Below are 57671 nucleotides of genomic sequence, written 5' to 3'. Positions count from 1 at the left end.
GTCTTGAAGACAGGATCCAAGCCAACGCTCCCGTTCATCACACTGGGGCATGTCCATGCTGAGGATGTGGTGGAGGGAATTACTGCGGCACTGGAATCTCCACTTAAGCCGGGGGTAAGAACTCTCAATCTGGTTGGGCCGGATGCTAGCAGCAATTTGCCAGTGGCTGAGCTCCTTACCCCGTTGGTGGGGAATGATTATAATTTGGATTATTATCATTTTTCCGGTCAAGAATATAAGCCTTTGTATGCTATGGATCGTTTCAAGGAGGAATTCGGTTTTGTGCCTTCACGTTCTACCCGCCATACGATGGGTACAACTTAGAAGGGTTAACACACTGGAAAGATAAAAAAATTTGGATGGTGAATAAAAAGCAGTGATAACGGCGTACATCGGTGCTTTTTATCCAGTTCTGAAAGTTTTAACACCTGTAAAATTGGGTTTGCACACTTGACTATTAAGTAAAATGTTTTAATCTATGGTAATGATAGCGCTATCGAAATGATATTAGGGGAGGGGTCACTACGCTTAAATATTCCAATATCTTTCGTAAATTCTTAATCTCCTATGTAGTCATTTTGGTCATTCCCAGCATTGGCGGATATATGTCCTATCTGACTTCGATTTCTGTGACAGAGTCTATCTCTATTGAGAACGGGGTCACCCAGCTCCAGAAAAGTCAGGAAATATTGGAGCGCCGCATGGCGGAAGTAGAAGGGTTTACCAGGCAATTGGCAGTCAATCAGGAGCTAAACGTTCTGATGAATGAAAGAGACAATGAGACGAACGTGTATGGCATTTGGAGAACGATGCGGAATGTCCTGACTTTCGGTCAGACGAATGATTTTTTGCAAAACTATTATATTTACCTCGCCAATTATAATCTTATTCTAACCCCAGGTTCTTCTTACCGGCCGGAACATTACTACTCTAATTTCAACTATAAGGATCTTTCGCTACAGGATTGGACCAAAGAAGTGCTTGAGAAAACCCACCGCAGTGAAATCAAGCCACTCAGTGACTATGTTAGCAGGGGCATGCAAACCTCCGTTATTACCTATATGCAGTCACTCCCTCTGGATAGTTTCAACGATTCCTCACCAGCTGTCGCGGTAGTGATCATAGACGAGAAAATCATTTCTAGTCTATTATCTGGTCTAACTGAGCGATACGGAGGCTGGGTTCATATCAGCGATGCTGAAGGAAATACGATTGTTCTGCAGGGAAGTGATGAGCAGAAAATGGCCCATATGACCGCTGATTCGGATTTTGATAAAAACAAGGTTAGTCAGTTCTATGAAGACGATCTAGTGATCACGACTCGTTCTGATTCGAACGGCTGGGTATACCAGACAGGGATTCCCCGGCATATTTTGATGGAGAATGCTAACAAGATCAAGCAAATGTCCATACAAATTACGGGAGGAACATTACTCATCGGCTTGATAGTTGGACTAATATTAGCTTACCGTAACAGCGCTCCAATCAATCATATGCTTAGCGTCATGAAGGAGCAATTTGGCAAGGAAGAGGCCTCTGCCAAGAATGAATTTGACTTTTTAAGCGGGAATATTGCCAATATGATCACCAAGAACAAGTTGCTGGAAACCGAACTTAATCGTCAGCTTCCGTTGGTCAGGGATGCATTTCTGAAGCGGTTATTAGCAGGTGAATTCAAAACGCATGATGAGATTCTCACTGCCGCCGAGCAGGTGGGGATTAACTTGAAACAGAACACTGGATATGTAGGAATTGTTCAGATTAACGGCTATGCCGGTATGGACAGCGTTGAAATTCTCAATGAGCTGAATGCTTCCCGTTTGCTGCTGAAGCAGTCCCTATCGGATCTCGGAGTGGATGTACTAATGACGGATATGGGCTCCGACAAAGTGGTAACTCTGTTTTTCTCCAAGGAAGAAGAGACCGACAAAGCGTATGAGGCAGAAAATATCACTAACATTCTGGAGAATTTGGCGCAGTACGTTTTTAATGAGTACCGTATTACTACTCAGGGGGGCTTCGGTGATCTTTTCACAGAAATAACGGAGGTTAGCCTTTCCTTTGACCAAGCCAAGCAAGCTCTGGAATATGCCGTCTACATGAATAAAAAAGGAATTGTATGGAGTAGCGAAGCCCAAAATGAGAATACGACCTATTATTATCCACTGGATACAGAGCAACGTCTGATCAGTACCATTCGGGCTGGAGAGCTAGAAGAGGCTAAACGGATTGTCCGTGCGATTGTTGCCCAGAACATGGAACAGCGTGAATTATCCATGGAAATGAAGCAACAGCTTGTTGGTGAAATAAAAGGGACGTTTCTTAAGCTTCTGGATCAAAAGGCTTTTACAGAATACCCGGACATCGAGAGTGTGAAGCGGAGGGTCATAGACATTGGTTCATCGGAACGACTCGAAATGATTCAGACCGAATTTTTTGTCATTATGGAAGAACTGTGCGGACTTATTGCAAATAAAAAGAAGGATGTTCATATTCAGATTATTAAGCAGATCAAGGAATATACCGTAGAGAATTATTCGGATACAGAGCTGAGTCTGTACCGGGTAGCTGAACAGGTGGAACGGCCTGAAAAATACATTTCTCAATTGTTTAAAGAGGTTACCGGTGTCAATTTCTCTGATCATCTGATAAAAGTGAGAATGGATCAGGCTGTGATTTTGCTCAAAGATAGTCGGTATACGGTCGATGAGATTGCTATGCGGGTGGGCTATAACAGTTCACATTCTTTCAGACGGGCCTTCAAGCGGTTAATCGGCGTTTCACCGAGCGCTTATAGACAGTCTATTGATGAATAAACAGTTGTTTAGTGAAAATTAAGTATTAGACTGATTCATTAAAAGAAGCAGCGGCGGACCAAGACTTGATAAATAAAGTCTTAGACTGCCGCTGTTGTCGTTCAACTAACGTTTCCCGGTAGCTTTGGGGATCGCCAACGGTCTATGGATTACCGATCTCTGATCTCCGATATCCGTGTCTACTTTACTTTATTTAATAAGTTTGTCACCATTCTGCTCAATGTCCCTTGATCGACGAAAGGAGCAAGACTTGCCAGCAGATCTGGGCTAAGATGTTCAGCTTCGACTCCACCAATCAACTTCTCGAGATTTTCCCTGTCCAGAAAAGGTGCGAGGCTTATGATCTGGTCCGCATCGATAGTGCCGTCTGCAACCCGGTCTACCAAGCGGTTTAATGTTTCTCTGCTAATAAAGGGTGCCAGCCCTTGAACGGAATGCCAGCTCAAGCTGCTCTCTTCTGCTTGTTGTACCAAGCGATCTACATGTTCTCTATCAAGAAATGGGGCAATCCCAACAAGATTGTGCACTTCTAAGGAAACGTCAATCGATTTATCTACCAGTCGACATAATGTGTCGCTGCTGACGAACGGAGCGAGTCCAGTAATAGTATTCCACACAATTTCGCCCTCTTCTGCCTGACGAACCAGTTCATCCAATGTATCTGTTCCAAGGAACGGAGCCAGCCGCATGATCACGTCTAAATTAAGGACGCTGCTGTCTAATCGTTCTGTAACCTTATGCAGAGCGCTTGCTTTTACAAACGGCGCTACTTCTACAAGCTCCTCCAGCTCAGCCTCTCCGGTATTGACCATCTCTGCAACTTGTTCCGGCCTGTTCTCTGCGATCTCCTCAACGATCGTTCCTAGGTGCGGGTGCTCCCGAATTTCTGTATTGTCTCCTGCATTTAAAATGTCGTCTACCGTTTTGCCGAATAATCTCGCAAACTTCGGAAGCGTTCCGATATCCGGTAGCGAGTCGCCCCGTTCCCATTTCGATACCGCTTGATGACTTACATTCAGTTGATCGGCAAGTTCCAATTGGGTCAAATCCTGGTCTTTGCGAAGCTTCGAAATATAAGCTCCAATTTTACGCAAGTCGAGCATTGTATACCTCCAATAAAACAAAATGTACAGTGCGCACTGTCAAAAACAGCATAGCATTTCTGCAAACGCAATCCTATCAAGCGTTGGTTGAATTGTCTCATGCGCTTTATTCAACTGCCGGTAGAATTGTCCAGATTGGAAATCTCCAGAGAGGGGCCTGATTCCGGAAAAATGGCCGTTCTACAGCTATTTTGTTCTCCCTGAATAGGGTTATTTGTACGCTGAAATGCCCAAGTGTACCTTTTCTTTGGGGATAAAAGTCAATTATGATCAACTCGTAGAAAGCGCTATCATAAACTACTGGCGGTTGCTTAGGGGGGATTGTTCTGGAGAAAGAAATAGTATTACATCACAAGTCGTTACCGAAGCGTAAGGGCTCTGTATTTTTACAAAATGCTCGTAGAAGTATGAAAAAGCACTGGCAGCTACATTTGCTCGTGATTCCACCTCTGTTATTTTTCCTCATTTTTAAGTATTATCCAATGCTGAACGCGGTTCTAGCCTTCAAGGACTACAACGTGATTAAAGGAATATGGGGAAGTCCATGGGTTGGATTTCATAATTTTCGATTATTTTTTGATAATCCACAGTTTTGGACGCTGCTCAAGAACACCATCATGCTTAGTGGTTACCTGCTGCTGGCGGGATTTCCAATTCCGATTATCCTTGCGCTCATGATTAATGAATTGCGCGGGGGAAGGTTCAAAAAGTTCGTCCAGCTGGTCTCATTTGCGCCTTATTTCATCTCGACGGTTGTCATGGTGTCCATTATTATGCTATTTATGGCACCTCGTCTTGGATTTGCGAACATCGCTCTCAACTTCTTCGGTTTGGAGTCGATCAATTTCCTTGGAGAACCGGGAATGTTTCGTTCGATTTATGTCTGGTCTGATATTTGGCAGACTGCGGGCTACAGTGCCGTTATCTATTTAGCAGCGCTTGCCGGCATCGATCCTACGCTTTATGAGGCAGCCAAAGTCGATGGCGCTTCACGCTTTCAAAAAATTCGTTATATTGATCTGCCAGGTATTGTGCCTACCATCGTCATCATCCTGATTTTGAATGTTGGGAATGTCATGGCTATTGGCTTTGAAAAGGTCTATCTTCTGCAGAACCCGCTCAATCTGGCGAATTCCGAGATCATTGCCACTTATGTCTACCGGGTCGGTTTGCTGAACGCCAATTATAGCTTTGCAACTGCGGTTGGTCTATTCAACTCGGTAATCAACCTTATTTTGTTGCTTACGGTGAATGGCTTGGCTAAACGCATCACAAACAACAGCATCTGGTAGGAAAGGAGCAACCACATGGCAGCAGTTCAGCAAAAAATTAAAGAATCAACTGGCGATAAGCTATTTCTGACCACTATTTATATTCTACTCAGCCTCGTGGTCATCGCGGTGATTTATCCGCTAATTTTTATCATCAGCAGCTCGATTAGCAGTCCAGCAGCCGTTACCTCCGGTCGAGTCTGGTTATGGCCTGTAGATATTTCCTTCAAAGGTTTCAAGGTTCTGCTAAATACACCCGAGATCATTACAGGCTACGGCAACTCCATTTTTTATACAGCCGCAGGGACGTTCATTAGTGTTGTGCTTACGATCATGATCGCGTACCCTTTATCACGCAGAGGTTTCTTCGGACGCAACACTTTGATGATGATCATCACCTTTACGATGATATTCAGCGGCGGGCTGATTCCGACCTATATGGTCGTGAAGGAACTCCATTTGATTGATACCCGCTGGGCACTGCTGATACCAAACGCGATTTGGGTATGGCAGGTCATTATTGCCCGGTCATTCTTTCAATCCTCCATTCCGGAGGAGCTGCTGGAAGCCAGCGAAATCGACGGTTGCAGTGATATGCGGTTTGTCTGGAGCGTTGTCATTCCATTATCGAAGCCCATTATCGCGGTGTTAGTCCTTATGTATGCGGTAGGACAGTGGAATGCATACTTTGACGCTTTGATTTATTTGAAATCAGCGAATTTGTTCCCGCTTCAGCTTGTCTTACGAAGCATCATCATCCAGAACAACAGTGCAGGTACAATGGATGCGATGAAAATGGTGGAGCGGCAGCAGCTTGCTGAGCTACTCAAATATGCACTTATAGTTATCGCTACTCTGCCTGTACTTGTTATCTATCCGTTTGTTCAGCGTTATTTTGTCCAAGGAATGCTGGTCGGTTCAGTTAAAGGCTAATTCACAGCTTTCAGAATCTGGAGAGGGGGAGAGGCACGCAGTAAAATGACAGAAAGATATCGTACCTGCCTAAATTATAAAAGGGAGTGATCGAATTTGAAGAAAAGTATGATGATCTTGTCATTGGTGCTGGTATTAATTCTTACGGTGGTGTTAAGCGGATGTGCTAATAAAAATACAGATAACACATCCTCCGCACCTGCTGAGTCAGGTAACTCGGAATCAGCAAGCAAACCGGTGGAAATCAGCGTGTTCTCGGTTCAGGAATCCGGGATCGATGTTCCTACCAATAAATTTTCGAAATTTGTGGAAGACAAATTCAATATTAAATTCAAATGGGAAATCAACCCTTCAGACGGAGCCAAGGAAAAGCGCCAAATCTCACTTGCTAGTGGCGATTACCCTGATGCTTACCTGCTCACTCACTATATCGATCAGTTCTCACAGGCAGATCTTCTGAAGTATGGCAAACAGGGTGTGCTGATTCCTCTGAACGATCTAATTGATAAATATGCTCCGAATATTAAAGCGGCTATGGAAAAGAACGATAATTTGAGAACGCTTAACACAGCGCCTGATGGTAATATCTACGGGCTTGTCGCTTACACAGAGTGCTTTCACTGCTCCTATCCGAGCAAAATGTGGCTCAATACCGAGTGGCTGAAGAAGCTGAATCTGGAAATGCCGAAGACAACCGAAGAATACAAAAAAGTGCTGGAAGCTTTCAAAACACAAGATCCGAACGGGAATGGAAAAGCAGATGAAGTGCCGCTAAGTGGCTCTATTGAGGAGTTTGGTGTACGCATTGTACCATTCCTCATGAATGCATTTGTATACGATGATGACCGCAATTATCTGAACATGATGGATGGAAAAGTTCAATCGGCGGCTGTCACACCGGAGTGGAAGGAAGGCCTGACCTATATCAAATCTCTGTTTGACGCAGGTTTGATTGATCCAGGGGCATTCACACAGAATGCGGAAGCCTTTAAGAAAATCGGTGAAAATGCCGATGCGGAAATTCTGGGCGCTGGTGCGGGCATGCACCCTGCGATTTTCGTCAATATTGATCCGGGCAATAGAAGCTCGGCACACTACAATCCTGTACCACCGATTAGCGGACCGGAAGGTATCTCCTATGCGACTCATGATGCAGGTGGCGTATCCCCAGGAGCGAAATTTGTCATCACCAACAAAGCTAGCGAGGAAGCACAGATCGCTTTAATTAAAATGGTAGACTACATGTTTACTTCTGAAGGACAGACCAATGGTGGCAGTGGTATGAAGGGCATTGATTGGACTGATCCAGAAGAAGGCGATGTAGCACTGGACAAAGATGTTAAACCAGTGATCAAGACCATTCCTATGGCGGAGGGCGAAGCGCCGCGCAATGCGGGCTGGAGCGGCATGGGTCACTTCTATATGCCAAAAGAGTACCGTGATACCTTCGTTCAAGCTACTGACATCTACGCTTCCAGCGGTTATGAACGCAGATTGTATGATGCGACTCTGCTGTATGAAGGACATGAGCCTAAAGAATTATTCCCGATCTGGTCGATTTGGATTGATCCAAGCGAAATCGATGAAGCGAGCTTACTGCAAACCAACATCAAGAATTACATTGAGCAAAATCAGCTTCAATTCATCACTGGCAACAAGGATCTTAATAAAGATTGGGATGCTTATATAAAAGGTCTGAAAGACTTGAAGCTAGATCGTTATCTCGAAATCTTGCAAAAGGCTTACGAAACTTCTAAAAAATAAAATATTGAAATCAGAATCAGGTGCTGTAAGATATACCCCAGCACCTGATTTCTTGATTTCAAGGAAAAATATACATTTTTATTTACGGAGGATCAATCATGACAGAAGAGAAACATTGCAATCATCAATTTGTGGTTCCAAGACGGGGACTACCGAATACAAGCGTAAGACTTGCGGGAAAGGAGCCGGTGACTGTCGCCTTTTTGGGTGGTTCCATTACAGAAGGGGCAGGTGCTTCCGACGCGGACACATTTAGCTGGAGAGCGCTGACTGGTAAGTATCTGCAGGAGCGATTTGCGAATCATGAATTCCGCTTCATCAATGCGGGAGTGGGTGGAACGAATTCCACGCTGGGCGCTCACCGATTACAGTCGCATGTCCTGCAATACGGCAAGATTGATCTTCTATTCGTTGAATTTAGCGTCAATGACGGCAACGACCGGGAAGAATCCATTAGAGGTCTGGAAGGAATTGTACGCCAGTGCAGACGGTTGTCGCCCGGCACTGACATTTGCTTCTTGTATACGGCAGCAGAGAAGAATCTGTCAGGGAGCAATCCCTTTAACATTGCCGTCCACGAAGAAGTAGCTGAGCATTACGATCTTCCATCTGTTAATTTTGCAGCTAGAGTTTATGCACAGACCCAGGCCGGACAAATGGAGTGGACTGAGCTGGCTCCGGATGGATATCACCCCAATGATGACGGACATGCGCTGTATGCTTCTTTTTTACAGGAGTATTTGTATGCAGCTCTTGTTCCTGACAACACACATTCAAATACCCGAAGCGCGTTAAGTATTGCTCCTCTGGAGGAGCGAAATTATGAATACGGTAATTTACTGGATTTCAGAGGCGCTGATCATGCAGATGGGTTCGAGCTACGCGAGCTTACCCCTGATGTTCCACTGATGAACTGGCGATTTGGAACGGAGCATTTATATACAGACAGCAAAGAGGCATCTTTTTCTTACACAGTAACCGGACAGAGTGTGGGTCTGCTGCTGCTCTACGGCCCGGACAGTGGGATATTCGAATATTCGCTCAATGGCGGTCCCTTTCATGCGGTTAACTTATTCGATGAATGGTGTCCGCTTGCGTTTCGGCCTATTATTGCTATGTTCGGAATCGAGGAACAACGTCAGGAATTGCAAGTAACCGTGCGAATTACAGGGGAAAAGGATGAACAGAGTAAAGGCACCAGTCTGCGCATTTTGCAGCTAATGTACAATTGATTATTCTAACCTAGAGGATTATACTGCCTCTTATTAAGCGTTTACAATGCTAAGAAAGTTGGTGTTGATCATTTCTTTTACAGAACACAGCGTCGATTCTTCTCCTATCGTAATTCGCCTGACTGATTTTGGTGTTCTGCCGGATTCCGGCTTGGATGCTCAGCCAGCCATGACAAGAGCTATTGAGGCAGCCGCCGAAATAACTGGGCCGGTCCTGCTGGATTGTCCAAGAGGCTGTTATCATTTCTATCCGGAAGAGGCGATCCGGAAACCCTACTACATCTCCAACACTACCAGTGAAGAAGAAAATCCGGATGTCACCAAGACTATAGGAATTCTCTTAAAGGGGCTGCACAATTTAACATTTGAGGGCAATGGCTCTCTATTTATCTTCCATGGCAAGCAGACTATGTTCTTGCTGGATGGCTGCAAAAATATAGAGATTCGTAATTTACATACCGACTATGCTCGGCCGACTGTGACAGAGATGACGATTACTGAAAGCGGTACTCATTATTTCGATGTCCAGGTTCACTCCGATTCACGGTATGAGATCAGGGATGGCAAGCTGGTCTGGATCGGTGAGGGCTGGAGCTTCTCGGAAGGACCAATGCAGATCTATGATCCACTTAGCAATACGACTTGGCGGGTGGACAACTGGTCGGAGCTGGCTGATTCGGTTGAAGAGCTGGAGCCGATGAAGCTCCGCTTGCATTTTGATCATGGGCCTGAGGTTGTCCCCGGGCAGGTTCTGCAAAGCCGTGATGGTATTCGCGATCAGGTAGGTGTCTTCATTGTGGAGAGCGCTAACATCACCTTCAGCGATGTGGGGCTGCATTTTTTACACGGACTTGGTGTTGTAGGGCAGTTCAGCGACAATCTGACCTTTCAACGCATGGATATTTCGCCGCGCCTGGAGACAGGCCGAACGGTTACTGGCTTTGCGGATTTCATCCACATGTCCAGCTGCCGAGGTAAAATAACTGTTGTGGACAGCCGTTTTGCCGGTTCTCATGATGATGTCGTCAATGTCCATGGTACCTATCTACGGATCATGGAGCAGCTGTCTGCGAATAGGCTGAAGGTTCGGTTCATGCATCCGCAGACTTACGGTTTTATGGCCTTCCATCCAGGAGACGAAATTGAATTTGTTCGTTCTGGCTCTCTGACTACCTATGCTGCTAATGAAGTGATAGAGGTTACGCGTCTCAATCCACGCGAGCTAGTACTGACTTTAGCACAGCCTATTCCTGAAGGGATTGGCAGTTATGATGTGATCGAGAATGTAACCTGGACACCGGAGGTTGAAGTCGTAAATAATCACCTCGCTCGGGTACCGACCCGCGGTATCCTTGTGACAACACGGCGTAAAGTAGAGATTAAGGGGAATGTTTTTGATCGGATGCAAATGAGTGCGATTCTGGTTGCCCTGGATGCGGAGTCTTGGTATGAGTCTGGCAAGGTGGAGGATGTAACCATCGCTGAGAATCATTTTATTGAATGCGGGGGCATCGAGCATCCGATTATTTTCATTTCGCCAGAGAACACAGAGGTTGATGAGAGCACTCCTGTTCATGAGGGTATAGTTATTAAGAACAACAGGTTCGAGACTGGTGAAACGTTAGTCCTTAGTGCCAAGAGCACCCGCGGACTGGTCTTCAGTGCTAACGAAATTGTCATGGGTGGGGAAAGTACGAACTGTCTTTCCAGTGTTGCGGATGCGATACGTTTAACCGCCTGTAGCGAGGTCGATATTCAGGATAATTAATTCAATGAGTTAGGGCAGGTTGTGTTAGATCGCGATATGGATCGGTAGATCGATGTATAGAAAACGCTTTATCTGATCTTTATAATGAGGGCAGACTTGGGGGAATACATTATTTAATTCATGACAGATCGTGAGGGAGAGAACCAATGAAACTTCAATATGACAAGCCAGCAACTGTATGGACCGAAGGGCTTCCGATTGGGAATGGCCGTCTGGGTGGTATGATCTTCGGCGGTGTGGAACAGGAGAAAGTCAGTCTAAACGAGGATACATTATGGTCGGGATTCCCGAAGGATGGGAACAATCCAGGTGCTAAGGAAGCTCTGCCAAAGGTTCGAAAGCTGATTCAGGAGGGCCGGTATACAGAAGCGGACACCCTGACTAGAGAGATGCTAGGTCCGTACACCCAATCATATCTGCCCTTCGGAGATTTACTACTTCGTTTTGAGCATGGTGGTGTTTATCAATCCTATCGGCGGACATTAGATATTGAACATGCGGTTCACCGCATTGAATACAAGATTGGTAATGTTACTTATACCCGTGAGATGTTCGCTTCACATCCTGATCAGTTGCTCGTGCTGCGTCTGACTGCAAGTGCACCGGGAGCGCTGAATGTACATGCTACGCTAGATAGTTCGCTTCGGCATAGCCTTCACGCTCAGGGTGATAACTTTGTACTCTCGGGAACTGCACCGGAGCATGTTGATCCAAGCTATTTTTGGAGTGACAATCCGATCCAATACGGAGAACCTGGCAAGAGCAAGGGCATGGCCTTTGAAGGACAACTCTCCGTAGTAGCAGAGGATGGGGAAGCTACCGTTGACGGTAGTGGAATTCATCTGTTGGGAGGAACGGCTGCAACCTTCTATTTCAGCGCGGCTACAGGCTTTAATGGCTTTGACAAAATCCCGGGAGCTGAGGGGAAAGATGCTTCTGCTATTGCAGCTTCTTACTTGGCAGATGTGAATGGAAAGTCTTACGACAGCTTGCTTCAAGCGCATGTCGAGGATTATCGATCACTTTTTGACCGAGTGAAGCTCCAATTAGGTAAGACACAAGCCCCGGAGTCGATGTCCACGGAGCAACGGATTACGACATACGCGGCACAAGACCCTGGTCTTGTCGAGTTGCTGTTTCATTACGGGCGCTATTTGATGATCGCAAGCTCGCGCCCCGGAACACAGGCTACTAATCTGCAGGGAATATGGAATGCGGTTACCCGTCCGCCGTGGAGTAGCAATTATACACTGAACATCAATACAGAGATGAATTATTGGCCAGCTGAAATTTGTAATCTGGCGGAATGTCATGAGCCGTTGCTGGATATGATCGGAAATTTGGCGAAGATGGGTGCGGAGACTGCTCAAGTCAACTATGGTGCCCGAGGCTGGGTGGCTCATCATAATACGGATCTTTGGGCACAGACAGCACCGGTGGGGGATTATGGTGACGGAGATCCAAGCTGGGCTTACTGGACGATGAGTGGCGTTTGGCTGACACAACATCTCTGGGAGCATTATGCTTTTGGCGGGGACGAGGAATATTTACGGACTTCCGCTTATCCTGTGATGAAGGAGGCGGCTCTGTTTGCACTGGATTGGCTTATTGACGATGGTAACGGAAGGCTTATGACCTCCCCATCCACTTCACCAGAGCATAAATTCCAGACAGCGGAGGGCTTGGCTGCAGTCAGCGCAGGTGCTACTATGGATATTTCGCTCATCTGGGAGCTGTTTACGAATTGTATCGAGGCTTCGGAAACGCTTGGAACGGATGAGGATTTGCGTGCAGAATTGGTAAGTGCTCGTGAACGTTTATTGCCACTGCAGGTTGGTAAGTACGGACAGTTGCAGGAATGGTCCTTAGACTTTGAGGATGAAGATATGTATCACAGACATACCTCACATTTGGTCGGTATCTATCCGGGCCGGCAGTTGTCAGAAGAAGAGACCCCTGAGCTGTTCGCTGCCGCCAAAACTTCGCTTGAACGGCGTGGGGATGAGAGCACGGGCTGGAGTCTGGGCTGGAGAGTTGCGCTCTGGAGCCGCTTCCGGGATGGCAACCGCTCACTACGACTGCTCTCAAACATGCTGCGGCTGGTGAAGGACGGGGAGTCCGAACAGTATAGTCACGGCGGGGTTTATGCCAATCTGCTTGGCGCACATCCACCGTTCCAAATTGATGGTAACTTCGCCGCTTCTGCCGGAATTGCTGAGATGCTGCTGCAATCTCACCTCGGGTATCTCGATCTGCTGCCTGCACTGCCAGATGAATGGCAGGAGGGAAGCGTGGCGGGGCTACGTGCCCGCGGTGGCTTTGAAGTTAGCATTCAGTGGGATAGAGGCCATCTCGTGGAAGCACAGATTACCTCCCTTCTAGGCGATGAATGTGTGATCCGCACAGATGCTTCGCTCATGGTGAGTAATGGCGGCAACGAGATGGAATTTGACCGCTCCGTAGATGGAATGGTGAGCTTTCCAACGACCGCAGGCCAGACCTACAAGCTTATAGTTGGTAAGCAATAATAGTCAGTTTCATACGAATATGGACAGCAGCAGGGACATGAATTACAGGTCCTGCTGCTGTTTTTTTGTACGAATATAATACTGATCAACAATTAGGGAAAAACTCCCTGAAATTCGGAGATTTTTGCTCGCAAGACTAACAATCAGGGAATTTCTCCCTGAAATTCATTCGATCTGGTGGTGAATTTGGAATTCACTCTGTTTTTTAGGGAGGAATTCCCTCATTACATTGAAATATAGTGTTTTCTGGCTTTTTTTAGGGAGGTTTTCCCTAATCTATCTCTTCTAGCTGCCCGAAGGTGAAAACGGAGTGTGGATACGAAATTGTTGAGCATGAGCAGTATTTTATGTACAGCCTCTTCTTCTTGTCATCGACATGAATATTAGGGGGATTAAGGTTTGTGCTAGATGTGTTAGATCGCGGTATGGATCGGAAGATCGTTGTATAGAAAACGCTTTATCTGATCTTTATAATGAGGGCATACTTGGGGGACACAGGTACAGAGCCTGCCGCCTTCAAGGTCCAAAACGCAGTAACAAGGAGGCAAATCATGCTAACTGATAGTGCTACAACGGTAAAAGTAAATACGGACACAGCATCTCTTATCTGTGTAACCAATGATGAGGTGAATCTAGAGATTGATCTCGGGACGGGTGAGGCATCCGTTGCCCGCGGAAACACTTCTCATGTAAAAGGGATTCGCAGTGCATTCCGCTGGCAGGGCCGGGAATATAACACTGAACATTATCAGAGCCACACACTGAAGTCTCAGGAAGTGGTAGTTCGTGAGGGCTTTGGAAAAGGTGTTCGCGTAGTCATTTTGCACGAAACGTCCCTGCTGCCACAGCTGGAGCAGCATTTCTATATTTATGAATCTTCATCATTTGTATTGATGCAAATCGTAATCGCAAGCGATGAAGAGATCAAGGCAAACCGGATGGCTGTCCTTCAGACCAAATCGGTGTCACTTGGCGGGGAGTCAGGGCAACCCGAAGAACCAAGCATTCTGCGTGTGCCGTACGACAACGACAAGTGGGTCAGATATACAGTAGTGAAGCCGCCGATGGATACGGAAAGCTATGAAGTAACTGCATTGTTCGCGCCGGAAAGCCGGCAGGGAATTATTATGGGTTCCATTACGCACAAGGTGTGGAAGACAGGGATTCGTATCAAAAGCGAACGGAGCGGAGGGATCGAGGAGCTGGATCTTTACGGCGGCGCTGTAAGTGAAATGACCCGCGATTTCCAGCCACATGGTTATGTGAAAGGAACAAGAGTAGAGTCACCGCTCGTTTTCGTAGGGTTCTATGATGATTATAGAAAAGGGCTTGAAGCGTACGGTCAGGCTAATACCTGGATAGAGGCTCCTCTGTCATGGGATGGCGGCGTTCCTATCGGCTGGAATAGCTGGTCTGCGGCAATGGCTGAGCTTGATTATGATCTGTATACATCCACCAGTAATTTTCTGAAAAATGAAGTGCAGCCGCTAGGATTCCAGAATGAGGACACACTGTACATCAACTTTGATGCTTTCTGGGACAATTTCACACCAGAAGAAATGAAGAATGCACTGGACCTGGTTCGGGAGAATGGTCATAGACCGGGAACTTACTGGACGCCTTTTGCCTTCTGGGGAAGTCCGGCTCAGTTTGGAGATCTCGTGGAAGGTACAAACGGCAAATACACTTATGGTGATATCTTGCTGCGAGACAGCGAAGGAGAAATTTTGCCGGATGTTGATGGAGGGCTGGCCATTGACCCGACACATCCAGGCAACCTGCAAAGAATAGATTGGTATACGAATAAATTCATCTCGGAAGGCTTCGAGTATGTCAAGCTAGATTTCTTGGCGCATGGTGCACTGGAAGGGCAGCATTACAATCCGGAGATTACTACGGGAATTGCGGCATATCACTATGGGATGACTTACTTGCAGAACAAGCTCTCACCAGAGGTGATCGGTCGGCCGTTCTTTATCAATCTATCCATCGCGCCATTGTTCCCTTATGCATTTGCGCATAGCCGCCGGGTATCCTGTGATGTCTTCGGCACGCTACACGATACGGAATATTTGCTGAACTCGTTGACACATGGCTGGTGGATGAGTCATACCTTGTACCATTACAATGACCCGGATCATTCCGTGCTCTACAAGAGCCACAACCAAGATGCCACTGGCTGGCATGAAGGACGGAGCCGACTGACTGCTTCGGTCATCGCTGGAACGGTACTTCTGCTAGGCGATGATTTCCGAAAAGAAGAAGCAGCCGCACGGGCCAAAGCGTGGCTGGGCAATAAAGAGATTATGAATGTCGCCCGCCTAGGGAAGACTTTCCACCCTGTCGAAGGGGATCTTGGCAAGCAAGCTTCCGATACTTTCGTACTTGAAGATGCAGAAGATGATGTATTTTATCTTGCTGTCTTCAACTATGATGCTGCGAATTCTGCTCATAAATCTATCTCCTTGGAGCGTGCAGGGCTGAAGGGTCAAACAGCTTACCAACTGCTTGATCTATGGGAAGGCACACAAGGGGAAACAGCGGGAGAGCTTGTAGTTACGCTCGAACCGGCAGAGTCCAAAATCTTCAAATTAACGGCAAAAGCCAACTGATTATACACATTGAAAAAAGAATACGCGCAACCGCTTCTCGCGGATAGCGCGTATTCTTTTTTTGTTGAAGTCTTACATTCGTATTCGGCTTTGCGGATTAAGGCGGTACTGTGTTGGATTAATGCCGTAGCAGGCACTGAAATGTCTGGTGAAGGGATGGATGGAAGGATAGCCCAGCTTCTCGGCAATTGCAGTCACACTAAGCTCACTCTCCAGAAGCAGCCCTGCCGCCCGTCTCATGACCAGATGATGATGATAGACGCGTGGCGTCATTCCAGTCTCCCGTAGAAACAACTCGTGGAAATATGTCCGCTTGAGCCCGCAGAACTGTGCCCAATCTTCGATAGATTTACCACGCTCGGGGTGGGTGTTCAAATATTCGAGCAGGCGAACAATACGATAATCACTTGGCTGATGCTGATGGAGGGCATTATACCAGCTCAAGATCCAGCCGTACAGATAGCTATTGGCCATCTCATTACGATAGAACAGCGCGTTATTGTAAGACTTGGCAATCATCACAAGACTATCGTATAGCAGGGGATATTTAGCTAGTGGAAATACGCAAGGCAACTCGTTCAGCTCGGCGCAGGGTGCTTCGGTGGCTTTTTTTTCAAATTGTAAGACTTCAGGGGCATGGATAAATAAAAGGTTATTAGATACTGGAGAGCGGTTGTCCCATAAATCAAAATAGATGTTGTAGGACGAAAGTGGATGAGAAGGCATGATATGAAAAGCATGGGGCTGACCGGGACGGAGAAAGACAAGTGTCCTCCGTTCAATCGGATAACGTATTCCGTCGATCTCCATCTCACCGGGGCCATCAGTAAACAAGTGGAACGCGTATGCATTACCGACTCTCAGATGCTCATTGCTGCTGCCGTCGTACACATAAGGCATGATTGCGCCGACATACGGAGTCATTTCAGATAGTTTATTCATGCGGTCCCTCTTTTCTTAACTTACCGTACAAATCATCAAATAATCGAACAGGTCAACAAAGACAGTGATTCATCCAAATGATACGATAAATACAATGAATCCGCAACATATTGGATAGGTTTAAGAAAGTGTGATTCATCTTGAAAGAGATGGAATTATGAATAATTTTACACTATATAGCGGATTAATTAACAACATTTTTAGAGGGTTATCGCGCTTGCACAGATTCTACTATGGACAGGAGAAAATAAAATGAGCGATTTTAGATTATGGTATTCTACCCCTGCAACGGATTGGTCACAAGGATTGCCACTGGGCAACGGAAGAATAGGTGCAGTAGTGATAGCTGCTCCGTATCGTGAGGTATGGAACATGACCGAGGTTACCTACTGGTCGGGTCAAGCTGAGTCAGAGCCTGCTCCTTTCGGAGGCAAAGCTGCGCTGGAAGAGCTGCGAAAGTACTTCTTTGCTGGCGATTATAACGAAGGTGACCGTCTAGCCAAACAACATCTGCAGCCGAAGAAACGAAATTTCGGTACGAACCTTGGTTTATGCGAGGTTGTCATTGACTTTGCAGAACAGGACACGGATTCCAGGTCAGCAGCGGCTATCGAGCGAGAGCTGGATTTGACCTGTGCGGTGGCCCAGACAGTGGTTCAAAGTAGTGGAACAACGCTGCATCGTGAGATTTTTGCCTCCCATGCTGATGATCTGGTGGTCTCAAGAATTTGGAGCGATGAACCGGGAGGTGTATCCTTTACGATCGGTCTGGAGGGTGGTTCAGAGTCGTTTACGACTCAAGTCGTGAATGACGACACTATTGAATTCAGAGGACAAGCCACAGAGAATGTGCATAGTGACGGAACTTGCGGGGTATGGGCAAAGGGACAAATTAAGGTAAGCATTTCCGGTGGTACGATGTACAGAGGGGACGGTCAATTGAGAATTGCCGGCGCCAATGAGGCGCGAATTTATTTTGCCGTCAGCACCGATTACAACCGTAGTAACTCGGAGTGGGAAATGAAGAGCAGCAGCACATTACAGCAGGCTTTGATTAAAGGATATGCGCAGTTAAAAGAAGATCATATCGAAGATTATGAGCAAGAATATGGTAAGGTGGATATCCAATTAGGTACCACTGGGAAGGTGAATCTGCCGACTGACAGGCGTATTCGATTACTGGCACAGGGCCAGGAGGAAGATTCGCAGTTGTTCGCGTTGTTCCTGCAGTACGGACGTTACCTGACTATTGCTGGAGCACGTGCAGACTCCCCGTTACCGCTGAATTTACAGGGAATATGGAATGATGGTGAGGCTTGCCGTATGGGCTGGAGCTGTGACTATCATTTGGACATCAATACACAAATGAATTACTTTCCGACGGAAGTCGTAAATCTTGGGGATAGTCATCTACCATTAATGCGCTATATTGAAGATTTGTCTCATGCTGGAAAGGCAAGCGCTCGCGATTTCTATGGCAGCAAAGGCTGGGTAGCACATGTATTCTCGAATGTCTGGGGATTCACGGCTCCGGGCTGGGAGACATCTTGGGGGCTAAACGTAACAGGTGGGGTATGGATTGCGACGCATCTGATGGAGCATTATGAATACAGTCAGGACCGTGTATTTCTGGAGCAACAGGCCTATCCAGTGCTAAAAGAAGCCGCAGCATTCTTCCTGGATTATATGACCATTCATCCCAAATACGGCTGGTTGGTGACCGGACCTTCGAACTCGCCGGAGAATCATTTCTATCCTGCGGATAGCAGCGAGGGGGCACAGCAGTTGTCTATGGGGACCACCATGGATCAGATGCTGGTGAAAGACCTTTTTGAGTTCTGCTTAAAGTCTGCGAAACTACTGAATACGGACGAGGAACTACAGGAGCAGTTGAAGGAAGCAATATCCAAGCTGCCACCGTTTCAGATCGGCAAGAGAGGGCAACTGCAAGAGTGGCTCGAGGACTACGAGGAAGCGCAGCCGGAGCATCGGCATTTGGCCCATTTATACGCGGTATATCCAAGTAATCAGATCACACCAGGTAAGACACCTGAACTTAGCGCTGCGGTGAGAGTAACACTTGAGAACCGGATGGTTCAGGAAGAACTAGAGGATGTGGAATTTACCGCCGCATTGTTCGGTCTCGGCTTTGCTAGATTGTACGATGGAGAAAAGGCTTTTAATCATATTTCTCATTTGATAGGCGGACTCAGTTTCGATAATTTATTTAGCTTTTCCAAATCGGGCATTGGAGGAGCGGAGTGCAATATTTTTGTGATCGATGGGAATTTCGGGGGTACGGCTGTTATTGCCGAGATGCTGCTGCAAAGCCATGAGGGTGAGATTCATCTGCTGCCTGCACTTCCAAAAGCATGGGGTACAGGATCAGTCTCTGGACTGCGGGCCAAAGGAAATGCTGAGGTTGATGTAGCTTGGGACAATGGTCAATTAGTGGAAGCTACGATCCGTACCTACTCGCCAGGAACCGTGACACTTCGGTTGGGAGATAGAAGAGCTACTGTTCAAGGAGAAATAGGAGGAAGCTACTATTTTAACAGTCAGTTAGAGTTGGTATAATGATTCAGCGGGGGTGATATGAACCCCCGTTTTAATTATGCTGGGTTATTAGCGCATGATTAAAGGGCTATCCGGTCTGTTATGGACCGGATAGCCCTTTTGCCGATGTCTGCAAATTAACGATTCATGCCTGAAAATAACTTTCATTTATTTGGATCATAGTAGCCTAAGGGGAAAAGAATATAATAGAAGAAACAGATGCAGACAACAAAGAGGAGGGGACATCAGTGTATAGTATTTTTCTAGTTGATGATGAAGAAATAGGCCTTGAGATGATGAGAGATTATATCCGCTGGGAAGAAATGGGCATTTATGTCGTCGGAACTGCGAGTAATGGTAGAGAGGCTCTAGAGAAGATAGAGGCCATTAGACCTGATATTATTCTTACAGATGTCCAGATGCCGATTATGAACGGTATTGAAATGGCTAAAAAAATACATGAGAGCTATGACTGGATGCAGTTAATGTTCCTGACTGGGCATGACGAATTCAACTATGTAAAATCGGCTCTAAATGTAGGTGCTGTTGGATATTTACTGAAGCCCCTCGACTTGAATGAAATTGGAAGCGTTATCGCAAAGGTGAAGCAGCGCTGTGAGGAAGTTCAAATGAAGAAACGTTCCATGGAGGCGGCTAAAACGAACCTTCTTAAGGAGCTTTCCTATGAAAAAAATGCGGAACATGCTGCTGATCTGGCGACCAGCTATTGCAAGCTTACCCGTGAGTCTGAGAGGAATCGCTACGCAATGGCGTTGTTCAGTATCGATCCGATTGAGGCAGAGGGGGAACAGCAGAGTCTGGAGGATTGTAAGAACCGGTTGGTAGCTTTTCTGGATCATTTCTTCAAGTCGAAGAATATAGAGACGGTATTTGTGCCCTACAAAGATGGGGAGGTAGGTGTGTTTATGGAAGCACGCCAACAGCCTGGGTATTATGCGTGGGAGGATTTGGCCGCGGCTATCCGAAGTGGACTGGATTTCACAGTGACGGCAGCAGTCGGTGCACAGGAAACCGAATTAACGGAGGTTCATTGTCTGTATAAGCAGACGCGTGAAATCCTAAACGAGCGTTTCTATAAAGGTACGGGTTCAATTATTCATGCCTTGGCGATTTCAAACCAGTTTGATAGTGAGCATGTGCCACCTTTTAATAGAAAAGAGTGGTTTGAAGCTATCAATCAGCTAGATTTCGAGCAAGCCGCACAGAAGCTGCATCAGTATTTCGAGGGGCTAGCCACACTAAGAATCAAGAAAAAAAATATCTGCGATTGGGCGATTGATCTTGTCGACGAGCTGCTGGAGCAACTGCATCAACCTGTTCCTGAGGGGGTTAAACGGGCGGAGTTATATCATTCCATCTATAATGCACTGACTTTAAATGAGATTGAGGATTTGATCCTGGGCACTGCAGGCAATGCTATGAGCTTGCTGGGTGAGCGGCTTATGGACAAAAACACGAAGCTAGTTCACAAGGTTCGCAGTGTGATCGACCAGAATTTTGATCAGCCGATTACGATCAATAGCTTATCTGATCAGGTTTATTTATCGCCCAACTATTTACGCTCCATTTTTAAAGACAAGACTGGTATCACGATTCACGATTATTTAACACGTATCCGGCTCGATAAGGCTACAGAGTTGCTGGCTGACGGTTCGCTCAAAATTCAGGATATCGCCCAAAGAGTCGGTTACGAAAGCACGTCTTATTTTATCTCCCTATTTCTGAAGAACCAAGGAGTTACACCTAACGAGTATAGGAAGAGTCTATGATTGTGCCAGCGCTTCAGTTCGGCAAATAGGAAATAAAGTTACTTTCCCTTACGAATAGTAAACTTGCGATATGGATATTAATCCCTCTGCTTTTTACAATTAAGCATGTATTATAACTAGCACATGTGAGGGGCTTCATTCATCAAGGCAATCAAAGGAGTTTTAGTTCATCGAAAATCGGTAGCGCTTTCAAGATGCTTCTTAACCAACTCCTTTGATGACTTGATGGACAGATATAGCCCGAATATCACAAAAGTGCAAGGAGACCTACAAACGGAGGGATTAAATGTTTGGGAAAGCAATGAAAAGAGGATTTTTGTTCTTTGTCATCATCTGCTTGGTAATAGGCAGTGGCGGTCAGTTTGTCAGTACGGTTTATGCCGATGATACGGAGAATACTACCTATGAAGCTGAAGCTGATGGAAATGCTATGACTGGCAATGCTTCTATTTCTGAACACCCAGCGGCTTCCGGGGGGCAGAAAGTCGGAGGCATGTATCAAGGAAGCACTTTGCAGTTTAATCATGTGACTGTAAGTGAGAGTGGGAATTATAAAATTACAGTGTACTATATCTCTGGCGATTCGCGGCCATTCAATATCAGTGCCAATGGCGGCGATAAGCAGTTTGAAGAACCACCCAAGACAGTGGATTGGGATACGGTGGGAACTTATGATGTGACACTTCCGCTGAATGCTGGAGAGAACAGCATCCTGATTGATGACAACAACTGGTATTCTCCAGACATCGACAAGATCGTAATTCGTGGACTGGACGACAGCGACCCAGGTGAAGGATCTGGAGGCGACTGGAAGGAGAAGCTGCATGGAACAGTCATCGAAGCTGAAGCGCTTGAAAATATAATTACAGGCAACGCCAAGATAGCGGACAGCAGTGTTGGTTCCGGCGGGAAAATTGTAAAGGATATGAATAAAAACAGTACTTTACAGTTCACAAATGTCACTGTGCCGGCAGCGGGAACGTATTTGATCCGTATTTCCTATATTTCCGGTGACCAGCGACCTGTCTATATGCAGGTGAATGATGGACTGGATGAATTGATTGATCTGCCAAAGACGGCAAGCTGGGATACGGTAGGAACTTATGATGTGGAAGTCTCCTTGCAAGAAGGGTTGAATAAGATCACTTTCTCGGATCATGACTGGTACTCTCCAGATTTCGACCGGATTGAAGTCATTCCATATACGATCAGTTATGAAGCGGAGTCTCCGGTCAATGATTTAACTGGAGAAGCACGAGTTGGCGATAGCCCTAATGCTTCTGGTGGTCAGAAGGTAGGGTATCTGAATGGTGGCAGTTCCTTAACTTTCAATAAGATTATGGCTCCTATGACAGGGGATTATCGAATTACGGTAGCTTATTTCTCAGGTGACCCGCGCAGCTTATACGTCAGCGCTAATGGTGGGGCAGAGCAGTATTATGAACTGCCCAAGACACCAGACTGGGATACGGCTCTCACATATGAGCTTACACTGCCCCTGAACGAAGGCGAGAATACAATCAAATTCTCAGACGGCAATTGGTATGCGCCAGATCTGGATCGCATCATTGTAGAACCGGCAATGGGAACAGATCCTAATCCTCCAGTTGAAGAGGATGGTGATCTGGGGACACCAGGGACTTCGAATAACTACGGGGCCATCACAGTTACCGAATATACTTATGGAACGCTCGTATCGAATGGACAATATGAGGTTTCCTTTCATACTAAGTCTGGATACGCAAGCTACAAGTGGACGGATGGTCAGAAGCTGCAAGGAATCTATAGTAGCATCAAACTCGGTGATACTCTCGTTGAGACTACAAGCTATGAGAATCATGCAATTGCTGGTGCTCCAGTAGAAATTCAGGATGGCTTCGGCAAAGGGGTGGAGCTTACTTTTGTTCACACCTCAGCTGGACAGCCAACGCTCAAACAGGTTTACAAGTTTTATGATGATCAGAAGTATTTCTTAACTCGTCTGGATGCCATTAGTGATACTGCGCTACAGACTAATTATATGTCGCCTATTACCGTAAAACGTTCAGGTGGAGTAGATATCGGTGTCAGTGCAGATAACCGGGTACTGACCGTTCCTTTTGACAATGATGCTTGGATTCGTTATAAATCTCAATCTATGAACCGAGCGGATACCAGCTATGAAATGACGACTATCTTTAATAACTCGACACGCAGCGGCCTTGTACTCGGGTCGGTAACTCATGATACGTGGAAGACCGGGATCGACTGGAAAGGTTCTTCTAATCGGCTGAATGAGCTAGCGGTTTATGGCGGAGCAGCCAGCGACGTTACACGGGATACCCAGCCTCATGGCATCCTTACAGGCGCAGAATTGTCTTCGCCGATGATTATGGTGGGGGCATTCAGTGATTACCGCACAGGACTTGAGGAATACGGAAAAGCTAATGCGATCATCACACCTCCACTGTTGCTGAATCCTAAGTTGCCGCAAGGTGTACCTGTTGGTTTTAACAGCTGGGGAGCTTACGAAGGTACACTTTCATACCAAGACGTTGTGGATGTCTCCAATTATTATAAGGAGCACTTAAATGATTTCAATAATAACGGTAATGTATTTATTAATATGGATTCCTATTGGGACAATTTGAATGATAAGCAGCTTGCTGACGCTGTATCAGTAATTAAGGGCAATGGTCAGCATGCAGGTATCTATTGGGCACCATTTGTATATTGGGGCAACAATATGAGCCAGCCGGTAGAGGGTACCGACAATAAGTATACGTATGGCGATATTGTCCTCAAAGATGCCGAGGGCAAACCGCTGCCGACGCTGGATGGGGCTTTTCCTCTGGATGTGACACATCCAGGTGCTAAACTGCGCATGAATTATTTTTTGGACAAATTTAAGGATCTGGGCTTTACCTTCATCAAATTGGATTTCTTGACGCACGGTTCGCTTGAGGGACAACATTTCGATCCAACCATAACGACAGGGATTCAAGCTTACAATGAAGGAATGCGTTATGTGAAAGATCGTTTGGATGGAAAAATGTTCATTAGCGCATCTATTGCGCCAATCTTTCCAAGCCAATATGCACACAGCAGACGTATTTCCTGCGATACCTACGGCAAGATCAATGAAACGGAATACATGCTGAATTCGTTAACTTATGGATTCTGGCAAAATGGCACGATTTACACCTATACGGATCCCGATCATTTAGCGTTGGCCCGCGCTTCCAGCTTAACTGAAGCTCGCAGTCGAATGAACTCTGGCGTCATCGCCGGTACCGTACTTCTCGGCTCTGATGATGTTAACGATCCAAAGGCACAGGAGTACATGACTGCCTTGTTTAACAACAAGGAGGTTCTCGAATTAGCGTTAAAAGGAAAAGTATTCAAGCCGCTGGAAGGAAATACGAATGCGAATGCAGCGGATACTTTTGTTATGAAAGACGGCAACGATTATTATATGGCCGTATTCAACTACAGTGCCAATGCCGCGGCAGACAAAGCAGTGAATCTCGGTCGCGCTGGACTGGATGCAGCGGAATCGTACACGATGCAAGACCTTTGGACAGGAGAGGTTTCGACGATTTCAGGAACACTCGCATTGTCCTTGCAGCCGACTGAATCAAAATTGGTAAAATTAACAGCTGCACCTAAGAAAGTAACAGGTGTAACGCTAGATAAGACAGAGCTAACATTGACCGCTGGTGAAACCGGCAAGCTGACGGCTACGCTATCTCCGGAAGAGGCGGCGAATAAAGCAGTACACTGGACTTCGAGCGATACGTCTGTTGCCACCGTAGTGTACGGAACGGTAACGGCTGTAAATGCTGGGAAAACCACAATTACTGTGGAAACGGTAGACGGCGGCTTCAAAGCTACGGCAGAAGTTACAGTCAAAGCAGCCTCCACTGTAGAACCGGGAAATCCTGAAGTCCCTGCGAATCCGGGTAACAACAACGGTACTCCTGGTAGCATTGTAGATCAAGAGAATGGCGCGGGCACTCTAATCCTTACGTCAGAGATGCTGAAAGTAGATAGTGTGTCTGGTGAAGTAAACGTGGAGATAAAGGGAGATATACAGCAAATACAATTATCTTCTGATGTAGTTCGTCAGTTGGCGAATCATACGCTGGTTTTGAAGTCCGGTAAGTTCTCCATAAAGGTGCCTGCGGATCTGCTCCGTCAGTTGCAGAACAAGCTACCGGAAGCTCAGCGGGATGATAGCACGATAACCCTGAAATTAGTACCACTGAGCAATAAGGCTAATGAGATCATTGCAGCAGCGGCGGGAACTACTCAAGCACAGGTTAGACTCATGGGGGATGTCTATGAGTTCAGTCTGTCAGTGACCACGAAAACTGGCACAATAGAAACGCTCTCTACGTTTAATCAACCCATTACGCTAAGTCTGACAGTGGGAGAAGGTTTTGATTCCAAGCGTGGAGGCATTTACTATATTGCGGATAACGGTAAGCTGGAATATATCGCTGCGAATTATGCTGATGGTGTATTGACAGCACAAGTTAACCACTTCAGTAAATATGCTGTGCTGGAGCTCAAACGGACCTTTGTCGATGTGCCAGCCAATCACTGGGCTAGTCCTGCAATCCAAGAGCTGGCGGCGAAGCTGTATGTTCAAGGGACTAGCAAAGACAAGTTTGAACCAAACCGTGCGATTACGCGTGCCGAGTTCACCTCTATGCTCGTTCATTCCCTAGGGTTGACCACAAGGGGGGATGTTAGCTTTGTTGATGTTGCACCGTCTGCTTGGTACGCGGAGTCCATTTCTATCGCTTACAAGGCGGGCATCGTGAGCGGCAGAAGTGCGACCAAGTTCGAGCCGGCTGCACAGATTACCCGAGAAGAAATCACGGTCATGTTAATGAAAGCTTATGAGCTGAAGAATGGTAAAGTAACTGTTGCTTCATTTGACGCGGCATTCAAAGATATGAAGCAGGTCTCCTCTTGGGCAGCCGCTTCTGTAAAGGGAGCAGCCAGCCTAGGACTGGTTCAAGGTCAAAATGAAGGTCTATTTGCACCAAAAGGGATCGCTTCCCGAGCAGAAGCGACCCAAGTGATTTATAACTTGATTATGAAGTAAAACATTGCAAATATACAAATGAACGAAGGAGTTAAGCAATCTCTAGATGCTTAGCTCCTTCGTTTTTGGTGTTCACTGAAGCTTTATTAAAATGATAATGGTTATATCGAGGGGCTCGTGGCAAGCTCGTGGTAACTAGGCTAGGTGAGAGCGATTAGGGAAAATCTCCCTAAAAATAGCCAAAAAATTCTTGGATGCGATGTAATTAGGGAAATCCTCCCTAATAATCGGGCGAATTCTGAATTTACCTCCAAATCAGCAAATAATCAGGGAGGATTTCCCTGATTATCAGTATAATGAGCAAAAATCGCCAAATTTCAGGGAGGATTTCCCTAATTGTTAATCAATATTTCTGATTTCTCAATAAGCTTTGCGGTTATTCAGATGCGTCGTTCCTTACATTTCCTTTTGTGGTAAGCGAATTTGCACAGTGGTTCCTATTCCGAGCCTACTAAACACTGTAACGCCGTAATGCTCACCAAACCTCAGTTTTATCCGTCGATCTACGTTTGAAATCCCATAACCTCGCCCGGGTTTATCGTCAAGTAAAGTGTGAAGTGTCTCACGGCTCATCCCCATGCCATCATCAATTACAGATAGAATAATATCACTATTTTCGACTATGCCTTTGATATGAATATTTAGCGGGCTTTCCTGATTCCACACCGCATGAAGCACCGCATTTTCTACAAAAGGCTGCAAGGCTAGCTTGACTGTAGAGTAAGGTAAGATCGCTTCATCAATATTGTAGGTGATGTTCAGTTGTCCTTTGAATCGGATCAGCTGAATGGCATTGTAGCTTTGCGTCAGCTTCAATTCTTCATTAATAGTTAAGATGCTCTTTCCTTTATTCAGGGAGATGCGATAAAACTTGGCGAGATGAAGCACCAAATCCTGAATGCGAGTATCTTGATGTTTTAGGGCAAGAGACGAAATGGAGCCCAGTGTATTGTACAGAAAATGGGGGTTGATCTGGGCCTGAAGCAGGTCAAGCTCTGCCTCCTTGTTCTGTAGCTCCTTCTGATACACTTCGGTGATTAGACTCTTTAAGCGTGTAGTCATTTGCTTGAAGGCAAAATGAAGCTGGCCAATCTCATCATTGCCTAAATATTCATCATTCGTAGGGTTGAAGTCACCACGTTCTAGCCGCCGGATCATTCGGATTAACATTCGAATACGCTTGCTAAACATCGATGCAGTAATATAAATCAGCAATAATGCGACGACTATAAAGCCTAAAGAGATTTTGATGATGAGCTCTGACAGTGATTTCGCATCCTGAATGATACTGTCATAAGGGAATATAGAGACGGTTTTCCATCCATTTGTGAGCGTGTTATAGACGGCGAAAGCCTTTTCCCCTTTATATGTAGTATCAAATCTGCCAGAAGGCAATTCATCAAAGTTCTGATCAAGCATTTCCGGCAGACTTGTATTTAATAATTGTTTGTCGGCGGCTGATAAAATAAGGCCCTTGTCATTAACGATAAAAATATCTTTGCCGCCTGCTTCTTTCTCCATTAAAGAATAGATCACCGATTCGGATATTTCGAAGACCAGAATACCGTAGGGATATTGGTTGCGATTATTGTTCAGTAACCTAGCCAGTGTAAACATTGCGGGATTATCTTGTGACTGCGGTGAGGACAGATGAATAATATTCCCGTGAGACTGCATCAGCTGCTTGTACAGCTCTGTCTCCTTCACTTCGGGTGTAACCGGCTTGATATAGTAATTATCTTTGGGCAGTGATGGATTGTCGGAATAAATGAAAACGCTACCAAAATCGGGATAGGCAGCCATTACCGTGTCTATACGATTGCCAATATATTGATAGACGTCTAGATAAGATGGATCATCTTGATATTCGCTCGTGAGGTAAGTGGCTAGCCTATTATCCAAGTAAATAGAAGCGGAAATATGCTCATAGCTGTCCAGTTTGTTTTCCAGGTTCTTGTTGATCTGGGCCGTTGAATTCATCATATTGATGTAGATTTGATCGGTCAGCTTTGATTTTGTAAGTTCGAATGAAAAATAGACAAAAAGCATCATTGGAAGAATGGTGACCAGAACGAACACGAGGAATAGCTTGGAGCGAAAGCTAAGGTCGATAAAAGGCATATAAATATACTTTTTGTAAAAATGACGCATCGTAGAAGTCCCTTCTTTACTGTGAATTCACGGAAAGCCAAGTTTATCATATCAGACTGAATATCGAAATCCAATGCTCGAATGTTCAGAAACTCCTTTAAAAAGCGCTATCATTCGGAGGATTGAAGTATAGAAAGGAGCTCTATACGGACTTAAGATAAATAGGAGAGAAGCTGAATCGAGATGTAGCAGGGCATGCTGCACTAAATAAAAAGGGAGGGTATTTGATGCATAAAGCAAGCGCTATCAAAACAGTCAGGGGCAATAATTTTTGGTACAGATTAAAAGAGCAGAAATGGTTATTTTTGCTAATGCTCCCTGCCATAATTGCGACATTGCTATTTTCCTATGGACCTATGTTTGGTATGTATATGGCATTTACAAACTATCAACCGGGTGGAGGAACATTTTTTCAACAATTTTTCCATGCTGACTTTGTTGGCTTTAAGTGGTTTGAATATTTCTTTACCACAGGAGACTTCTACCGTGTAATGCGTAATACGCTTGCGACAAGCCTCTTGACCTTGTTATTCGGGTTTCCTGCGCCGATCATACTCGCGCTTGTGCTGAATGAAGCCAAACAGGGATTTTTCAAACGCTTTACGCAGACGGTTTCTTATCTACCGCATTTTATCTCATGGGTTATCGCCGCTAACATTGTAATTACGCTGCTAGCTTCCGATGGGATGTTCAACAATCTTCTAGTAACGCTCGGGATTGTTGACGAACCGGTAGCTTTTCTACAAAACGGACCCTTATTCTGGTGGATTATCGCCTTATCTAATATGTGGAAAGAAATGGGTTTTAGCGCCATTATGTACCTAGCTGCAATATCCGCTATTAATCCAGAGCTTTACGAAGCCGCAAGAGTAGATGGAGCTAGCCGATTCAAGCAAATGTGGAATATTACGCTCCCTGCTTTACGTCCAACTATCGTGATATTGGCCATTCTTGCAGTCGGAGGTATTTTGAATGCCGGCTTTGAACAACAATATCTGTTGCAAAATAACACTGTACTTGAGTACTCGGAAGTTATCGATATTTATGCATACAAATACGGGTTACAAAACAGCATGTTCTCCTACGGGGCTGCCGTGGGGGTATTCAAATCCGTTATTGCCTTCATTCTTGTTGTAATCGTGAATCGAATTTCTAGAAAAGTGAACGACCAAGCGTTGTTCTAAATAACAAAATGGAGAGGAGCGCTTGAGATGTTTTTGAACAGATACGGAGATCATATCTTTAAGTGTTTTGTATATTTGATTCTTATCCTTGTATTGCTAGTTACCTTCTTACCTTTTTGGAATATTCTCGTTCTTTCATTAAATGCTGCTGAGGATACTGTTCGGGGCGGCGTCTACTTTTGGCCAAGAGATATCACCTTTGATAGCTACAAACAAATTTTGAAAGATACCGAAATTATGAATGGGATATGGGTAACGGTTAAACGGACCGTAATTGGTGCACCACTGTCGGTTCTTGTGATTACGATGCTTGCTTATCCGCTAAGCCGGCGGAATTTGATGGGACGCAAGGGCTGGAACCTTTACTTCGTCTTTACGATGTATTTCGGAGGCGGGCTGATTCCTTACTACATGGTGCTTAAAGCCCTGAATATGATCGACACTTTCTCCGTTTTTATTCTGCCAGGCTTGATGAATGTCTTCTATATGATTATTGTCCGTACCTTTATGGAGGGATTACCTGGTGAGATTGAGGAGTCAGCGAAAGTAGATGGAGCGAACGACTTAATGATTTTCTTCCGGATTGTGCTGCCGTTAACAACACCAGTACTTGCGACAGTGGGCCTCTTTCAGGCAATATCGCATTGGAACTCGTGGTTTGACTCCTATGCATTTACTTACAGCTCAGACCTGAAGACCTTGCAAGCGGTCCTCGTCAAAATACTGAGTCAGTTCCAGACCGGAGGTATGGTATCGCAATCGCAAATGCTGGCAAACTCCGCCAAGCGAAATGCTGTTTCAAGCGATACGATCCGGATGGCAGCGACGATGGTTGCAACATTGCCTATCGTTCTAGTATATCCGTTCCTGCAAAAGTATTTTGTTAAGGGTATGACTTTGGGAGCTGTTAAGAGTTAATATGATTAAATAACCGAACGCCAGCCGGAGAGGAGTTGTCCAGCTGGCGGCCCTGAAGGGGGGTGAGCGGACAGACTTGCTTGGTTGCTTGATAGACTTGTGACGTAACTTAATTAATGGGAGGAATTAGGGTGTCTATGATAAAGAAAAACAAATTGTTGAGCGTAAGTATAACTGCTGCATTATCTGCTTCACTATTAGCGGGCTGTGGCTCTAATGATGGAACAGACAATACAAACAAAGCGGCTGGAGACAATACAAAACAAGAGCCGATTACACTTACATGGTTTGATTCAAATACTAAGGGAGAGCCTTTTACTGATGCTGTCGCCCAAGAAATCACTAAAAAGACTGGCATTGAGATCGCTATTCAGCAGCCAACAGGAAATCCGACAGAGAAGCTAAGCTTGATGCTTGCCAGCGGTGACTATCCGGATGTGGTCGTGATGAGCCGTGGGGATGCTTCACTTGATAAATACATTACAAGCGGTGCCTTTATTCCACTCGATGAGCTGATTGAGAAGAATGGCCCTGATATCAAGGAAATGTATGGCGACACACTGACCAAGACTCGTTATAAAGATGGAAAGAACTATTACTTGGCTAACTGGTATGGACTAGATAGTGATCCAGTCTTCGGGATGCTGATGAGAAAAAATCTGCTTGCAGATCTGGCACCGGACAAAGCAGATGGCAGAGCACCGCTTACAACAGATGAATTAGAAGCGATTTTGAAGGATTTTAAAGCGAAAAACAAAACGATTGATGGAAAAGAATCGATTCCAATGACCATGAACGGCGAGAATATGGGCGCCAACCTTGGAACATTCAAAGGCATGTGGGGTCTGAAAACTTACTATGATAACAATGGAACATTGCAATATGATGTTAAGGATCCAAAGTATCGTGAAATGTTGCTCTACGTAAATAAATTATACAGAGAAGGTCTGATTGAGAAGGAATTTGCGATTAGCAAAACGCAAACTTGGGTTCAAAAGCTGGCTACTGGCGCAGTATTCTCCACACCAGGCGCTTACTGGGATCCAGGTAACGGGAACGGAACTTTGAAGAAGGATGGCGGAGAAGATAATCAGCTCTTCCCATACAAGGTTGTTGCCCCTGGAGTAGACCCTGCCCAAACGACATTTGGACCAAGAAGCTCACTTGGATGGGATGCTATCGCTATTACTAAGAACAACAAGCACCCTGAAGAAACAATGAAGCTGTTCAATTTCTTGGCAAGTGATGAAGGACAGCATTTGCTGCTGTGGGGCCAAGAAGGCGTTCAATACACCATGGTGGATGGCAAGAGACAACCGGACCCTGCATTCTTGGATAGCTTCAAGGAAAACTGGGACGACACAGTCAAGAAGAGCGGTGTCCGCAAATGGTTGTGGTTTATCAAAAATGGTCTGGATGCAAATGAACAGCCTTACGATATGGCCGTTAAATATCAACGCAGTGAAGTAGATCAGATGGCAATCAAGAGTCTTGGGGATTCCGTATGGGATACAGCGGCATATGACAACTTGAGCCCTGATGGCGGAACACCTGAAGCACTGACTGCACAGAAGGTAAAAGATATTATGGATCAAAGCATTACGAGAGTAATCATTGCTCCTACTGAAGCCGAAGCCAATGCGACATTCGATAAGATGCTTGCGGAAATGAAAAAGGCTGGGGATGAGAAAGTAGAAGAAATCATTAACCAAAAGTACGCAGAGCGTATGGAGCTGTGGAATTCAAAATAATTATTGTAAGGGCTTCCTCTCTGCATTCAGGCAGAGGGGGAGCCTTTTTCTATGTTTTCAAATGTTAATTAAACTAGTCTATTAGCATGCGCATTCTTGCGGAAATCCAGCGGAGCCTGGTGATAGTACTTTTTGAATTGATGATAGAAATGGCTGACATTGTCAAAGCCGGACTCCAGAGCAATTTCGACCACACGTAGTTCAGTAGTAAGTAGCAGATTACGTGCCACGTTGAGCTTAAGTTGGTTGATATATTCTGTTGGTGTCTGGTTCAAGTACTGGCGAAAGGCCCGGTTGACATGACCGGCGCTTCTGCCCGATAACTCGTACAGGGCATGAAGGCCTTTGTTTAAGTTTTCTTTTAGATGCATCTTGGAAACGGCATGTTCGAGCCACAGTGGGAATTCTGGCTGCTCGATGGTTTCTGGAGAGAAAAAATGCTGGGTAAGTGTATCTACGAGTATTCCTTTCAGATAAATCCTGGACTTTACTTTGTCTAAGGTAGAAAGCATTCGGATGCGTTCGAAAGAACGAATGAAATCATCCATCTCCATTTGAGATAACATGGCGATTCTAGGGAGCGGAGTATGTAATAGCCCGTGAAGGAATCCTTCTTCATTCAGGTAACTAAAGGCATCATTAATGAGGCTTTTTCGGCAGGGAATGTTCAGAAAGCGGCAATCGCTATCCCCGTCAGCTTCATAGCGATGGGTATCATCGGGCCGGATGAAGACAAGGCAGCCAGATTGAAGAAGCTGGGCAGCCCCGTTGACGATATGCCGGCACCGGCCTTCAGTGAGTATGAAAAATTCATAAAAATCATGCGTATGTTCTGGGGATACCTGACTCAGAGATTCTACCCAGAAGGGATCAGCTAGCAATTCGGGGTTTATATGGCTTGCCTCAGTGTATTTGATCATGTTTTTCCTCCAGTGTTAGTGATGTTAAAATAGCACACTATTTTTGCGAACACAATAGAAGAAATGTATACATATTATTGTTAAAATTTTTATACAAGAAGTCAAAATAGCACATTTGTGGAGGCGAAAATATGCAACTTGTCAATCTAAACGGAAAATGGGAAATGAAACGGCTTCATGAACCGAAATGGCTGGAAGGTAGCGTGCCAGGCTCTGTCTACCATGATTTGTTGAATGCAGGTGAAATGCCAGATCCGTTCTACCGCGAGCAGGAGTATGAGGTTCTGGAACTGTCCAATTACGATTACGAATATAAGCGTAGTTTTCAGCTGGAAGCAGGCGTACTAGAGCATGACCGAGTATTTCTGCTGTGTGAAGGGCTCGATACGCTTTGTGAGCTTTCTCTGAATGGAACTAATATTCTGAACAGTGACAATATGCACCGGACCTATGAAGTGGATATTAAGTCTGTATTGATACCCGGAGAAAATATCATTCATGCTATTTTTCGCTCCCCGGTAGAATTTACCCTAAGAAAGCAAGCGGAGTTGCCGCTTAGTGGATGTGCGGATGCGGTAGAGGGGATATCTCATCTGCGCAAAGCACACTCCATGTTCGGCTGGGACTGGGGTCCAAAGTTACCCGATCTAGGAATCTGGCGTAGTCTCTCTATTCAGGGTTACAACAGTGCTCGCCTTGATGATGTTTATATTACTCAATTCCATGAGAAGGATAAGGTCATGCTGGATGTTCGAGTTAGAACAGAGAGCTGGCAAGCGGCTGATCGAGAAATTGTGGTTAAAGTTCACACACCAGCGGGTCTGTGCATTGAGCATCGTGTGTCTGAAATGATTGGAACGGATCATCATATTGCACTGGAAATTATGGAGCCAGAGCTGTGGTGGCCGAATAATCTCGGTGCTCAGCCACTGTATAACGTAGAGGTTGTAATTGAGGAAAAGGCGCAGGAGTTAGATCGTAGAGAATTGCGGATTGGACTTAGAACCATTACTGTGAAGCAGGAAGAAGATCGGTGGGGAGAATCGTTTGCTTTTGAAGTCAACGGTGTGCTTATTTTCTCTACAGGTGCCGACTATATTCTGGAAGATAATCTTCTACCTCGCGTAACTAGGGAGCGCACGGATCGCTTGCTCCAAAGCTGTGTCGCTGCCAATTTCAATACGATTCGCGTATGGGGTGGCGGGTATTATCCGGATGACTATTTCTATGATCTGTGCGATGAATATGGCCTCATTGTCTGGCAGGATCATCTGTATGCCTGCGGCATTTATGCTCTGACGGAAGCCTTCGAGGAGAATATCACTCACGAGACCATCGATAACATGAAACGTCTTCGCCATCATGCTTCGCTAGGCTTGTGGTGCGGCAACAACGAGCAGGAGCTGGCTTGGGACGAATGGGACTGGGAGAAGCATTACTCACTGCAGCTTAAGGCAGATTATATTAAGCAATATGAGGTGCTTCTACCGGCAATAGCTAAAGAAATTGATCCGAATACCTTCTATTGGCGTGCTTCACCCTCCTCCAAGGGGAGCTTTGACAAGCCGAATGACGAGAATTACGGAGATATGCATTACTGGGGGGTCTGGCATGGGAAAGAACCGTTTACCGATTACCGGAAGCTATATCCGCGCTATATGTCTGAATTCGGATTGCAGTCTTTTCCGGGCTTGAAGACCATCGAGTCGTTTACGCTGCCGGAGGATCGCAATATCTTCTCTTATGTCATGGAGTCCCATCAGAAGAACAATACCGGGAATGAGAAAATTCTCTATTATATTGGGGAGACCTACAAATATCCGAAAGATTTTGAGTCTGTATTGTATGCCTCACAGCTGATCCAAGCAGAAGGGATGCGTTGCGGCGTTGAGCACTGGCGTAGACATAGAGGTCGCTGCATGGGTGCATTGTACTGGCAGTTGAATGACTGCTGGCCGGTAGCTTCTTGGTCCAGTATCGACTATTATGGCCGGTGGAAGGCTATGCATTATGCGGCTAAACATTTCTTCGCGCCGATTCTTGTTTCTGCCCATGACGAAGGAACGAAGGTCTCCCTTCATGTCTCTAACGAAAGCAGAGAACAAGTTATTGGTGAACTGAGTTGGAGACTGCTTACTACGACATCGGAGGTCTTGCTGGAAGGCACAAAGCCAGTGGAGATTGCCGCGTTAAGTACTGCTGAGTTCGAACAGCTTGATTTCGGCCACATACTGGATACGAAAGGGAAGAAACGTGAGACTTATCTGGAATATTCTTTTGAGGTAGAGAGCGAGACAAAGAGTGGCGGCACGGTCCTGTTTGTTAAGCCGAAGCATTTTAGCTTCGTTGACCCTGAGCTTGAAGCTATGCTTACCGAGAAAGAAGAAAAATTTGTCATTACCGTGAAGGCTAAGACGTATGCTCGTTTTGTCGGCCTAGACTTCAAGGAGAGAGATGCCATCTTCAGCGACAACTATTTTGATATGTCGGGTGGTACAACTAGGACCATTACCATCGCTAAAAAAGATCTCGACAAGCCAGCTACGGTGGAAGAACTTCGTGCACAGCTTACTGTACGTTCCGTATTTGATATTTAATTAGGAAGATTCACAGGAAGTAGGCCCTTATCTTGGGGCCTCTTTTTTTATGTATTTTTTTTACTATAGCCGCTAATAATCATTTATTGTTCTGCAAAGCTTAATAACATGAAATTGAATTTTTTATAGATCAATATTTTACTACTTAAGGTATAGATATTAAGATTGTATCCCCTTCCAATTATCTTTAAAATAGACTTCAAACAACAAGATAAATTAAGTCAGTTATATTACAACAAGATCTGATAAGAAGAGTAGGAGGATATTATGAGCATTTATTATGATGACAGCCGCAAGGTGTTTCATTTACAGTCTGAGCAGTCCAGCTACGTTATTGAAGTCGTTAGAGGTGAGCTTCCAGCGCATATCTATTGGGGTCCTAAATTAGAAGGAATAGTGCAGCCGCTGAATTTGGTGGAACGTTGCTCCTTTAGCCCGACCTATACGATGGAGGACAAGAGGATTTCCCTCGACACTATTCCAAGTGAATTTCCGTCTTATGGGAATGGTGATTTCCGGGAACCAGCGCTTGAGGTTCATTTGGTAGACGGTACGACCGTTACGGATTTCCTTTATAAGAGCTATAAGATCAATAAAGGAAAACCTGAGTTAAAGGGACTGCCTTCCACTTATGTTGAAAGTGAAGAAGAAGCAGAGACACTGGAGCTTTTTCTTCAGGATGACAAAAGTGGACTGATTGCTGTATTAAGCTACACCGTGTTTAATAATCAGGATGTGATCACACGTTCTGTGCGGATTGAGAATCAAGGTAAGGACAATGTGGTGCTGAAGCGTGTGTTAAGCGCAAATGTTGACTTCCATGATTCCGATTATGACATGCTGCAATTATCCGGTACTTGGACGAGAGAACGCCATATCTATAAAAGACCGCTTGTACCTGGTATCCACCGAATTGACAGTAAGCGCGGCGCGAGTAGCTCCACGCAGAATCCTTTTATGGCTTTGCTTGCAAAAGATGCAACAGAGGACCACGGTGAAGTATACGGGTTCAGCCTTGTGTACAGCGGAAGCTTTCTTGCGCAAGCAGAAGTGGATCCATACGGTATTTCCAGAGTGGGGATCGGCATTCAACCGTTTAATTTTCAATGGCTGCTTGAACCTGGGGAATCCTTCCAGGCTCCTGAAGCTGTGCTGGTAAGATCCAGTCAAGGGCTTGGGGGATTATCAAGGACTTATCACCGCCTATATCGGACCCGGTTATGCAGAGGCGAATTCCGTGATCGTAAGCGCCCTATTCTCATCAACAACTGGGAAGCTACCTATTTTAATTTTAATGCAGATAAAATCAAAGAAATCGCTCAAGCAGGCAAAGATCTCGGACTTGAACTGTTTGTCTTAGATGACGGCTGGTTTGGGAAACGAGACAATGATGATAGCTCCCTCGGAGATTGGGTAGAGGATCGCCGCAAGCTTCCTGAAGGTCTTGGAAAACTTGGAGAAGATATTACAGCAATGGGCATGGAATTCGGATTATGGTTCGAACCGGAAATGGTATCGCCAGAAAGTGATCTTTATCGTGAGCATCCGGACTGGTGTCTTCATGTACCAGGTCACAAAAGAACGTTAGCTCGCCAGCAGCTCGTTCTGGATTTATCCCGTAAGGATGTATGTGATTATATCGTTGATTCGGTTAGCTCCGTGCTGTCATCGGCTCCGATTACTTATGTGAAATGGGATATGAACCGGAATATGACGGAGATTGGATCTGCTCTTCTGCCAGCGGAACGTCAACGCGAAACGGCTCACCGCTATATTCTTGGACTTTATGATGTGCTGGAGCGTATCGTCACCCGTTTCCCTCATATTTTGTTCGAGAGCTGCTCCGGCGGCGGCGGACGATATGATCCGGGAATGCTTTACTATATGCCACAGACCTGGACCAGTGATGATTCGGACGCGATTGAAAGATTGAAGATCCAATATGGAACAAGCATGGTGTATCCTGCAAGTTCTATGTGTGCTCACGTATCGGCTGTTCCTAACCATCAGGTGCACCGTATCACACCACTCGAAACACGCGGTCATGTTGCGATGTCTGGTAACTTCGGCTACGAACTAGATATGACCAAGCTAACTGAAACTGAACGCGAAGATATCCGTAAGCAGGTTTCTGAGTACAAGGAACTGAGAATGCTGATACAGTTCGGTGATTTCTATCGACTGCTTAGTCCATTTGAGGGGAATCAGACTGCATGGATGTTTGTTTCGGATGATAAAAAAGAAGCTTTTGCCACGTATTTCAGAGTTCTGGCCGAGCCTAATGCACCTCTCCGCAGATTGCGGTTGAAAGGACTCGACCCAGCTAAGAACTACAAACTTGAGCTTAACGGTGAAGTGTACAGAGGGGATGAGCTGATGCACTTCGGACTCTCACTTCCACAGCTTGAGGGCGATTTCAAAAGCTTATTATTTGTACTCAAAGAGGTTTAATAAGAAAAGGAGTAAGCCACTGGCTTGCTCCTTTGTTATATGGATCAATTTTCGAAAAATACATGTTTGGTTTGGAACGCCAGATCCTGTTCGCGGTAAGTCGAAGGATTGACCCCAAAATAGGACCGGAAAACCTTTCCGAAGTAGCTGGCATTATCAAATCCGCTTTCCGTCGCAATCTGGTTGATACTCAAATCTGTTGTTTTAAGCTTGGAAGCTGCCAACTCGATCCGCCGTCTTTTTAAATATTCAAAGGGTGAAAGATTGATGTTTTTTTGAAACAGTCTGCAAAGATGATGTTTGGAAACACCAACATGAGCGGCAACATCGTCTAAGCTTAGATTATTATTATGCAGATCATCCTTCATGAATTGAATAGCGGCGTGAAGCTTGTCATTTTTTATATAAGTGGTTAACAAATTTGGTTTCTTGAGGTATTTCTCCATGGACAAGATCCACTGAAAGACTTTTCCCGTTAAAAGATGCAAATCTCTTTCTTCATGAACCTGAATGTCCTTGAATGTACTCCACAATAAATCTATCGAAACCGATTCTTGGGGGAGTTCTACAATTGGACCGCAATGAGCAGCGAGTTGGTTCCAAAGTGAAATCGCTAAAGGCCCCCGCAGATTGAGCCATAAAACTTCCCAAGGCTCGGTGCCTTCTTCCGGATAATAGTACCTGTGTATGCTGGGGACAGTCACTAGAAAAGCTTTGCCCTTCGTTAACCGATGAACAACCCCATCTATTTCAATTCTACCCTCTCCCGATAATGTGTACTGAAAAATAACACAACTTCTCTCCGTCCGGTTCTGGCCGTTGAAGGAGTAGGCAGGTGAATCGAGTTGTTCCCAACCGATAGAATCAAACAGAAGCATGGAAGCTTCTTCTTCCGAACGAAAGGTGTAGGAGGAACGGAACATTAGCAAAATTCCTTTCTAGAAAAAGCTTTTGAGTACAGATCAATAATTTACTACTGTTATTTACTCTATCAAAGTGTAAACTTTTTTCGTTCTCTGTTCAATCTCTGTTGAATACGCAGGTCTGGATGCTCATTTTTTATAGCACATGGATGCACTCTAATGAACTGTGATCTCGTTCGGTCTGGATTAGATTATTCTCAGCTTTAAAAAAATCAGATCCGATGTGGTGGGGGAAATTACCTCACCTTTTTTGTTGCTTAAAATTCCCGATTACGCATATAATACAAACAAGTGTTCTTATTTTTATGGAGGCGATCGCATGCAAATCAGCATCGGCCAAATAATTGAAATTATATATCAGGATAAGGCGAGAAATATCAGCCAGCGGAAAATTGAAATACACAGTATCCGTGACGGACGCATACGAGCAAGCTGTCTGACTACAGGAACGCCTCGCATGTTCTTGGCAGCAAATATTCTTTCATGGCAGCCCGTGCAGGAAAAGCGTCATGCCTAAGGAGCGTGTCATACTACTGTCTGACTGCCAGGCATTTTACGCCTCCGTGGAGAAAGCTGCCCACCCTGAATATCGAGATAAACCTGTTGCAGTGGGGGATCCAACAAGAATGAACGGTATTGTGTTGGCGGCCTGCCCGCTTGCAAAAGCGAAGGGGGTAACAACGGCTTCGCGTGTAGGTGAAGCTTTAGCAAAATGCCCAGAGCTAATCGTAATAAGGCCACGCATGGGGACTTACATTAAAGTATCACTCTTAATATCAGAGATTTACCGAACATATACCGATCTGGTAGAACCCTACAGTATCGATGAGCAGTTTCTGGATGTCACAGGATCTCTTGCGTATTTCGGAGGATCGCTGCAGGATATGATTCATAAAATTCAGCACCATGTTTTACTTTCGACGGGAGTCTGGACACGGGTAGGTATTGGATCTACTAAGGTTATGGCAAAGATGGCGACAGATAACTACGCCAAAAAGATGAAGGATGGGATCTATGAACTTTCTTTTGACCAATTAGAGACGACCCTTTGGAAACTTCCCGTGCAGGATATGTTTATGGTAGCGGCTAGAATGACCAAGAATTTTTGGCGTATGGGTATATCCACAATTGGAGATATTGCGCGAATGGAACTGTCAGAATTTAAGCGACGAATGCGAACTACCATGGGTAAGCAAAGTGATATTCAAGCGGAATATTATTGGCAAACTGCGCGCGGGCTAGATCCTAGTCCAGTGGTCACAGGAATGCGTCATCAAATCAAATCAGTGGGACATGGCAAGGCTTTGCGCTGGAATTTATACACCAGGCATACGGATATTGAGGTTGTGCTGCTTGAGCTCGTCATTGAAGTATGCCAGCGAGCCCGGCGGTATGGTTATATGGGATCGGTAGTATCTATTTCAGTTTTAGAGACGGACGGAGAGCGTTCAAATGCTTACGAGCGTCAGATGACATTGCCCGAACCCACATCACTAACACACGAAGTAGCTGTTGCTGCGCAAAAATTATTTGCAGACAACTGGTCGGGCCTTCCCATAGGTCGATTAGCGATTTCCTTGACTAACCTATCAGATGATAGCGTCATCCAACTTACACTCTTTGATGACAGGGTTCGGGCTTACAACAAAGAACGTGCAATCGATCAAATAAAAGCTCGTTATGGCAGTAAAGCTCTAATCAGAGCTTCATCTATGCTTGAATCCGGTGTTGCCCTAGAAAGAGCTGAACAGATTGGAGGTCACTATAAATGAGTAAACTTGAGGGTAATGAACGCTGGAAAACGAAAATGATCATGACCGAGCATGTTGAGCAGTACGAGGAACAGCAGCGTGAGAACCCAGATAAAATGATAACTGTGGAGGAACGTACGATGGTTCGAGATCTCATTTTGCTTCCTTATATAGATACTATGGTTAGCAAGAGCCTGAAAGAGATCGAGCCCTCCAGCAACATTCTTAAACGTGCCTATCTGATGGCTGGTCAAGCCATTCAACGCCGGATCATGCAGGATACTTATCGGCTGCAAAAAGAGCTGAAACAGCGGAATATCAGGGTGCTGGCAGATGAACAGGAGGAATTCTTGGTGTATTACAAAATCTTTTGCCGAGGATATCAGGAACGCTTTGGTTTAACTCGAGATGTTATGCGTACAGAGATAAGCTTAAGGTTGACTAAATACACAGCTGAACTCGGAGCAATATTAAAAGATCATTTGAAATAAAACAAGGCTTTGTCAGTAATTATACTGGCGTGGTCTTGTTTTATGTGAACCAGAAATTAATCCCGGAGACCTTCTACTGATGGAATAATCGCCCAGGGATATGATAAGCTCATGTAGAGTTATCATATCCCTAAACAGAGGAGGGAAATCTATGAGCCGTTTGATCACAGGGAACACTTATTATGGATTTCAGGTTGTTGATGAGGAATTTATCCCGGAGAACGAATCCAACGTATTCACGCTGGAACATCTGAAGAGCGGCGCCAGGCTGCTGTTCGTGCAGAATCAGGATGACAACAAGGTATTTAGTGTAAGCTTCAGGACCCCGCCTGAAGATAGTACGGGGGTCTTTCATATTTTGGAGCATTCCGTATTATGTGGTTCAGAGAAATATCCGGTCAAGGAACCTTTTGTAGAATTACTGAAAGGCTCGATGCAGACGTTCCTGAACGCATTTACGTTTGGGGATAAGACGATGTATCCAGTAGCGAGCCGGAACGATCAGGACTTCTCTAATTTGGTGGAGGTTTATCTGGATAGTGTTTTTCAACCGAATATTTATAAGCAACAAGAAATTTTTGAGCAAGAGGGCTGGCATTACGAGCTTCAGCATCCCGAAGATGAGTTAATCTATAAAGGCGTGGTTTACAACGAGATGAAAGGTTCATATTCCTCGCCGACTACGGTATTGATGGATAGAATCAAAAAGTCATTGTATCCGGACACGATTTACCGTCATTCTTCAGGTGGAGATCCACAGGAAATTCCTGCGCTAACCTATGAGCAGTTTCTCAAGGCGCACAGCAATTATTATCATCCGTCCAACAGTTATTTTTATCTCTACGGAGACGTTAATATTGAAGAAAAGCTGCAATTTATAGACCAGGAATATCTTGGGTCTTATGAACGAAATAGCTTCGATACTTCCATTGCGCTACAACAGCCCATTGGAATGACGGAGCTGGTAGCGGATTATCCGATTCTGGAAGCAGAAACAGCCACTGATAAGACTTATTTGAGTCTAAATTATGTGATTGGAACTTCTACTGATCGGGAACTGAACCTTGCTTTTGATATTTTAAAAAGCATGCTGATGGACAGCAACGCAGCTCCGCTCAAGCAAGCCTTGCTCGAAAGCGGACTTGGCAAAGACGCGTTTGCTTTTTACTCCGACAGTATGGTTCAACCGCTGCTTGGTATTACGCTGACGCATTCCAATGCCTCTTCCAAAGATGCCTTTGTGAAGCTGGTGAAGACTACATTAAAGCGTTTGGTCCAGGACGGACTAGATGAGAAGCTGGTGCTGGCAGCGGTCAACAGTAAGGAATTTGAACTGCGGGAAGCGGACTTTAACCAGTATCCGAAGGGTCTTACTTACAATATCGAAGTGATGAAGTCCTGGCTCTATGACGGTCAGCCGACTACTCACATGCGCTATGAAGAGGTGCTCACGGTCATTCGGGAAAAGCTTGCGGACCGTTATTTTGAGAAGCTGATTGAGGACTATTTGCTGAACAGTGATCATTGCAGTGTGGTGGTACTGAACCCGTCCAAGACGATCGCAGCGGAAAAGGAAGCATCCACTCAGCATCAATTGAGTCAATACAAAGCGTCACTGCAACCAGATCAGTTGGAGCAGCTTGTTCAGAGTACACAGCATCTTCTGGCGCGGCAGAGTCGTGCGGATGCAGCCGAAGATTTACAGAAGCTACCGAGCTTGTCTTTACAGGATATTAACCGCAGCGTAGAACCTCAGGTGCCGACCCATGAACAAATCTATGAGGGCATAAAGGTGGTCCACCATGAGGTAGCTACCCATAAGATTGCCTACTGCAAACTTTATTGGGATACGGGTGTTATAGCTCCTGAGCGAATCCCTTATTTAGTGCTGCTGGCAGAGGTATTAGGTCAAATGGAGACTGCGTCCTACAGCATCGAAGAGCTCACCAGTGAAATCGGGATCAAAACCGGGGGCATATATTTCAGGAATGAGCTCTATGGCGCTGCAAAAGCTACGGGGGCGAGCTATCAGCCTAAATTCTCTGCGCTGGTGAAGGTGATGGCGGGGCATATTGGTGAATCACTGGACCTGCTGCGAGAGATACTCTACACAAGTGCGCTCGACAATCTGACCAAGCTGCAGGAAATCGTCCGCCGGGAAGCCTCGCAGATGGAATCGATTCTGAATCAAAGAGGGAATGAGATTGCGGCCAGCCGCCTGATGTCCTATTTCTCGGATATGGGAGCTTATCAGGAACAACAGGGCGGTGTTACTTATTACCGCTTTATCCGCGAGCTTGCGGAGACGTTCGACCAACAGGGAGCTCAGGTGGCAGACACACTAAAGGGCATCTGTGGGGATTTGTTCAATAAAAACAATTTGATCATCAGCGTGACTGGTACGCCTGATTTGTATGAAGAATTCATAGCTAATGCAGCGAAGCTGGGTATCCAGGATCGGCCAGTAGTAAATAGGCCTAAGATTACGGCACAGGGACATGCGGACAATGAAGGATTCATGTCTTCCAGCCAGGTGCAATATGTGGTTAAGGGATACGACTTCACTAAGCTAGGATTCACATATTCAGGCAAAATGCAGGTGCTCAAGAAAATCATGAGCCTTACCTATCTGTGGAATGCCGTACGTGTGAAGGGCGGTGCGTATGGCGGAAACCTGGTTCTGCGCAGAGATGGGATAATGATGTTCACCTCCTACCGTGATCCGAATTTGCAGGAGACACTGGAGGTTTATGATCAGGCTTATCGATTTGTTGAGGGGTATGAAGCAGATCCCGATGAGATGACCAAAGCGATCATTGGCACCTTATCTATGCTGGATCAGCCTCTTAGTCCCAGCGCACAGGGACGGCGGGCGGACCGACATTATTTTGAACAGGTGACAGAGGCCGAACTGCAGCGAGAGCGGGATGAAATCTTGTCGACAACACCAGAAGATATCAGACAGTACACCGATTTACTTAAGGCTGTGACGGAACAGAACTATTTCACGGTGGTCGGCAATGCTTCAAAGCTGAAATCGAAAACCGCTTTATTCGGAAAGCTGGAAGAACTTGTGAAGTAAGTTTCTCTAATCGCTCCTTTTCAGTATATGTCTACGGGCATGTGCTGGAGAGGGGCTTTTTTTAATAAGGTGAACTAAAAAAACATTCTACAAAGGAACAGCGGCCGGAAGTCCAAACATTCACCGCAGTCATGTACTTACCTTAAAGGAAGAATAAAATCAGTTTATTTACTTAGAATATTGACAGTTAGAGTTCTAACTATTATGATAATGATGTTACTTAGAGTTCTAACTAATACGAATGCGGAGGAAATAACAATGAGCAAACCCGTTGAAAATACACCATTTTCTAATTTGATTCGAGAGATCGGGATGAAACTAAAAAGTACAGCTGACGCCAGGCTGAATGAGCTAGGGCTGAATTCACAGCAAGGACGCATGATCGGTTATATTTTTGAGCATCAAGAAAAAGGTGTGATTCAAAAGGATTTGGCGGAAGTCTTTAATAGAAAAGGGGCGAGTATCACCAGCATGCTTCAAGGGTTAGAAAAGAAAGGCTATATCAAGCGTGTCACACCTGAAAATGATGAACGGCAGAAGAGCATTTTTGTTTTGGAAAAGGGCGCTCTTTTGGTCGAGGAGTTCAATGAGATTTTCTCAGGGGTAGAAGCAAGCATTACAAAAGCACTCAGTCCGGAAGAAACAGCAAACTTAAAGTCTTTACTGCAAAAGGTTAATTCAAGTCTATAAACGTTCGGAGGGTTAATCATGGAAACAGAAGTCTCCAATCAATATTATTTAGAATCGGCGCCGATCAAGAAGGCAATTGCTCATTTATCCATTCCTATGATGATCGGGATGTCTGTTGGTACCATCTATAATGTAATCAATGCTTATTTCATTGGCTTACTCCACAATACTAGTATGCTGACTGCCATTACGCTGGGTCTACCCATTTTCACAGTCCTTATGGCCTTTGGGAATATGCTTGGCGTAGGTGGCGGAACATTTATTACAAGGCTCGCGGGGCAAAAGGATACGGACAAGGGAAAGAAGGTTGCCGGATACACTTTTTATGGAAGCATTATAGTGGGTATTCTTATTGCTCTAATAGCGATGTTAGCGATTGATCCAATTACGCGATTACTAGGCGCAGATGCTGCTACTCTAGACTTTACTAAGGCTTATGCTTTGACCCTTTTTGCCGGTGGATTTGCCATTGTGCTTAATTTTGCCTTGGAACAGCTAGTCCGTTCCGAAGGTGCCTCCAAAGAATCGATGTACGGTATCTTTATTAGTACGGCTTTAAGTTTAATTTTTGATCCACTCTTTATTCTTGTGCTGAAATGGCATGTGGCAGGTGCTGCGTTGGCGATGGTTTTAGCGAATGTGGGTTCCGCGATTTATTATGTCTATTTTTTAGAAACGAAAAGTGAGCATCTAAGAGGATTTTTGAAGCATTTCAAGATATCTGTTCGAGATCAATTAGAAGTATACAAAATAGGTGTATCGGAGTTATTACAATTCAGTTTTGTGATTGTGAGCACGCTTTTGTTAAATAACTTCGCGATTCAATATGGAGAAAATGTGGTTGCCGGATTTGGTGTGGCCTTAAGAATTGTGCAAGTTCCGGAGTTCTTATCAATGGGCCTATTCTTAGGTTTGATTCCGCTATTTGCGTTTAACTTTGCTAGTCAAAATATGGCGAGACTTAAATCAACGATTAAACATGCTTTTGCCTATATCGGAGGTATTGCTTTTGTCTTTGTAGGTCTAGTGTTTCTGTTTAGAGGAACGATCCTGCACTTCTTCTCGAATGACCCTTCAGTGTTAAGTATGGGAACTTATATTTTGGTAGCCATGCTGATTTCTGCTTTATTTAATGGATTTACAGGTTTGTTTATGAGTATTTTTCAAGCGACAGGACAGGGAGTACCAACCAACATTATGGCCATCACACAAGGCGTATTGTTTATCCCTATGATTATCGTGTTACATTCTGTTTTTGGACTTCATGGCGTGATCTGGTCAATGACCATAACAGAAGTTATAACGAGCTTAATGGGCGTCATCTTGTTTATGATTTTTAGTAAGAAGCTGAAAAGCACGGGTGGGGATGGAAAAGGTGTTGTAGAGGTTGCGTCCGTGTAAAACGATCTTTACTTTACTTGGAAAAATAGAAATGTAGTGGATGGCGGGAGCTTGGCTCGCGCTTTTTTTGCAAATATATGAAAGTATAAGTTTTACAATATACTTTATGTCTTATATTTCTCGCATAAACGCCTTTGGCGTCCTTATAAGGACGCCAAAGGCGTTTATACTTGGTTGTCTAGAAAACTTCGCAACTAAAGGATCGGTAAAATTAGTTCCAAAATGAACAATTCTAGTTCTTATGATTACGGCTTACTTTTTCTACAATTATGGATAAGTAAAGGAGGAGAACTATGATACGAAAATTTCATCTTAAAATGGATACGCGCGAAGCAATCGCTGGGTATTTATTCGTCGCTCCACTGATGTTGGGGCTGATCATCTTGACGTTGATCCCAGTGCTGGGCTCACTGCTGTTAAGCTTCACGAACTGGAACTTTGTGGCTGGGTTAGGGGGGATTAAGTTCGCGGGCGTGGATAATTTCATAAGACTGTTTCATGATGATGCTTTTATGAAAAGCTTGCTGAACAATCTGCTCTTTATTATCACAGTACCGGTTACGATCATCGTTGCTCTGCTGTTAGCGATCCTGATTGATAAACAGGTGTTCCTGAAGGACTTGTTTAAAGTGATTTACTTCCTTCCCTACATCTCCAGTGTAGTTGCCATCGCTATGGTTTGGCAGGTAATGTTTCATCCCTCACTAGGACCTGTCAATCAATTCCTGATGTCACTGGGGTGGAGTAATCCGCCAAAATGGTTAGCTGATATCCATTATGCTTTACCGTCGCTTATGTTGATCCAGATTTGGATTCAGCTCGGGTACAACATTATTATTTTTATCGCTGGGTTACAGAGTATTCCAAAGGACCTTTATGAAGCAGCTGATATTGATGGGGCCAATAGCTGGCGGAAATTCCGTAATATCACGGTTCCCTGTATTTCGCCAACTACCTTTTTCCTGCTGGTTACAGGGGTCATTGGTTCATTTAAAATCTTCGATCTGATCCAAGTGCTGACACAGGGTGGACCGGCCAACTCCACGACCGTTATCGTTTATGAGCTATATGACACTGCCTTCAATCAATTGAAGACGGGTTATGCCTCAAGCATGGCACTTGTCCTGTTCCTCATCTGCCTGATCATTACAGCCCTGCAGATGTTAGCGCAAAAAAAATGGGTCAATTATTAAAGGCAGAAAGGAGAAATTACAGTGAGAAAAGAGCTTCTATCCAGAACGTTCTGGACAATCGCAATGGGACTGCTAGGTATCGCATTTCTTTTACCGTTTCTATGGATGTTATCCACTTCCTTTAAACTGGAGAAAGATGTGTTTGATTTTCCGATACAATGGCTGCCACAGCAGTGGAACCTCATTGAGAATTATAAACAGGTTTGGTCAGGTGATTTCGCTCGTTATTACGGAAATTCCATTTATATTACGCTGGCAACGACTATAATTAATGTGCTGATATGCGCACTGGCTGCTTATGGGTTCTCCAAGCTGCGTTTTCCGGGTAGAGATGCGATGTTTGTAGTTGTATTGGCCCTTTACATGGTTCCTCCGCAGGCTTCGCTGGTTCCACAGTTTCTACTATTTAACTGGCTGAATCTGATTGATACGCATTTAGGATTGATCTTAATTAACAGCTTTAGTATTATCGGTGCGTTTATGCTCAAGCAATTTTTTATGGGGGTAAACAACGAGTATCTTGAATCGGCGCGGATGGATGGAGCAGGTCATTTTCGTTCTTTTCTACAAATTGCATTTCCGCTGATCCGTCCCGCTGTAGCTACTTACGCTATTCTGCGTTTTATCTGGACCTGGAACGACTATCAGTATCCACTCATTTTTTTGAAATCTAAAGAGCTGTTTACTATTCAGTTAGGTATTCGGTTGTTTGGGGACCAATACGGGGATGTTTATTCCCTCATGATGGCTGGTGCGGTATCTGCAATTCTGCCACTGCTGATTATTTTTGCTCTCGGTCAGAAGCAGGTTATTGAGGGAATTGCCCTCGGAGGCGTGAAAGGATAATAAAAGTCAAAATAGTTTCTCTTCGGTAGAATATGAGAACTTTCCTCGTCTATCCTGCATGTTAGGATGTTCTTGTAAGCAGTTACATAGCTTTGGCTGTAAAGCGAGGTATACCCAACACATTTATAGGAGGGTCTATATGAAAAAGAAATTATTATCCGTGCTTATGATCACATCTATGGCGTTGTCATTGGCCGCTTGCGGTGGAAATGCGAAAACAAATAATGCAGGAGCAACAGATGCGCCTGATGCTGGTGGAAATAAGGAGCCTGCAGCAGAGAAGGTTACGCTGAAGCTGAGTACCTGGCAGACGGAAGCCAAAGCGAAGTGGAGCACGATTATCGCAGAGTTTGAGAAGGCGCATCCCGACATTCATGTAGAAGTGGATCTACTGAATGAAAAAGGCGATTCTGTAGCCTCTATGCAGAAGCTGGATTTGATGGCCGCTGCAAGTGACCCGCTGGATATTGTCGAACTGCCGTATACCAACTATTCGCAGCGTGCAGATATCGGTGTGTTAGCACCGATGGACGAATATATTCAGAAAGAAGGGTATAAGCTCTCCGATGAATATCTAGTGGACACTACGGTCAATGGCAAAGTCTATGCGTTACCGTCATCTATGCAGCGCTGGTTCGTGCTTCTTAACAAAGAAATGCTAGATGAGGCTGGTCTGCCGGTTCCGACCGATTGGACTTGGGCGGATTTCGAAGAGTATGCCAAGAAATTGACCAAGGGTGAGGGCGCAACGAAGCGTTTTGGCGCATATCTGCACAATTGGCCAGATTATTTCCAACTCCAGCTGATGAGTAAACCTGAGGATAATACTTTTCTAAAATCTGACGGAACCTCCAATGCTCTGGACCCGCAATTTAAGGCTAATCTGCAGATGATGAAGAAAATGATGTACGAAGATAAGAGTGCTACTCCTTACGAGGATATTATTTCGCAGAAGCTTGCCTACCGGAATCAGTATTTTAATGGTTTAGCAGCGATGCTTCCGATGGGTGACTGGATGGTTGCGGAATCGGGTGGTACGGATGCCATTCCAGCAACCTTCGTTACCGCGTTTGCGCCGATCCCTCGACTGGATAGTGAGAGCAAACATTACTCACCTGTTCAGCCAACCTATATGGGGATCGCTGCTAAATCCAAGCATAAGGAAGCTGCTTACACCTTTGTACGCTGGTATACCTCAGAAGGACTGGAAATTGGCGGACGTGTCTTCTCTGGCTGGGCGAAATCGGATACGAACAAATTGGTGGATACGATTGTGAGTGGTTCTAAGGATTCATCTATGATTGATGTTGATTCCCTGAAATATACGATGGAGAATTCGGCACCTGGTGCGACGCAAGTTCCGGCTAAATATGCGGATGAAGCTAAGAACAACGTTATTCCAGAAGCGGAAATGTATCTCCTTGGCCAACAGGATCTGGATGTCACAGTTGCCAATATCGATAAGAAAATTTCGGAAGTCGTTCAGAACAACAGCGGAAAGTAGGCGGAGACTGATTGTACGCTTCCCCAAGGGGGCTTATAATGTGGGGGCAGGAAAGCATTTCTGCCTCCTGCTCCAAATTTAAAACAGATATGGGGCCTGTCATCCGTGTTTAGAAAGCATCAATCACTTCGAATGAAACTTGTCTGGTCTTCAATGATTTGCGTACTGATCCCGCTAGTCTGCATTTACATGGTTACAGATTATTTAACCCGGGATCTGATTCTGGAGAAGGCCGTTGGCAGCGCAAGAGAATCTCTCAATGCGTCCAGTGCCAATATGAATGCCATTTTTGAACAAACGCTGGAGCAGTCCAATTTTGTGCTTCAGAACAGCGAAATCAGGCAGATGATGTCTGCTGTTCCAGAGTCGCTCCATTCAGCGAAAGAGATCATCCAGTATAACCGTATGTCGCGGATGCTGGATGATATGTTCGTTCTTTCAGAGTATTTGAAAGTGACGCTGATCGGTAAGAATGGATTTATTTATACGAGTTATCCTTATAGCGACTTTAATCCGAAAACCTTTTATAGCGAGCGTTGGATGTCACTATTGAAACAAACTCAGCCGATTTCGACTTTCTGGAGAGCGGAGCACGACACCTACTACAACTATTCTGATAAGGGCTCAGCCAATTGGGTAACTATTGCGAGACCTATACAATCGACCTCCAGCAGCACGATCGGATATATGATTATTAACATCAATGAGCGTAAACTCCGCCCTTATCTGAACAATGACAATGGCAAAGAGATGATGCTTTTGGATGACAAGGGAACTGTAGTCTCACATGCTGATCCAGCCCGAATTGGTGAAACAATGACGTGGTGGAAAAAGGAAGGCCGGCTTGATACTGTCCAGATCAGTGGGGAGAAATTTTTGTATGTTGACCAGGAGCTGAGCAGCAACAGATGGCAGATGGTGAGCATTATCCCTATGAAGGCGGCATTGTCAAAGAATAAACAGATTTTATTTATCAGCTTAGCCGTGCAAATTCTATTCTTTACCTTCTTTTCCGTTCTCTTAACCGTTCTAATCTCTAAGTTGACTCAGCCCATCGTGAAATTAAGTGCTTTTGTAAAGCGAATAGGTCGTGGTCAACTGGATGAACGTTCGTTAATCCGTGGGAATAATGAGGCGGCACAGCTGGCCCGTACCATCGACCAAATGCTAGATCGAATCGAGTCCATGATTGAACAAATCACCTATGAGCAAACAGGGAAAAGAAAAGCTGAACTGGAAATGCTGCAGGCACAGATCAATCCGCACTTTATGTTTAATCTGTTGAATTCGATCCGGTTAAATATTCTGATGCAAGGAGACAAGGAGAACGCCGAGTTGATTGGTTCGTTGTCGTCTTTGCTCCGTATGACCTTTAACAGAGACAATGAGTTTATCCCGCTTCGTGAGGAGACAGATACGATATCTCATTATGTGACTTTGATGAATTTTCGTCATGCCAATCAGGTCAGGCTGGAAATGAATTTAGCAGACGGAACTGCTGAAGCACTGGTGCCTCGGTTTATGATTCAGCCTATGATCGAGAATGCCATCATCCATGGTTTCGAGCAGTTTGGTGGTGAGATCTTTATTGAAGCTCGTATTATTGCAACTACAGGAACCTTGGTTATCACCATTAAGGATAATGGTATCGGAATGTCACAGGAGAATTTAAAAAGACTTCGTGAAACCGCATACAGTAGTGAGCAAATTGCAGAAGAGGACAGAAAAGGATTCTCCGGCATAGGCTTACGTAATGTGGCCCAACGCCTCAGTATGATTTATGGTGCTTCATTTAAGTTGAATATATCAAGCGAACCTGATGTGGGTACGGAGATTTGTTTGGAGTTTCCACTGAACTACGGAAAGGTGGGTATAGAGAATGCTGACGGCAATTTTGGTGGATGATGACTATCCGGTTATCCGTTATTTGTCGCAGGCCGTGTCATGGAGTGAGCTCGGGATTGAACTCACCGGATGTTATTATAGCGGTCTTGAGGCTTGGGAAAAAGCACGGCAGAATCCACCGGATCTAATTATCACCGATATTGGTATGCCTAAGATGAACGGACTGGAGATGCTTGAGAAATTCAGAGCGATGAAGCCCGGGATTCGTGCGATTATTCTGTCCTGCCACAACGAGTTCAAATACGCTCAGCAGGCGCTGAAATTAAACGTAGGAGAATATATTTTAAAAGAATCACTGAATATCGAGCAGCTGGAACATGCACTCAGAACACTTGTGAAGGAAGTGGGTCTGAACAGGCAGCAGCATACCGAGATGCAGGTATATAAGCAAAAGCAATCACAAAACCGTGCTGCGCTAAAAGAAAAGTTTCTAAAAGATACGTTATACCAATCTTGGGACAAGGTAGCTTGGATCGAGCAAGCCCGGTCAAACGGAATTATGATCCATGCCAAGACCTACATTCCAATGCTTATAGTGATTGACCGTCCAGAGGAAGCCTCACGGGTGCGCCGTATGAGTGAATATACGATTTCTTTTGCCGTCGAGAATATTATGCAGGAAGTGCTTGAGACTGATCACAGTTTATTTATTTCGAGATACAGCCATAAGGAGATTGTTATTCTTTTCTGCAGCGACCAGTCTTCCAGAGACCACCAAGCGATCTATCATTCCATTCAAAATGCAGCCTCTGCAGTACAGAAATATCTCAAGCTGTCTGTCTCCTGCATATTTGGTGCTGAGGCGCGCAGTCCTGAGGAAATTCGCGGAACACTGCAGCGGATGCTAAAGGAGAAGATCCAGCGGTTTTATTTTCCGGCGGCGGGCATTCACCGTTTTGAAGAGATTAGCTTTTCGCGGGATGATATTTATGCCGAATATGGAAGTCTGTACGCTGTTATTAATGATGATATTGCCTTGAATAGGGAAACAGAGCTTCGTGTTCATGTAAAGGAATGGCGAGAATGGGTGGCAATGCAAAAGTTTCATCCAAATGAAGTTAAGGAATGTGTTCTCCGGTTGCTGATGGACTTGCAATTGAAGACGAAACAGCTGCTGCAGTCTCCATTGCCTATGGCCGATGAAAAGCTGTTTAGCGTGGTGAGTGACATTGATACCCTCGAGCATTTGGAAGAGTGGCTAGTTCAGTACTTGGAAGAATTAGTGCGGAAAATAAGTATATTCTCTATCAAGTCTAAACGCAGCGAGGTTATTAAAGCCCAGCAGTTCGTGATCAGTCATGTAACGGAGAAAATAACGCTGGAGGACATGGCTGGACGCCTGAACTTGAATGCCAGCTATTTCAGCCGCTTGTTCAAACGGGAAACAAACCAGAATTTCATCGAATATGTAAATATGCTAAAGCTTCAGAAGGCAAAAGAGCTGCTTAATCAGTCTGGAAAGACTGTGGAAGAGATCTCCGAGTATCTGGGATATGCCAACAAAAGTTATTTTATCAAGCTGTTTAAACGGGAAATGGGCATGAGGCCTAGTGAATATGCGGCTTGGCATTAAGTTTGGATTGGAGGAACCATTACTGTGGAACTGAAGGGTACTAAAAATGAATTACAAATGTTCTTAAATGACCTATATGCTCCGCTGGATAGTCGATTTACTTCTGGATGTGCAGGAATCGATATGGGAGCTACAGGATCAATATACAATGAAGCTACCGCACTTATGGAAGCCTTCGCTCGTCCGTTATGGGGGCTTGTTCCCCATGCCAGCGGGGGAGGGGAGAGTGCGCTTTGGCCGAAGTTCCTCGAGGGGATCGTCAATGGGACTGACCCTGAACATGAAGAATACTGGGGTGAATTCTCAACCAAAGACCAGCGTATGGTGGAACAGGCTGTGCTGGGACTGGGGCTTGCTCTTGCGCCGCATAAGCTGTGGGAGCCGCTGAGTGATGTTCAGAAAATGCAGGTATATAACTGGTTGAACCAGATCAATCATGTGGATCGTTCGAACCCGAATAACTGGCTGATGTTCACGGTTCTTGTGAATGTGGGCTTTAAGAAAGTCGGATTGCCCTACGATCAAGAGATAATGAATCATTATTTGGAGAAGATAGATACCTACTACTTGAGTGATGGCTGGTATTCCGATGGGCTGACCGATCAGAGAGACTATTATATTGCTTTTGCTATGCATTATTATACGCTGATATATGCTAAATTGATGGCGGATGATGATCCTCAGAGGGCTGCAGTTTACCGGGAAAGATCCGCGCGATTTGCCAAAGATTTTATGTATTGGTTTGCTGAGGACGGAAGTGCGATTCCTTTCGGGCGTAGTCTGACCTATCGTTTTGCGCAGGTCTCTTTCTGGAGTGCACTGGTGTATGCCGAGGTCCTTCCTTTTTCATATGGCGTTCTCAAAGGAATTATAATGCGTCATTTTCGTTGGTGGTTTGAGAAGCCTATTATGGGAATAGACGGATTACTAAGTATAGGATATGCGTACCCGAATCTGGTAATGACGGAGAACTACAATGCCCCCGGATCACCGTATTGGGCCTTTAAAGCTATGCTTATTCTTGCCTTGCCGGACGATCATCCTTTTTGGCAAGCGGAAGAAGAACCACTGCCTGTATTGAAAGATCAACTGCCGCTTCAAGAGGCGCGTATGCTGGTGAGTCGTCCAGAAGGAAATAAGCATGTTATTGCCTATACCTCTGGTCAGATGGCTAACTTTGATATGGCCCATAGCGCAGCTAAATATTCCAAGTTTGCTTACTCCACGCTGTTCGGATTCAGTGTGCCGAAGGCGGGTTATGGCTTAGTTCAAGGCGCTTACGACTCTACATTAGCATTGTGTGAATGCGATGAACATTACCGGGTACGCAGATTCTGCGAGACGTGGGAAATTGGAGAGAATTATGTATATTCACGCTGGCATCCCTGGAGCGATGTACATGTGAAGACATGGATTATTCCAGCGGGTCTGTGGCATGTCCGTATTCACAGCATTCACAGCGCCCGGTGTCTCGACGTAGCGGAGGGTGGATTTGCCATTGGCCAGTCTGCTGGTTTCTCACGCAGTGACCGGGAAACCATTCATGTATCTAACACTGCTGTCTCGGTGCAATTGCCTTGGGGAATCAGTGCCATACATATGCTAAGCGGTTTTGACCGGGGAGAATGCGTGCTACCCGAACCGAATACTAATCTGCTGAAGCCTCGGACGTTTCTTCCGAGTTTGATCTCCAGATTGGAGCCGGGAGATCAGGTACTGATATCTGCTGTCTTTGGAGCAACGAATACTCCGGAGAATCAGGCCAGTCTGGCTTCGCCGCCGCTTATTCAGTGGCAGTCAGACGGAAGGATTGCTGTATACGATCCTAGTAACGATGCACTTTTGCATACTGTTGATTTATTGGAAAGGAGCAACAAAGATGTGGACTAAGGCCATTGAGGATGCAATTCACAAAATTGGGAGTAACATTACTAACCATCCGGGCAAACTGCCTCATATCGCTGAGGGGCAACAATACGAATGGGGAGACAATGACGATTGGATAGAGGGGTTCTATGTTGGCATGATGTGGCTTGCTTATGAATATAGCAAAGATTCATTCTATAAGGAGGCGGCAGCTTCTTGGTTAGGAGACTTTAAGCATCGTCTGGATCATCACATCGCCCTGGACCATCATGATATTGGCTTTTTGTACTCACTGACTGCAGTAGCAGAGTGGAAAATAACAGGCAGCGAAGAAGCCCGAGCTGTCGGTCTACAGGCTGCGGATGCACTATGCAAGCGCTGGCGTGAAAACGCTGGAATCCTCCAGGCCTGGGGTTTAGAGAGTGACCCCGAGAATGGGGGACGTATCATTATTGACTGCTTGATGAATTTGCCTCTGCTGTTCTGGGCTGCGGAGGAAACGGGGGACAATCGCTATTATGATATAGCACTCGAACATGCGTTAAAGAGCCGGAAATTTCTTGTGCGTGGGGATGCTTCCTCTTATCATACTTTTTACTTTGATCCAGCTACAGGAAGTGCAATTCGTGGAGGAACACATCAAGGCTATGAGGATGGATCGACCTGGACACGTGGTCAAGCGTGGGGAATATACGGATTTGCCCTGGCTTATCGTTATACACGAGAGGAAGACTTTCTTAATACCTCTAAAAGCCTGGCTCATTATTTTATAAGCCATCTTCCGGAGGATAGTGTGGCTTATTGGGATTTCGATGTGCATGTGGAAGCGGGGACCCCTCGTGACAGCTCAGCTTCTGCGATCGCGGCTTCCGGCCTCTTGGAACTGCTGGACATTCTGGACGCAGATGACCCGGACCGGGCTATTTATGAAGAGGCACTACTCCGCAGCATGAAATCTCTGGTGGAACATTATGCGACATCTGGAGATCCAGAGGCGGAGGGACTTCTAAAGCATGGTTCCTATCATGTCAGAGGTGGACGTGTGCCTGATGGCCATATGATTTGGGGAGACTATTATTATTTGGAAGCGCTGATCCGCATGCAGACCGGAATCCGAGGATATTGGTAGTAGGGTGAATGGAACAACGGTCCATTCACGTAGTGATCACAACGAGCGTCAACATACATCCTAATCTGAAAGTAAAGGGAGAGTTCCACAGCCATTTCATGGCTCGTGTGACCCTCCCTTTTTGTGATGTGCGTGTATTTATTCTCCATACAACATTCCTGTCTATATGAACTGATTATGTATTTGGATGTTGTGTGGATTCCCGAATGATTAGATTGGTAGGAAGGAGAACTTCTATAAAAGGCTCCTCGGGATGATCAATGCGCCAGAAGAGTTGTTCTATAGCTTTTCGTCCAAAGTAAGACAAATCTACATCCATCGTTGTAGTCAAAGGAGTTGTTATCCGTGATAACTGTCCATTATCAAAGCTCACAATAGATACATCTTGGGGGATCTGATACCCAAGCTTGTACATCACGGAATTGATCAAGAACCCAAAGCCATCATTGACACAGAACCAAGCCGTAGGCTGCTTATCCAACTTTTGTACAGCGTTGAACACATCATCCATTTCTTCAATGGCACGATCGAACACCCATATTGGATTGTATTCAATTGCAGATTGGTATAGAGCCAGGCGATAACCTTCTAAACGCTCGTAATAGCTTGGTGAGAATTGAATATTGCCGATGAAGCCAATACGGCTATGTCCCAATTCAATTAAATGCTGCACCGCTGTATAAGCGGCATAACGATTATTGGTGAGAATACTATCGGCCTTAAGATCAGGGTGATGGTGATCAATTAACACGGTGGGAATCCCTGTGTCCGTCACTGCTTGAATATATGGGGTCGTAATATGGGACAGAATCAAGATTCCTTCTACGGAAGGATCAAATAATATAGGAGGCAGAATCAATTGTTCGGAAGCGTGATGATCAATAGATTGAATAACCATACGCTTATTTCGCTTCGCTGCTTCCTTCTCAATACTC

Annotated in this window: 36 protein-coding genes (2 of these 36 cut by a window edge); 30 read left to right on the top strand and 6 right to left on the bottom strand. The window is 45.2% G+C overall.

Annotated elements, in window-relative coordinates:
* Together MKY99_RS22700 and MKY99_RS22695 are read left to right on the top strand one after the other, a co-directional pair.
* Positions 1-324, top strand: partial view of an NAD(P)-dependent oxidoreductase gene (locus MKY99_RS22700; protein ID WP_339266484.1) — the end only. Its footprint begins 522 nt before the window's first position; the window shows 324 of its 846 coding nt (coding positions 523-846); its start codon lies beyond the left edge, outside the window; the stop codon is at positions 322-324.
* A gap of 281 nt (positions 325-605) precedes the next feature.
* Positions 606-2816, top strand: a complete 2211-nt coding sequence (locus tag MKY99_RS22695; protein ID WP_081393096.1) for a helix-turn-helix domain-containing protein — start codon at positions 606-608, stop codon at positions 2814-2816.
* A 179-nt stretch (positions 2817-2995) separates the two neighbouring features.
* Here the strand turns inward: MKY99_RS22695 and MKY99_RS22690 are convergent, their stop codons facing one another.
* Positions 2996-3919 (bottom strand): helix-turn-helix transcriptional regulator, encoded by a 924-nt coding sequence (locus MKY99_RS22690; RefSeq protein ID WP_339266481.1) that lies wholly within the window; start codon positions 3917-3919, stop codon positions 2996-2998.
* 407 nt (positions 3920-4326) lie between these two features.
* On the opposite strand from MKY99_RS22690, the gene MKY99_RS22685 reads away from it, so the two are divergent.
* From MKY99_RS22685 to MKY99_RS22655, 7 genes are all read left to right on the top strand, one after another.
* Positions 4327-5211: an ABC transporter permease subunit gene (locus MKY99_RS22685; RefSeq protein WP_143759569.1), complete on the top strand. Its 885-nt coding sequence runs from the start codon at positions 4327-4329 to the stop codon at positions 5209-5211.
* Between the two features lie 15 nt (positions 5212-5226).
* Positions 5227-6123, top strand: coding sequence for a carbohydrate ABC transporter permease (locus MKY99_RS22680; protein WP_042190759.1), 897 nt, complete (start codon positions 5227-5229; stop codon positions 6121-6123).
* Between the two features lie 96 nt (positions 6124-6219).
* The gene (locus tag MKY99_RS22675; RefSeq protein ID WP_339266480.1) at positions 6220-7887 is read left to right on the top strand and encodes an extracellular solute-binding protein; all 1668 of its coding nucleotides are present in this window, start codon (positions 6220-6222) and stop codon (positions 7885-7887) included.
* 98 nt (positions 7888-7985) lie between these two features.
* Positions 7986-9119, top strand: a complete 1134-nt coding sequence (locus MKY99_RS22670) for an SGNH/GDSL hydrolase family protein (protein WP_339266478.1) — start codon at positions 7986-7988, stop codon at positions 9117-9119.
* Positions 9120-9165: 46 nt separating this feature from the next.
* On the top strand, positions 9166-10887 hold the full coding sequence (locus MKY99_RS22665; RefSeq protein ID WP_339266476.1) for a right-handed parallel beta-helix repeat-containing protein: 1722 nt from the start codon (positions 9166-9168) through the stop codon (positions 10885-10887).
* Between the two features lie 146 nt (positions 10888-11033).
* Positions 11034-13415 (top strand): glycoside hydrolase family 95 protein, encoded by a 2382-nt coding sequence (locus MKY99_RS22660; protein WP_339266474.1) that lies wholly within the window; start codon positions 11034-11036, stop codon positions 13413-13415.
* Positions 13416-13966: 551 nt separating this feature from the next.
* Complete coding sequence (locus MKY99_RS22655) at positions 13967-16027, top strand: alpha-galactosidase (protein ID WP_339266472.1); 2061 nt, start codon at positions 13967-13969, stop codon at positions 16025-16027.
* Between the two features lie 72 nt (positions 16028-16099).
* Here the strand turns inward: MKY99_RS22655 and MKY99_RS22650 are convergent, their stop codons facing one another.
* Positions 16100-16969 carry an AraC family transcriptional regulator gene (locus tag MKY99_RS22650; RefSeq protein ID WP_339266470.1) on the bottom strand — a complete coding sequence of 290 codons (870 nt, stop codon included), beginning with the start codon at positions 16967-16969 and terminating at the stop codon, positions 16100-16102.
* 252 nt (positions 16970-17221) lie between these two features.
* On the opposite strand from MKY99_RS22650, the gene MKY99_RS22645 reads away from it, so the two are divergent.
* From MKY99_RS22645 to MKY99_RS22635, 3 genes are all read left to right on the top strand, one after another.
* On the top strand, positions 17222-19546 hold the full coding sequence (locus MKY99_RS22645) for a glycoside hydrolase family 95 protein (protein WP_339266468.1): 2325 nt from the start codon (positions 17222-17224) through the stop codon (positions 19544-19546).
* Positions 19547-19773: 227 nt separating this feature from the next.
* Entirely contained in the window at positions 19774-21315 is a 1542-nt protein-coding gene (locus MKY99_RS22640) for a response regulator (protein ID WP_076284715.1), read from the top strand.
* Between the two features lie 286 nt (positions 21316-21601).
* Complete coding sequence (locus tag MKY99_RS22635; protein WP_339266466.1) at positions 21602-26410, top strand: S-layer homology domain-containing protein; 4809 nt, start codon at positions 21602-21604, stop codon at positions 26408-26410.
* Between the two features lie 396 nt (positions 26411-26806).
* Here the strand turns inward: MKY99_RS22635 and MKY99_RS22630 are convergent, their stop codons facing one another.
* The gene (locus MKY99_RS22630; protein ID WP_076300759.1) at positions 26807-28561 is read right to left on the bottom strand and encodes a sensor histidine kinase; all 1755 of its coding nucleotides are present in this window, start codon (positions 28559-28561) and stop codon (positions 26807-26809) included.
* Between the two features lie 227 nt (positions 28562-28788).
* Here MKY99_RS22630 and MKY99_RS22625 point away from each other — a divergent pair, with 227 nt between their 5' ends.
* The 3 genes from MKY99_RS22625 to MKY99_RS22615 all read left to right on the top strand — a co-directional run bounded on the left by MKY99_RS22625 (position 28789) and on the right by MKY99_RS22615 (position 32414).
* Positions 28789-29745, top strand: coding sequence for an ABC transporter permease subunit (locus MKY99_RS22625; protein WP_094876932.1), 957 nt, complete (start codon positions 28789-28791; stop codon positions 29743-29745).
* A gap of 27 nt (positions 29746-29772) precedes the next feature.
* Positions 29773-30663 carry a carbohydrate ABC transporter permease gene (locus MKY99_RS22620; RefSeq protein WP_042190738.1) on the top strand — a complete coding sequence of 297 codons (891 nt, stop codon included), beginning with the start codon at positions 29773-29775 and terminating at the stop codon, positions 30661-30663.
* A gap of 137 nt (positions 30664-30800) precedes the next feature.
* The gene (locus MKY99_RS22615; protein ID WP_339271754.1) at positions 30801-32414 is read left to right on the top strand and encodes an extracellular solute-binding protein; all 1614 of its coding nucleotides are present in this window, start codon (positions 30801-30803) and stop codon (positions 32412-32414) included.
* A 68-nt stretch (positions 32415-32482) separates the two neighbouring features.
* Here the strand turns inward: MKY99_RS22615 and MKY99_RS22610 are convergent, their stop codons facing one another.
* On the bottom strand, positions 32483-33334 hold the full coding sequence (locus MKY99_RS22610; RefSeq protein WP_339266463.1) for a helix-turn-helix domain-containing protein: 852 nt from the start codon (positions 33332-33334) through the stop codon (positions 32483-32485).
* A 131-nt stretch (positions 33335-33465) separates the two neighbouring features.
* Between MKY99_RS22610 and MKY99_RS22605 the strand changes: the two genes are divergently transcribed.
* Both MKY99_RS22605 and MKY99_RS22600 read left to right on the top strand, forming a co-directional pair.
* Positions 33466-35931, top strand: coding sequence for a glycoside hydrolase family 2 protein (locus MKY99_RS22605; protein WP_339266462.1), 2466 nt, complete (start codon positions 33466-33468; stop codon positions 35929-35931).
* A 267-nt stretch (positions 35932-36198) separates the two neighbouring features.
* The gene (locus MKY99_RS22600) at positions 36199-38382 is read left to right on the top strand and encodes an alpha-galactosidase (protein WP_339266460.1); all 2184 of its coding nucleotides are present in this window, start codon (positions 36199-36201) and stop codon (positions 38380-38382) included.
* A gap of 44 nt (positions 38383-38426) precedes the next feature.
* Here the strand turns inward: MKY99_RS22600 and MKY99_RS22595 are convergent, their stop codons facing one another.
* Positions 38427-39305 carry an AraC family transcriptional regulator gene (locus tag MKY99_RS22595; RefSeq protein ID WP_042190729.1) on the bottom strand — a complete coding sequence of 293 codons (879 nt, stop codon included), beginning with the start codon at positions 39303-39305 and terminating at the stop codon, positions 38427-38429.
* 319 nt (positions 39306-39624) lie between these two features.
* Between MKY99_RS22595 and MKY99_RS22590 the strand changes: the two genes are divergently transcribed.
* From MKY99_RS22590 to MKY99_RS22530, 13 genes are all read left to right on the top strand, one after another.
* On the top strand, positions 39625-39822 hold the full coding sequence (locus MKY99_RS22590; RefSeq protein ID WP_076284709.1) for a hypothetical protein: 198 nt from the start codon (positions 39625-39627) through the stop codon (positions 39820-39822).
* Positions 39815-41077, top strand: coding sequence for a DNA polymerase IV (locus tag MKY99_RS22585; protein ID WP_339266459.1), 1263 nt, complete (start codon positions 39815-39817; stop codon positions 41075-41077). Before MKY99_RS22590 ends, MKY99_RS22585 begins: the two co-directional genes overlap by 8 nt.
* A complete protein-coding gene (locus tag MKY99_RS22580; RefSeq protein WP_339266457.1) occupies positions 41074-41547 on the top strand; it encodes a hypothetical protein in 474 nt (157 codons plus the stop codon). The genes MKY99_RS22585 and MKY99_RS22580 overlap by 4 nt, the downstream gene beginning before the upstream one ends.
* Positions 41548-41698: 151 nt before the next feature.
* Positions 41699-44629 (top strand): insulinase family protein, encoded by a 2931-nt coding sequence (locus tag MKY99_RS22575; protein WP_339266455.1) that lies wholly within the window; start codon positions 41699-41701, stop codon positions 44627-44629.
* Between the two features lie 258 nt (positions 44630-44887).
* Entirely contained in the window at positions 44888-45319 is a 432-nt protein-coding gene (locus MKY99_RS22570) for a MarR family transcriptional regulator (RefSeq protein WP_042190718.1), read from the top strand.
* 18 nt (positions 45320-45337) lie between these two features.
* The gene (locus MKY99_RS22565) at positions 45338-46720 is read left to right on the top strand and encodes an MATE family efflux transporter (RefSeq protein WP_339266453.1); all 1383 of its coding nucleotides are present in this window, start codon (positions 45338-45340) and stop codon (positions 46718-46720) included.
* Between the two features lie 293 nt (positions 46721-47013).
* A complete protein-coding gene (locus tag MKY99_RS22560) occupies positions 47014-47913 on the top strand; it encodes a sugar ABC transporter permease (RefSeq protein WP_042190714.1) in 900 nt (299 codons plus the stop codon).
* Between the two features lie 63 nt (positions 47914-47976).
* The gene (locus MKY99_RS22555) at positions 47977-48759 is read left to right on the top strand and encodes a carbohydrate ABC transporter permease (RefSeq protein WP_042194330.1); all 783 of its coding nucleotides are present in this window, start codon (positions 47977-47979) and stop codon (positions 48757-48759) included.
* A 139-nt stretch (positions 48760-48898) separates the two neighbouring features.
* Positions 48899-50263, top strand: coding sequence for an extracellular solute-binding protein (locus tag MKY99_RS22550; RefSeq protein WP_339266451.1), 1365 nt, complete (start codon positions 48899-48901; stop codon positions 50261-50263).
* Positions 50264-50395: 132 nt separating this feature from the next.
* The gene (locus MKY99_RS22545) at positions 50396-52168 is read left to right on the top strand and encodes a sensor histidine kinase (protein WP_339266449.1); all 1773 of its coding nucleotides are present in this window, start codon (positions 50396-50398) and stop codon (positions 52166-52168) included.
* Positions 52143-53741: a helix-turn-helix domain-containing protein gene (locus MKY99_RS22540; protein WP_339266447.1), complete on the top strand. Its 1599-nt coding sequence runs from the start codon at positions 52143-52145 to the stop codon at positions 53739-53741. The genes MKY99_RS22545 and MKY99_RS22540 overlap by 26 nt, the downstream gene beginning before the upstream one ends.
* 24 nt (positions 53742-53765) lie before the next feature.
* Positions 53766-55631, top strand: a complete 1866-nt coding sequence (locus tag MKY99_RS22535) for a DUF2264 domain-containing protein (protein ID WP_339266445.1) — start codon at positions 53766-53768, stop codon at positions 55629-55631.
* Positions 55621-56736, top strand: coding sequence for a glycoside hydrolase family 88 protein (locus MKY99_RS22530; RefSeq protein WP_339266443.1), 1116 nt, complete (start codon positions 55621-55623; stop codon positions 56734-56736). The genes MKY99_RS22535 and MKY99_RS22530 overlap by 11 nt, the downstream gene beginning before the upstream one ends.
* Positions 56737-56911: 175 nt before the next feature.
* Here the strand turns inward: MKY99_RS22530 and MKY99_RS22525 are convergent, their stop codons facing one another.
* Positions 56912-57671: the 3' portion of a LacI family DNA-binding transcriptional regulator gene (locus tag MKY99_RS22525; protein WP_339266441.1), read on the bottom strand. The gene runs 251 nt beyond the window's last position; 760 of the gene's 1011 nt are visible here — the last part of the coding sequence; the start codon falls outside the window, past its right edge; it ends in the stop codon at positions 56912-56914.

This window comes from Paenibacillus sp. FSL R5-0470 (assembly GCF_037975205.1).
In the GTDB taxonomy this organism is placed as follows: domain Bacteria; phylum Bacillota; class Bacilli; order Paenibacillales; family Paenibacillaceae; genus Paenibacillus_AQ.
Note: the sequence above shows the minus strand (reverse complement) of the source record. Positions and strands in the feature narration are given on the sequence as shown.

Coding starts and splice junctions, on each gene's coding strand:
- MKY99_RS22600 (WP_339266460.1), top strand. CDS start 36,199: ATGAGCATTTATTATGATGACAGCCGCAAGGTGTTTCATTTACAGTCT.
- MKY99_RS22625 (WP_094876932.1), top strand. CDS start 28,789: ATGCATAAAGCAAGCGCTATCAAAACAGTCAGGGGCAATAATTTTTGG.
- MKY99_RS22595 (WP_042190729.1), bottom strand. CDS start 39,305: ATGTTCCGTTCCTCCTACACCTTTCGTTCGGAAGAAGAAGCTTCCATG.
- MKY99_RS22690 (WP_339266481.1), bottom strand. CDS start 3,919: ATGCTCGACTTGCGTAAAATTGGAGCTTATATTTCGAAGCTTCGCAAA.
- MKY99_RS22635 (WP_339266466.1), top strand. CDS start 21,602: ATGTTTGGGAAAGCAATGAAAAGAGGATTTTTGTTCTTTGTCATCATC.
- MKY99_RS22555 (WP_042194330.1), top strand. CDS start 47,977: ATGGGACTGCTAGGTATCGCATTTCTTTTACCGTTTCTATGGATGTTA.
- MKY99_RS22610 (WP_339266463.1), bottom strand. CDS start 33,334: ATGATCAAATACACTGAGGCAAGCCATATAAACCCCGAATTGCTAGCT.
- MKY99_RS22630 (WP_076300759.1), bottom strand. CDS start 28,561: ATGCGTCATTTTTACAAAAAGTATATTTATATGCCTTTTATCGACCTT.
- MKY99_RS22685 (WP_143759569.1), top strand. CDS start 4,327: ATGAAAAAGCACTGGCAGCTACATTTGCTCGTGATTCCACCTCTGTTA.
- MKY99_RS22545 (WP_339266449.1), top strand. CDS start 50,396: ATGAAACTTGTCTGGTCTTCAATGATTTGCGTACTGATCCCGCTAGTC.
- MKY99_RS22665 (WP_339266476.1), top strand. CDS start 9,166: ATGCTAAGAAAGTTGGTGTTGATCATTTCTTTTACAGAACACAGCGTC.
- MKY99_RS22570 (WP_042190718.1), top strand. CDS start 44,888: ATGAGCAAACCCGTTGAAAATACACCATTTTCTAATTTGATTCGAGAG.
- MKY99_RS22615 (WP_339271754.1), top strand. CDS start 30,801: ATGATAAAGAAAAACAAATTGTTGAGCGTAAGTATAACTGCTGCATTA.
- MKY99_RS22650 (WP_339266470.1), bottom strand. CDS start 16,969: ATGAATAAACTATCTGAAATGACTCCGTATGTCGGCGCAATCATGCCT.
- MKY99_RS22680 (WP_042190759.1), top strand. CDS start 5,227: ATGGCAGCAGTTCAGCAAAAAATTAAAGAATCAACTGGCGATAAGCTA.
- MKY99_RS22605 (WP_339266462.1), top strand. CDS start 33,466: ATGCAACTTGTCAATCTAAACGGAAAATGGGAAATGAAACGGCTTCAT.
- MKY99_RS22560 (WP_042190714.1), top strand. CDS start 47,014: ATGATACGAAAATTTCATCTTAAAATGGATACGCGCGAAGCAATCGCT.
- MKY99_RS22655 (WP_339266472.1), top strand. CDS start 13,967: ATGCTAACTGATAGTGCTACAACGGTAAAAGTAAATACGGACACAGCA.
- MKY99_RS22575 (WP_339266455.1), top strand. CDS start 41,699: ATGAGCCGTTTGATCACAGGGAACACTTATTATGGATTTCAGGTTGTT.
- MKY99_RS22670 (WP_339266478.1), top strand. CDS start 7,986: ATGACAGAAGAGAAACATTGCAATCATCAATTTGTGGTTCCAAGACGG.
- MKY99_RS22695 (WP_081393096.1), top strand. CDS start 606: ATGTCCTATCTGACTTCGATTTCTGTGACAGAGTCTATCTCTATTGAG.
- MKY99_RS22550 (WP_339266451.1), top strand. CDS start 48,899: ATGAAAAAGAAATTATTATCCGTGCTTATGATCACATCTATGGCGTTG.
- MKY99_RS22590 (WP_076284709.1), top strand. CDS start 39,625: ATGCAAATCAGCATCGGCCAAATAATTGAAATTATATATCAGGATAAG.
- MKY99_RS22565 (WP_339266453.1), top strand. CDS start 45,338: ATGGAAACAGAAGTCTCCAATCAATATTATTTAGAATCGGCGCCGATC.
- MKY99_RS22620 (WP_042190738.1), top strand. CDS start 29,773: ATGTTTTTGAACAGATACGGAGATCATATCTTTAAGTGTTTTGTATAT.
- MKY99_RS22580 (WP_339266457.1), top strand. CDS start 41,074: ATGAGTAAACTTGAGGGTAATGAACGCTGGAAAACGAAAATGATCATG.
- MKY99_RS22530 (WP_339266443.1), top strand. CDS start 55,621: ATGTGGACTAAGGCCATTGAGGATGCAATTCACAAAATTGGGAGTAAC.
- MKY99_RS22660 (WP_339266474.1), top strand. CDS start 11,034: ATGAAACTTCAATATGACAAGCCAGCAACTGTATGGACCGAAGGGCTT.
- MKY99_RS22645 (WP_339266468.1), top strand. CDS start 17,222: ATGAGCGATTTTAGATTATGGTATTCTACCCCTGCAACGGATTGGTCA.
- MKY99_RS22585 (WP_339266459.1), top strand. CDS start 39,815: ATGCCTAAGGAGCGTGTCATACTACTGTCTGACTGCCAGGCATTTTAC.
- MKY99_RS22540 (WP_339266447.1), top strand. CDS start 52,143: ATGCTGACGGCAATTTTGGTGGATGATGACTATCCGGTTATCCGTTAT.